54 protein-coding genes and 3 tRNA genes are annotated in these 57,671 nt (G+C 31.4%); 34 read left to right on the top strand and 23 right to left on the bottom strand.

Annotation, left to right across the window (positions count from 1 at the left end):
* Window positions 1-77: 77 nt before the first annotated feature.
* From UEQ13_RS00885 to UEQ13_RS00905, 5 genes are all read right to left on the bottom strand, one after another.
* Entirely contained in the window at window positions 78-1,082 is a 1,005-nt protein-coding gene (locus UEQ13_RS00885) for an IS30 family transposase (protein ID WP_329804339.1), read from the bottom strand.
* A 34-nt stretch (window positions 1,083-1,116) separates the two neighbouring features.
* A complete protein-coding gene (locus UEQ13_RS00890) occupies window positions 1,117-1,686 on the bottom strand; it encodes an outer membrane beta-barrel protein (protein ID WP_329804469.1) in 570 nt (189 codons plus the stop codon).
* 121 nt (window positions 1,687-1,807) lie between these two features.
* Window positions 1,808-2,515 carry a porin family protein gene (locus UEQ13_RS00895; RefSeq protein WP_329804470.1) on the bottom strand — a complete coding sequence of 236 codons (708 nt, stop codon included), beginning with the start codon at window positions 2,513-2,515 and terminating at the stop codon, window positions 1,808-1,810.
* A gap of 643 nt (window positions 2,516-3,158) precedes the next feature.
* Window positions 3,159-3,236: transfer RNA gene (locus UEQ13_RS00900), tRNA-Val, on the bottom strand.
* Window positions 3,237-3,315: 79 nt separating this feature from the next.
* Window positions 3,316-4,530 carry a bifunctional folylpolyglutamate synthase/dihydrofolate synthase gene (locus tag UEQ13_RS00905; protein ID WP_329804471.1) on the bottom strand — a complete coding sequence of 405 codons (1,215 nt, stop codon included), beginning with the start codon at window positions 4,528-4,530 and terminating at the stop codon, window positions 3,316-3,318.
* A gap of 126 nt (window positions 4,531-4,656) precedes the next feature.
* Between UEQ13_RS00905 and UEQ13_RS00910 the strand changes: the two genes are divergently transcribed.
* A complete protein-coding gene (locus UEQ13_RS00910) occupies window positions 4,657-5,370 on the top strand; it encodes a MotA/TolQ/ExbB proton channel family protein (RefSeq protein WP_329804472.1) in 714 nt (237 codons plus the stop codon).
* A complete protein-coding gene (locus UEQ13_RS00915) occupies window positions 5,360-5,755 on the top strand; it encodes an ExbD/TolR family protein (protein WP_329804473.1) in 396 nt (131 codons plus the stop codon). The genes UEQ13_RS00910 and UEQ13_RS00915 overlap by 11 nt, the downstream gene beginning before the upstream one ends.
* 35 nt (window positions 5,756-5,790) lie before the next feature.
* On the opposite strand, the gene ygiD is transcribed toward UEQ13_RS00915, so the two are convergent.
* Window positions 5,791-6,621: a 4,5-DOPA-extradiol-dioxygenase gene (ygiD, locus tag UEQ13_RS00920; RefSeq protein ID WP_329804474.1), complete on the bottom strand. Its 831-nt coding sequence runs from the start codon at window positions 6,619-6,621 to the stop codon at window positions 5,791-5,793.
* 217 nt (window positions 6,622-6,838) lie between these two features.
* On the opposite strand from ygiD, the gene UEQ13_RS00925 reads away from it, so the two are divergent.
* From UEQ13_RS00925 to UEQ13_RS00960, 8 genes are all read left to right on the top strand, one after another.
* A complete protein-coding gene (locus UEQ13_RS00925) occupies window positions 6,839-7,855 on the top strand; it encodes a quinone-dependent dihydroorotate dehydrogenase (RefSeq protein WP_329804475.1) in 1,017 nt (338 codons plus the stop codon).
* Between the two features lie 44 nt (window positions 7,856-7,899).
* Window positions 7,900-8,382, top strand: coding sequence for a hypothetical protein (locus UEQ13_RS00930; protein ID WP_329804476.1), 483 nt, complete (start codon window positions 7,900-7,902; stop codon window positions 8,380-8,382).
* Between the two features lie 17 nt (window positions 8,383-8,399).
* A complete protein-coding gene (locus UEQ13_RS00935) occupies window positions 8,400-8,975 on the top strand; it encodes a non-canonical purine NTP diphosphatase (RefSeq protein WP_329804477.1) in 576 nt (191 codons plus the stop codon).
* A gap of 144 nt (window positions 8,976-9,119) precedes the next feature.
* Entirely contained in the window at window positions 9,120-11,135 is a 2,016-nt protein-coding gene (locus UEQ13_RS00940; protein WP_329804478.1) for a DEAD/DEAH box helicase, read from the top strand.
* 254 nt (window positions 11,136-11,389) lie between these two features.
* Window positions 11,390-12,154: a carboxypeptidase-like regulatory domain-containing protein gene (locus UEQ13_RS00945; protein ID WP_329804479.1), complete on the top strand. Its 765-nt coding sequence runs from the start codon at window positions 11,390-11,392 to the stop codon at window positions 12,152-12,154.
* A gap of 169 nt (window positions 12,155-12,323) precedes the next feature.
* Window positions 12,324-13,361: a sensor histidine kinase gene (locus UEQ13_RS00950; RefSeq protein ID WP_329804480.1), complete on the top strand. Its 1,038-nt coding sequence runs from the start codon at window positions 12,324-12,326 to the stop codon at window positions 13,359-13,361.
* A complete protein-coding gene (locus UEQ13_RS00955) occupies window positions 13,354-14,043 on the top strand; it encodes a LytR/AlgR family response regulator transcription factor (protein ID WP_329804481.1) in 690 nt (229 codons plus the stop codon). The genes UEQ13_RS00950 and UEQ13_RS00955 overlap by 8 nt, the downstream gene beginning before the upstream one ends.
* Window positions 14,044-14,188: 145 nt before the next feature.
* The gene (locus tag UEQ13_RS00960) at window positions 14,189-15,832 is read left to right on the top strand and encodes a serine hydrolase domain-containing protein (protein ID WP_329804482.1); all 1,644 of its coding nucleotides are present in this window, start codon (window positions 14,189-14,191) and stop codon (window positions 15,830-15,832) included.
* A 180-nt stretch (window positions 15,833-16,012) separates the two neighbouring features.
* Here UEQ13_RS00960 and UEQ13_RS00965 read toward each other — a convergent pair whose 3' ends face one another.
* Entirely contained in the window at window positions 16,013-16,687 is a 675-nt protein-coding gene (locus tag UEQ13_RS00965) for a TrmH family RNA methyltransferase (protein ID WP_329804483.1), read from the bottom strand.
* A gap of 255 nt (window positions 16,688-16,942) precedes the next feature.
* Between UEQ13_RS00965 and UEQ13_RS00970 the strand changes: the two genes are divergently transcribed.
* The 4 genes from UEQ13_RS00970 to UEQ13_RS00985 all read left to right on the top strand — a co-directional run bounded on the left by UEQ13_RS00970 (window position 16,943) and on the right by UEQ13_RS00985 (window position 21,635).
* The gene (locus tag UEQ13_RS00970) at window positions 16,943-17,620 is read left to right on the top strand and encodes an SIR2 family NAD-dependent protein deacylase (protein ID WP_329804484.1); all 678 of its coding nucleotides are present in this window, start codon (window positions 16,943-16,945) and stop codon (window positions 17,618-17,620) included.
* A gap of 136 nt (window positions 17,621-17,756) precedes the next feature.
* Entirely contained in the window at window positions 17,757-19,100 is a 1,344-nt protein-coding gene (gene purB / locus UEQ13_RS00975; RefSeq protein ID WP_329804485.1) for an adenylosuccinate lyase, read from the top strand.
* Window positions 19,101-19,245: 145 nt separating this feature from the next.
* Window positions 19,246-20,394, top strand: a complete 1,149-nt coding sequence (locus UEQ13_RS00980) for a helix-turn-helix domain-containing protein (RefSeq protein WP_329804486.1) — start codon at window positions 19,246-19,248, stop codon at window positions 20,392-20,394.
* A 134-nt stretch (window positions 20,395-20,528) separates the two neighbouring features.
* Window positions 20,529-21,635, top strand: a complete 1,107-nt coding sequence (locus UEQ13_RS00985) for an alpha/beta hydrolase family protein (RefSeq protein ID WP_329804487.1) — start codon at window positions 20,529-20,531, stop codon at window positions 21,633-21,635.
* A 72-nt stretch (window positions 21,636-21,707) separates the two neighbouring features.
* Here UEQ13_RS00985 and guaB read toward each other — a convergent pair whose 3' ends face one another.
* The gene (gene guaB, locus UEQ13_RS00990; RefSeq protein WP_329804488.1) at window positions 21,708-23,180 is read right to left on the bottom strand and encodes an IMP dehydrogenase; all 1,473 of its coding nucleotides are present in this window, start codon (window positions 23,178-23,180) and stop codon (window positions 21,708-21,710) included.
* Between the two features lie 107 nt (window positions 23,181-23,287).
* Here guaB and UEQ13_RS00995 point away from each other — a divergent pair, with 107 nt between their 5' ends.
* Entirely contained in the window at window positions 23,288-24,034 is a 747-nt protein-coding gene (locus tag UEQ13_RS00995) for a hypothetical protein (protein ID WP_329804489.1), read from the top strand.
* Here the strand turns inward: UEQ13_RS00995 and UEQ13_RS01000 are convergent.
* Window positions 24,018-24,881, bottom strand: coding sequence for a hydroxymethylglutaryl-CoA lyase (locus UEQ13_RS01000; RefSeq protein WP_329804490.1), 864 nt, complete (start codon window positions 24,879-24,881; stop codon window positions 24,018-24,020). The two genes, UEQ13_RS00995 and UEQ13_RS01000, sit on opposite strands and share 17 nt — an antisense overlap.
* A gap of 167 nt (window positions 24,882-25,048) precedes the next feature.
* Between UEQ13_RS01000 and UEQ13_RS01005 the strand changes: the two genes are divergently transcribed.
* Complete coding sequence (locus UEQ13_RS01005; RefSeq protein WP_329804491.1) at window positions 25,049-26,305, top strand: aminotransferase class I/II-fold pyridoxal phosphate-dependent enzyme; 1,257 nt, start codon at window positions 25,049-25,051, stop codon at window positions 26,303-26,305.
* A gap of 289 nt (window positions 26,306-26,594) precedes the next feature.
* Window positions 26,595-29,564 (top strand): protein translocase subunit SecDF, encoded by a 2,970-nt coding sequence (secDF, locus tag UEQ13_RS01010; protein WP_329804492.1) that lies wholly within the window; start codon window positions 26,595-26,597, stop codon window positions 29,562-29,564.
* Between the two features lie 88 nt (window positions 29,565-29,652).
* On the opposite strand, the gene UEQ13_RS01015 is transcribed toward secDF, so the two are convergent.
* From UEQ13_RS01015 to UEQ13_RS01040, 6 genes are read right to left on the bottom strand one after another with little or no spacing between them, the layout of a single operon-like run.
* The gene (locus UEQ13_RS01015) at window positions 29,653-30,270 is read right to left on the bottom strand and encodes a WbqC family protein (RefSeq protein WP_329804493.1); all 618 of its coding nucleotides are present in this window, start codon (window positions 30,268-30,270) and stop codon (window positions 29,653-29,655) included.
* Between the two features lie 54 nt (window positions 30,271-30,324).
* Window positions 30,325-31,911 (bottom strand): signal peptidase I, encoded by a 1,587-nt coding sequence (gene lepB, locus UEQ13_RS01020; protein ID WP_329804494.1) that lies wholly within the window; start codon window positions 31,909-31,911, stop codon window positions 30,325-30,327.
* Window positions 31,912-31,961: 50 nt separating this feature from the next.
* Complete coding sequence (dapB, locus tag UEQ13_RS01025) at window positions 31,962-32,660, bottom strand: 4-hydroxy-tetrahydrodipicolinate reductase (RefSeq protein WP_329804495.1); 699 nt, start codon at window positions 32,658-32,660, stop codon at window positions 31,962-31,964.
* Between the two features lie 41 nt (window positions 32,661-32,701).
* Window positions 32,702-33,232 (bottom strand): DUF5683 domain-containing protein, encoded by a 531-nt coding sequence (locus UEQ13_RS01030; RefSeq protein WP_329804496.1) that lies wholly within the window; start codon window positions 33,230-33,232, stop codon window positions 32,702-32,704.
* A 35-nt stretch (window positions 33,233-33,267) separates the two neighbouring features.
* Entirely contained in the window at window positions 33,268-34,167 is a 900-nt protein-coding gene (locus UEQ13_RS01035; protein WP_329804497.1) for a ParB/RepB/Spo0J family partition protein, read from the bottom strand.
* Window positions 34,167-34,937 carry a ParA family protein gene (locus tag UEQ13_RS01040; RefSeq protein ID WP_329804498.1) on the bottom strand — a complete coding sequence of 257 codons (771 nt, stop codon included), beginning with the start codon at window positions 34,935-34,937 and terminating at the stop codon, window positions 34,167-34,169. The genes UEQ13_RS01035 and UEQ13_RS01040 overlap by 1 nt, the downstream gene beginning before the upstream one ends.
* Before the next feature lie 152 nt (window positions 34,938-35,089).
* Here UEQ13_RS01040 and idi point away from each other — a divergent pair, with 152 nt between their 5' ends.
* The 10 genes from idi (at window position 35,090) to UEQ13_RS01090 (ending at window position 43,869) form a co-directional block, all read left to right on the top strand.
* Window positions 35,090-35,614: an isopentenyl-diphosphate Delta-isomerase gene (gene idi / locus UEQ13_RS01045; protein WP_329804499.1), complete on the top strand. Its 525-nt coding sequence runs from the start codon at window positions 35,090-35,092 to the stop codon at window positions 35,612-35,614.
* A gap of 8 nt (window positions 35,615-35,622) precedes the next feature.
* Window positions 35,623-36,033: a 6-pyruvoyl trahydropterin synthase family protein gene (locus UEQ13_RS01050; RefSeq protein ID WP_329804500.1), complete on the top strand. Its 411-nt coding sequence runs from the start codon at window positions 35,623-35,625 to the stop codon at window positions 36,031-36,033.
* The gene (locus UEQ13_RS01055; RefSeq protein ID WP_329804501.1) at window positions 36,034-36,993 is read left to right on the top strand and encodes a type I phosphomannose isomerase catalytic subunit; all 960 of its coding nucleotides are present in this window, start codon (window positions 36,034-36,036) and stop codon (window positions 36,991-36,993) included.
* A gap of 57 nt (window positions 36,994-37,050) precedes the next feature.
* Complete coding sequence (locus UEQ13_RS01060; RefSeq protein WP_329804502.1) at window positions 37,051-37,320, top strand: hypothetical protein; 270 nt, start codon at window positions 37,051-37,053, stop codon at window positions 37,318-37,320.
* A 77-nt stretch (window positions 37,321-37,397) separates the two neighbouring features.
* Window positions 37,398-37,471, top strand: a tRNA-Thr gene (locus UEQ13_RS01065).
* A gap of 72 nt (window positions 37,472-37,543) precedes the next feature.
* Window positions 37,544-37,617: transfer RNA gene (locus tag UEQ13_RS01070), tRNA-Thr, on the top strand.
* A gap of 226 nt (window positions 37,618-37,843) precedes the next feature.
* Window positions 37,844-38,299, top strand: coding sequence for a MarR family winged helix-turn-helix transcriptional regulator (locus UEQ13_RS01075; protein ID WP_329804503.1), 456 nt, complete (start codon window positions 37,844-37,846; stop codon window positions 38,297-38,299).
* A gap of 22 nt (window positions 38,300-38,321) precedes the next feature.
* Window positions 38,322-40,712, top strand: coding sequence for a 3-hydroxyacyl-CoA dehydrogenase/enoyl-CoA hydratase family protein (locus UEQ13_RS01080; protein WP_329804504.1), 2,391 nt, complete (start codon window positions 38,322-38,324; stop codon window positions 40,710-40,712).
* A gap of 93 nt (window positions 40,713-40,805) precedes the next feature.
* Window positions 40,806-41,987: a thiolase family protein gene (locus tag UEQ13_RS01085; protein WP_329804505.1), complete on the top strand. Its 1,182-nt coding sequence runs from the start codon at window positions 40,806-40,808 to the stop codon at window positions 41,985-41,987.
* A gap of 85 nt (window positions 41,988-42,072) precedes the next feature.
* Window positions 42,073-43,869, top strand: coding sequence for an acyl-CoA dehydrogenase family protein (locus UEQ13_RS01090; RefSeq protein WP_329804506.1), 1,797 nt, complete (start codon window positions 42,073-42,075; stop codon window positions 43,867-43,869).
* 84 nt (window positions 43,870-43,953) lie between these two features.
* Here UEQ13_RS01090 and UEQ13_RS01095 read toward each other — a convergent pair whose 3' ends face one another.
* The gene (locus UEQ13_RS01095) at window positions 43,954-44,397 is read right to left on the bottom strand and encodes a DUF4268 domain-containing protein (protein WP_329804507.1); all 444 of its coding nucleotides are present in this window, start codon (window positions 44,395-44,397) and stop codon (window positions 43,954-43,956) included.
* A gap of 45 nt (window positions 44,398-44,442) precedes the next feature.
* Here UEQ13_RS01095 and UEQ13_RS01100 point away from each other — a divergent pair, with 45 nt between their 5' ends.
* Both UEQ13_RS01100 and UEQ13_RS01105 read left to right on the top strand, forming a co-directional pair.
* The gene (locus UEQ13_RS01100) at window positions 44,443-45,084 is read left to right on the top strand and encodes an NUDIX hydrolase (protein ID WP_329804508.1); all 642 of its coding nucleotides are present in this window, start codon (window positions 44,443-44,445) and stop codon (window positions 45,082-45,084) included.
* A gap of 44 nt (window positions 45,085-45,128) precedes the next feature.
* Window positions 45,129-45,932: a lysophospholipid acyltransferase family protein gene (locus tag UEQ13_RS01105; protein ID WP_329804509.1), complete on the top strand. Its 804-nt coding sequence runs from the start codon at window positions 45,129-45,131 to the stop codon at window positions 45,930-45,932.
* Between the two features lie 38 nt (window positions 45,933-45,970).
* On the opposite strand, the gene UEQ13_RS01110 is transcribed toward UEQ13_RS01105, so the two are convergent.
* Both UEQ13_RS01110 and UEQ13_RS01115 read right to left on the bottom strand, forming a co-directional pair.
* A complete protein-coding gene (locus tag UEQ13_RS01110) occupies window positions 45,971-46,588 on the bottom strand; it encodes a hypothetical protein (protein ID WP_329804510.1) in 618 nt (205 codons plus the stop codon).
* A gap of 3 nt (window positions 46,589-46,591) precedes the next feature.
* The gene (locus UEQ13_RS01115) at window positions 46,592-47,086 is read right to left on the bottom strand and encodes an RNA polymerase sigma factor (protein ID WP_091315763.1); all 495 of its coding nucleotides are present in this window, start codon (window positions 47,084-47,086) and stop codon (window positions 46,592-46,594) included.
* 171 nt (window positions 47,087-47,257) lie between these two features.
* On the opposite strand from UEQ13_RS01115, the gene UEQ13_RS01120 reads away from it, so the two are divergent.
* The 4 genes from UEQ13_RS01120 to UEQ13_RS01135 all read left to right on the top strand — a co-directional run bounded on the left by UEQ13_RS01120 (window position 47,258) and on the right by UEQ13_RS01135 (window position 51,165).
* Window positions 47,258-48,562: an NAD(P)/FAD-dependent oxidoreductase gene (locus UEQ13_RS01120; protein ID WP_329804511.1), complete on the top strand. Its 1,305-nt coding sequence runs from the start codon at window positions 47,258-47,260 to the stop codon at window positions 48,560-48,562.
* 112 nt (window positions 48,563-48,674) lie between these two features.
* Entirely contained in the window at window positions 48,675-49,532 is an 858-nt protein-coding gene (gene nadC / locus UEQ13_RS01125; RefSeq protein WP_329804512.1) for a carboxylating nicotinate-nucleotide diphosphorylase, read from the top strand.
* Window positions 49,533-49,580: 48 nt separating this feature from the next.
* On the top strand, window positions 49,581-50,507 hold the full coding sequence (locus UEQ13_RS01130; RefSeq protein ID WP_329804513.1) for a YihY/virulence factor BrkB family protein: 927 nt from the start codon (window positions 49,581-49,583) through the stop codon (window positions 50,505-50,507).
* A 97-nt stretch (window positions 50,508-50,604) separates the two neighbouring features.
* Window positions 50,605-51,165: a chalcone isomerase family protein gene (locus UEQ13_RS01135; protein WP_329804514.1), complete on the top strand. Its 561-nt coding sequence runs from the start codon at window positions 50,605-50,607 to the stop codon at window positions 51,163-51,165.
* A 62-nt stretch (window positions 51,166-51,227) separates the two neighbouring features.
* Here the strand turns inward: UEQ13_RS01135 and UEQ13_RS01140 are convergent, their stop codons facing one another.
* The 5 genes from UEQ13_RS01140 to UEQ13_RS01160 form a co-directional block, all read right to left on the bottom strand.
* On the bottom strand, window positions 51,228-51,590 hold the full coding sequence (locus UEQ13_RS01140; protein WP_329804515.1) for a nuclear transport factor 2 family protein: 363 nt from the start codon (window positions 51,588-51,590) through the stop codon (window positions 51,228-51,230).
* A 98-nt stretch (window positions 51,591-51,688) separates the two neighbouring features.
* Complete coding sequence (locus UEQ13_RS01145) at window positions 51,689-53,032, bottom strand: hypothetical protein (protein ID WP_329804516.1); 1,344 nt, start codon at window positions 53,030-53,032, stop codon at window positions 51,689-51,691.
* Window positions 53,033-53,109: 77 nt separating this feature from the next.
* Window positions 53,110-53,826: a LytR/AlgR family response regulator transcription factor gene (locus tag UEQ13_RS01150; RefSeq protein WP_329804517.1), complete on the bottom strand. Its 717-nt coding sequence runs from the start codon at window positions 53,824-53,826 to the stop codon at window positions 53,110-53,112.
* Window positions 53,823-55,751: a tetratricopeptide repeat-containing sensor histidine kinase gene (locus tag UEQ13_RS01155; RefSeq protein WP_329804518.1), complete on the bottom strand. Its 1,929-nt coding sequence runs from the start codon at window positions 55,749-55,751 to the stop codon at window positions 53,823-53,825. The genes UEQ13_RS01150 and UEQ13_RS01155 overlap by 4 nt, the downstream gene beginning before the upstream one ends.
* Complete coding sequence (locus UEQ13_RS01160; RefSeq protein ID WP_329804519.1) at window positions 55,751-56,833, bottom strand: M42 family metallopeptidase; 1,083 nt, start codon at window positions 56,831-56,833, stop codon at window positions 55,751-55,753. The genes UEQ13_RS01155 and UEQ13_RS01160 overlap by 1 nt, the downstream gene beginning before the upstream one ends.
* Before the next feature lie 86 nt (window positions 56,834-56,919).
* Here UEQ13_RS01160 and UEQ13_RS01165 point away from each other — a divergent pair, with 86 nt between their 5' ends.
* Complete coding sequence (locus tag UEQ13_RS01165) at window positions 56,920-57,612, top strand: DUF4294 domain-containing protein (RefSeq protein WP_329804520.1); 693 nt, start codon at window positions 56,920-56,922, stop codon at window positions 57,610-57,612.
* Window positions 57,613-57,671: the final 59 nt, after the last annotated feature.

Below are 57,671 nucleotides of genomic sequence, written 5' to 3' on the forward strand. Positions count from 1 at the left end.
TTTCATTTTGTCTAATTTCAGAATAACTTTTTTGGTCTTTTTAATTGACCAAAAGTTATTTCCGAAATAGGCTTGATTTATGCTATATAGTTAGTGATTTCTTGATTCATTTTTTCTTGAGGTGTTTTGTACCCTAAAACCTTTCTAGGTCTATTGTTTAGAGTTAATTCAGCATGTTTTAGTTGTTTGTTTGTTATGGTGTTAAAATCAGTTCCTTTAGGGAAAAAACGCCTAATTAAACCGTTCGTGTTTTCGTTAGTTCCACGTTCCCAGGAAGAATAAGGATTAGCAAAATATATATCCATTCCAGTGTTATTTGATAGCCATTTGTGATTTGCCATTTCCATTCCGTTGTCGTAAGTCATTGATTTTACAGTGTATTTGGGTAGTGTTTTCAAGTGTTTTGCAAATTGTTGTGTCACGGTTTCGGATTTTCTATTTTCTAATTTAATAATGAAAACATATCTTGTTTTTCTTTCTACAATTGTTCCGATGGCACTTTTTTGTCCTACACCAATCATTAGATCTCCTTCCCAATGTCCAACTTCGTTTCGTAACTCAACACTGTTGGGTCTTTGGCTAATATTTACTTGGTCTTTGATTCGTATTTTGTTTTTTCCACCTTTTCTATTGTATCTTCTTTTGGAATGATGATAGGGTAGAAGTTGTATGAGTTTTTTGCCTAATCTTGACTGTCTATGTTTATAAATATGCTGATAAATTGCTTCATGAGAGATTGTCATAATACTATTGTTAGGATAATCAATTTTAATTCTTCCAGCAATTTGTTCTGGCGAAAAACCACATAATAAGCCTCTGTAAACAAATAGTTTAAGTTTTTTATGAGTATTTATTTTATCAAGATTTCTTTTGTTTAAATACTCTTCTTTTGCAAAGAAATCTGCTAAAGTTGCATTGTATTTATCGGTTGGTTTGTGCATCCAACTATTTATTTCTCGAGTAATAGTAGAACGATTTCTATTTAGATGCTTTGCAATATAACTTTTAGACTTATTTTCATAGAGTAAAGTCTCAATAATAATGCGTTCATTTAGTGTAAGTCGTTTGTGCTTTTTTTCCATAATTCAACAAAGATAAAAATTATCATTTGTTGCATTAAGTTATTGAATTCTCCGATTTTAAGCTGTTTCCTTCGTAACCTAAGTTTACGATAACACCAACTACATCAGTAAAGTAGTAGTTACCACCAGCGTTAATACCATAGTTTAATCCAGAATATTTAGTTTTACTGTCTCCAGCATAAGCTACAATTTTGTCTTTACCAGTTGTAAAACCAACAGATGGACCAGCGAATACGTTGAATTTTTCATCGTTTAAGATGTAGTATCTACCAGATACATTTACTTTGAAAGTAGAAATAGATGGGTTAGTGTAACCGAAATCGTAATCTTCAGTGTTTTTTGGAGTTAATAAAGCTGTACCAACTTCTAAACCAATACCAGCAGAAAAACTTTCAGCTAAACCATATTGAAAATTAGCACCAAATTGAGCACCAGAAGCAGTAGATTTGTCTTTTGTTGAACCTGCTTCATCCCATTTTTGAGTAGATGTACCAGATAAAAATCCACCCATAACATTTACATGCATTGTTCCTTTTTGGTTAGATTGTGCGTTACCAAATGTAAACGCTAATACTGCTACAGCAGATAATAATACTTTTTTCATTTTGTTTGTTTTTTAAATTATGATCCAAAATTATAAATATTTTTTTTATTAATAATTTTATTAATAAAAAAAAGCGCTTTGTATTTAAACAAAGCGCTTTGAATTTTGAAATCTTAGGTTATTAGAATTGGAAACCAATTCTTACTCCACCAATTACCTTAGTAGAAAATCCACCTGATTTACCACCAGCGATATTTACGTTTGGAGATCCAGTTTCTGTAATTTCGATATCTTTTTGAGAGCTAGTTAAAAAGTTTAATCCAGCTTCAACACCTAAAAATACTTTTTTAGTAATGTAGTAATCTGCTCCAGTAAATAATCTGAAACCTAAATCAGTACTTGCATTTCCAACAAGATTTCCAGTATTAGGATCTAAATTAGCTCCATCAATATTAAGAGAATATCCGTTAGAAGTACCTTCAGTAGAAGCGCCTTTGAATCCAATTAACAAATCAGCACCAGCATAAGTAGATAATCTATCTGCTCCAGCAAAATGCTTTTCAATTCCGATGTTAATTAAGTTGTTAGAGTTTTTGTTGATTAAAGTAGCAACATCAGTTGGGTCAGAATTGTCAACAATTTCGTTTTTGTCAGAGTTAATTCCTAAACCTAATCTTAAAGCCATATTGTCTTTAAAGAAATATCTGAATTTAACAGCACTTGTAGGGTTTGAATTTAAAGAAAAATCAGTGTTGTTTAAACCACCTACTAAACCAACTTCAGTAGTAATTGTTCCTTTTACTGGTTTGTATGCAGAAGTAGTTTCTTCTTGAGCACTCATTAAACCAAATGTCATTACTGCAGCAGCAGTTAATAATACTTTTTTCATTTTTGTTTATTTTTAAAGTTATGGGACAAATATAAAATGTTTTTTTCAATTAGAGACTCATTTTTTTAGGGTTATTAACATTTTTTTTAACACTTTTTCTTATTGTGACTGGCTGTCAATAAGTTATGAAAACCCTGTAAACTGGGCATTTTTCTAAAACGATCCCTTTTTTTGATTTATAGTTATTAACATTAACAAAAAACCAACTTTTTTGTTTAAGGTATTTTTGTTAACAAATCGGGTCTGGTTTGTGATTTTTCTGAGTAAAAAGTGATGTTTTTTCTTATTTTAAAACGCGATAATGTAGGTGATTAAAGGTTTGATAGTCTTTTTTAATTTGTAATAAAAATTAGACATAAGTAAGTTGAAAAATCCAATACAAATGTCTTTAATAGAATTGTAGGCAATTTTGTTTCTATTTTGCTGAATTATAATTCCTACTCCTTCCAGCAGATTATAATCGAAGTAAGTATAGTTCTAATCGAAGTATGCTTAGTTCAAACGAGAATAGACATGGTTTAAATCAGAATAGTCCTTGTTCGAATCGAAGTAAGTATAGTTCAAACTAAACTAGACGCCAGTTCATTTAATTTTTAAAATTGAGCACAAAAAAAACTCCTTAATTTCTTAAGGAGTTAAATATTGGTGGGCAATGAGGGGTTCGAACCCCCGACCCCCTCGGTGTAAACGAGGTGCTCTGAACCAACTGAGCTAATTGCCCCAATAAATCGCGTTACTTCCGTATTGCGAGTGCAAATATAAGGCAGTTTTTCGTAATTGCAAATAAAATCGTAAAAAAATTAAATTATTTCTGCAACAACAAACGTGCTTCCGCCTATATAAATAAGGTCATTTGCGTCAGAATTGGCTAACGCTTTTTTATAAGCAATTGAAATAGAGTTGTATATATTTCCTTTTAAATTATATGTTGCGGCTTTTTCTTGTAAAATTTTCGCTGATAATCCACGTTCAATTTTTGGTTTACAGAAGTAATAAATCGCATTTTTTGGGAATAATGGCAAAATAGAATCTAAATCTTTATCATTTACAACACCCAAAACGATATGCAATTGCTTAAATTTTTCCTTTTCTAATTGATTCATGACAATTTCTAGTCCATGTGCGTTGTGAGCCGTATCACAAATTACCTTCGGGTTTTCTTGTAAAACTTGCCATCTTCCTTGTAAATTGGTGTTTTGGACTACATTCAAAATTCCGTTTTTGATGTTTTCTTCGGAAATAACAAAGTCAGACTTCAAATTTCTAAAGGTTTCAATCACCGTTTTTTTATTCTTTAATTGATAATCGCCCAAAAGTCCACATGGATAATCTGGATGAACTTTGTCTTGTGTTAAATGAATCTCAGATTGGTTTTGTTTCGCAACTTCTAAAAATACAGGTTTTGTTTCTGAAGTATATTCACCAATTACAACTGGAATGTTAGGCTTAATTATTCCCGCTTTTTCAAAAGCAATCTTTTCTAACGTATCACCTAAAAACTGCGTGTGATCTTTTCCGATATTCGTAATCACAGAAAGTAAAGGTGTGATAATATTCGTAGAATCTAATCTGCCGCCCATTCCCACTTCAATAATAGCAATGTCGACTTTCTTATCAGAAAAATATTCAAACGCCAATCCAACTGTCATTTCAAAAAAACTTAATTCTGTGTTTTCGAAAAACGATTTGTGATTGGTTACGAATTCATGAACGTAATTTTTAGAAATCATCTTCCCATTTATAGTAATTCGCTCACGAAAATCTTTTAAATGTGGCGAAGTATACAGGCCTACTTTATAGCTGGCTTCCATAAAAACAGACGCAATCATGCTACTTGTCGAACCTTTTCCATTTGTTCCAGCCACATGAATGGTTTTGAAGTTTCTTTCCGGATGATTCAAATGGTCTACTAATAATAAAGTATTCGTTAAATCCTTTTTATAGGCAGAAGCGCCAATGTTTTGGAACACCGGTAACTGGTTAAAAAGCCAATTTATAGTTTCTTTATAGGTCATTTTGTGCTTATTTTAAAGATTTTCGACATCCAACAAAATAAAATCAACTTTTTTTAGTTTTATACTTTATAGAAAAATGTATCTTTAGTGCAAATTTCAAAAAATTAATTAAGAATAGTATTACTTATGATCGGATTTTTTTTACAAACTACTGTTGTTGATACGGTAGCTCAAGCTGTAACTAATGCAAATGGCGCAAATACACCACCTCCTGTTGAAGGAATATCAGTTTTAGAATTTATTTTAAAAGGTGGTTTTTTTCTTATTCCAATTATTATATTGATGTTTTATACCATCTATTTAATAGTAGAACGTTACTTATATATTAGTAAAACTACCAAAAATGACGACTTTCTTTTAAAAGAAGTGCGTACACATTTAAATGGTGGGAATATGAATTTAGCTATCGGTGCTGCGGATAGAGTGAATAACGCTACAGCGAGAGTAGTAAAAGAAGGAATTTTAACTATCGGAAGACCAATTTCTGAAATTGAATCGAACATGGAACGTATGGCTCAAATCGAGTTAGGTGAAATGGAACGTAAAATGGGACAATTAGGTTTAATCGCAGGTATGGCACCAACTCTAGGTTTCGTAGGTACGATTTCTGGTGTAATTAAAATTTTCTATAGTATTTCTATTACCGAAAACATAAGTATTGGAAATATTTCTGGAGGTTTATACGAAAAAATGATTTCTTCTGGAGCTGGACTTATCGTAGGTTTAATCGCTTATGCCGGTTACCATTTATTAAATGGAAGAATTGACCATTTCATGCTAAATGTTCAAAAACAAGTGTTAGAATTTGTAAACATAATTCAGAGACCAAATGGCAATTAAAAGAAACAGACGATTTCATGCAGAAGTACATGCGTCCTCTATGAGTGACATCATGTTCTTTTTGCTGTTGTTTTTTCTTATCATCTCTACATTGGCGAATCCGAATGTAATTAAAATGACGTTGCCAAAATCGAAAACAAACGAAAAAACAAACAAACAATTTATAAGTATTTCTGTAACCGAAGAAAAAGCCTTTTTTATTGACAAACAACCAGTCAATTTTGAAGATTTAGAAAAAGAATTGTTAGCAAAAATTGGTACAGATAAAGAACAAACCGTAGTAGTTCGAATTCCGTTTAATTTACAAGTACAAGATTTAGTCGATGTGCTTCAAATAGGAGTGAAGAACAACCTGAAGTTTGTGATTGCGACTAATCCGAAATAAAAGTAACCCTGAACTTGTTTCAGGGTTTTTTGTTTTTACCCAATCTTCACAGAAGTCATACTCAAAGAACCAGCCAATAATTTATCATTAAACAACTGAATATTTTCCGATTCCTTTTTCAAACCTAAGGTATATAATAAAGGTAAATAATGATCTGGCGTTGGAATGGCTAAATCAAAAGCTTTTCCTTGTTTTTGATAATTGATTAAATTCGCAAAATCACCATTAATAATGTTCTTGTTAATTTTTTCTCTGGCTTCAATTGCCCAATCAAAACCATAATTGTCTTTATCGAAATTCGCCCAATCTACCATTCGTAAATTATGTACAATGTTTCCACTTCCAATAATTAAAATGCCTTTGTTTCGTAACGATTGTAATTTTTGAGCCATATCAAAATGGGCTTGACCAGTCAAACTATAATCAATACTCATTTGAATAACTGGAATATTCGCTTCAGGATACAAATGTTTAATCACACTCCAAGCACCGTGGTCTAATCCCCAATCGTAGTCAAGTATAGTTTCTGTTGGAAGAATTAATTCTTTGGTTAATTGTGCTAATTCTGGAGAACCTTTTGCAGGATATTGCACATCAAACAATTCTTTCGGGAAACCACCAAAATCATGAATTGTTTCTGGCATTTCCATCGCTGTAACTTTCGTGCCTTTTGTAAACCAATGTGCCGAAATACACAAAATCGCAGTTGGAGTTGGAATGGTTTTGGCAATATTTCTAAAACCAGTAACAAACTCATTTTCTTCAATGGCGTTCATCGGACTTCCATGACCTAAAAATAATACAGGCATTTTTGCAGTATTTGGCAAAAGGTCTTTGTAACTAAATAATTCGTTTATATTTTTCATAGCGTATACTATTGGTGTCAAACTTAAAAGTCCTAAAAAATGTTTTCTATTCATAATTCTAAAACAATATTTGTATATACAAATGTACGAAATTAAATTCAGCTGACATTTAAAATAGCTATAAAATCTAATTTGGTTGGTGGTACTATTTTAATTTCTGAAAATTTGTGTAATCTGTGTTTAAAAATTACTTTTGCACAACAACACAACACATATTATGTATAAATTACTTTTACGTCCTATTCTTTTTTGTTTCGATCCAGAAAAAGTGCATTATTTTACCTTTTCATTGGTGAAATTTATTTCTAAAATTCCATTTGTTACATCTATAATCAAAGCGATTTATGTAGTTGAAGATAAGCGATTAGAAAGAGAAGTTTTCGGATTGAAATTTAAAAACCCAGTAGGTTTAGCTGCAGGATTTGATAAAGACGCAAAATTGTTCAATGAATTGTCTGATTTCGGATTTGGATTTATTGAAATTGGAACGCTAACACCAAAACCACAAGACGGAAATCCGAAGAAAAGATTATTTCGTTTAAAATCGGATTCGGCAATTATTAACCGAATGGGATTTAATAATGGCGGAGTAGAAGCAGCAATTTTAAGATTAAAAGAAAATAAAGGCGTTTTAATTGGTGGAAATATTGGTAAAAATAAAGTCACGCCAAATGAAAATGCTACGGATGATTATGTAATTTGTTTTGAAGCCTTATACGATTATGTCGATTATTTTGTGGTCAATGTAAGTTCGCCAAACACTCCAAATTTACGTGAACTACAAGAAAAAGAGCCTTTGACAAAATTATTGCAGACTTTACAAGATTTGAACAATACGAAAGTTAAGGTGAAACCAATTCTTTTAAAAATCGCACCAGATTTAACCAACGAACAATTATTAGATATTATTGATATTGTAAACGAAACTAAAATCGCAGGTGTAATCGCAACCAACACCACTATTTCTCGTGACGGATTAACGTCAGAAAATAAAGTTGAGGTTGGTGGATTGTCTGGAAAACCATTAACCAAGCGTTCTACAGAAGTCATCAGATTCTTATCAGAAAAAAGCAATAAATCCTTTCCAATTATTGGAGTAGGTGGAATTCATACTGCTGATGATGCTATTGAAAAGTTAAATGCTGGCGCAAGCTTAGTACAATTATATACGGGTTTTATTTACGAAGGACCACAGTTGATTAAAGATATTAATAAGAAGATAATTAGTTCATAGTTTTGAGTGAGGAAGATATAAATTTTAGTATTAATGAAGGTAAATTGAAATTATCTTTAATTAATAAAATAGATCATTATTGGATTTCAATTTTATTTGGCTTTATGCCATTAATTGTTTTTGTTTTATTAATCAAAGATTCTGCTAGTTTTGATAATTCGAGATTGTTTTTAATTATGTTATTTTGTTTTCCAATTAGTTTGGTGACGTTTTTTCTTCAAAAAAATAAGTTAAAAATTAAAAGCGTTGAAACGAATTTGTCTAATCAAGAGATGGTTAAGAAAATAGAAAATTTAGCTATTGAATTAAACTGGGAATTAACATATAAAAAAAGAAATTATTTTTTATATGTTACAAATCCAAAATTTACTTCTGGTAGCTGGGGTGAACAAATAACAATATTTACAAATGAAAAGAATGTTTATGTAAATAGTATTTGTGATTTAAACAAGAGAACTTCAATTGTTTCAATGGGAAGAAATCATAAGAATGAACAAGCAATAATAAAATCATTTTCAATCAGCTAAATCTGCGTACCCAACATATGAAATTAGTCTTCGCATCCAACAACAAAAATAAAATTGCTGAAATTCAGCAGCAAGTCGGTTCGCAATTTCAAATTGTCTCATTAGAAGACATTGGTTGTTTTGTGGATATTCCGGAAACGGCTGAAACCATTGAAGGAAATGCCATTTTGAAAGCCAATTATGTAACGGAGAGTTTTGGTTTACCTTGTTTTGCTGATGATACAGGTTTAGAAATTGAAAGTTTAAACAACGAACCAGGTGTATATTCAGCGCGTTATGCAGGTGAACAGAAAAACCCAGAAGATAATATGAATTTGGTTTTACAGAAATTAGCTTCTCAAGCCAATAGAAATGCACGGTTTAAAACTATTATTGCATTAAACATGAACAACGAACAACACTTGTTTGAAGGCATTGTAAAAGGTAAAATTACTACAGAAAAGTCAGGAAACATGGGCTTTGGTTACGATCCGATTTTTCAACCAGTTGGTTTTTCAACAACTTTCGCAGAAATGTCTATGGAGCAAAAATCGATTATCAGTCACAGAGGAATTGCGGTTCAAAAATTGATAAATTTTCTTAAAAACAAATAAAACGCATTGTAATTTTAATGTTACTACACGAGTTATAACTACTTTATCATGTTAACAAATCGTAACTTTCTGAAAATCAATAACAAACAAATTAGTTTAATCCAAAATTAAATTCTACCTTTGCACCCAATTTAAAAATATATAATGAATAAATTTGAGCAATTAGGGTTGAACGAGTCGTTGTTAAAAGCAATTAGTGATTTAGGATTCGAAACCCCGTCGGAAGTACAGGAGAAGGCAATCCCACTATTATTGGAAGATGACACGGATATCGTCGCTCTTGCCCAAACAGGAACAGGAAAAACCGCAGCTTTTGGTTTTCCGCTAATCCAAAAAATTGACCCATTCAACAAGCAAACGCAAGTATTAATACTTTCTCCTACAAGAGAATTGTGTTTGCAAATTACAAACGAGATTAAATTATACTCAAAATACATCGACGGTTTATATACTGTTGCAGTATACGGTGGAGCGAGTATTCATGATCAAGCGCGTGATATTAAGCGAGGAGCACAAGTAATTGTGGCTACACCGGGTAGAATGCAAGATATGATTAACAGAGGCATGGTGAATATTAAAAACATCAGCATCTGTGTTCTTGATGAGGCAGACGAAATGTTAAACATGGGGTTCTATGAAGATATTACAAGTATCTTATCAGACACGCCAAAAGAAAAAAACACATGGTTATTCTCGGCTACAATGCCGCAAGAAGTAGCTAGAATCGCTAAAGAATTTATGAGAAACCCGCAAGAAATTACGGTTGGACATAAAAACTCTAGTTCAGCAAACATCTCTCACGAATATTATTTAGTTAATGCACGTGATAGATACGAAGGATTAAAAAGATTGGCAGATGCGAATCCAGATATCTTTTCGGTAATTTTTTGTAGAACAAAAAGAGATACACAAGCGGTTGCAGAAAAATTAATTGAAGACGGTTATAATGCTGCTGCATTACACGGAGATTTATCGCAAGCACAACGTGATGGCGTAATGAAATCTTTCCGCGGAAGACAAATTCAAATGCTTGTTGCGACTGACGTTGCAGCTCGTGGAATTGACGTAGACAACATTACTCACGTAATCAATTATCAATTACCAGACGAAATTGAAACGTATACGCACCGTTCAGGTCGTACAGGTCGTGCCGGAAAATCAGGTACTTCGTTTGTAATTATTACGAAAAGTGAAATCAGAAAAATTCACTCAATCGAGAGAATTATCAAAACTAAATTCGAAGAAAAACCAATTCCTTCTGGAATGGAAATCTGCGAAATTCAGTTGTTACACTTAGCAAACAAAATTAAAGATACAGAAACAGATCATTCAATTGATACGTATTTACCTGCTATTATGGAATTGTTACAAGACATTCCTAAAGAAGAATTAATTAAGAAAGTAATTTCTGTAGAATTTAATCGTTTCTTAAACTATTACAAAAAATCTAAAGATTTAGCTTCTCAAGACAGTGGTTCATCAAGTAGAGAATCGGCTCCATCTGATGGAACTGTAAGATACTTTATCAATATTGGTACAAGAGATGATTACGATTGGATGTCTTTAAAAGATTATTTACGTGATACTTTACAAGTAGGTCAAGATGATGTATTTAAAGTAGACTGTAAAGAAGGTTTCTCTTTCTTTAATACCGATGCTGGTTTGTCAGAAAAAGTAATGGAAGTTTTAAATGCCGCAGATATGAACGGTAGAAAAATTAACGTTGAAATTTCTAAAAATGATGGTGGTGGACGTAGAGACCATAACGGAAGAAGTGGTGGAAGATCTGGTGGAAGCGGATTCTCAGGAAGACGTGAAGGCGGAAGCTCAGGTGGATACAAAGGAAATTCTGGCGGTGGATACAGAGGAAACTCAGGTGGCGGAAACCGTGAAGGTGGTGGTTACAGAGGAAATTCAGGTGGTGGAAATCGCGAAGGTGGTTTCAACCGTGAAGGTGGAAACAGAGAAGGCGGAAACCGTGAAGGTGGAAGTGGTTTCAGACCAAGAACATCATCAACTGGTGGAAGCGATAGAAGATCATCTGATTCTCGCGATAGCGGAAGAAGAGGTGAAGGTCGTTCATCTGAAGGTCGTTCAACAGAAAGAAGAAGTTCTGGATTTGAAGGAGCAAAAAGATCACCAAGAAGATCAAATGACTAATTTATTAGTTTAAATATATCAATCCCGATTCGTTTATTCGTTTCGGGATTTTTTTATTCCCAAATTTATCAAACATAGAAGTCATTTAAGATTTTTCTTTGATGGTTTGTTTATATGTTCTTTTCTAAATCCTTATTGCATTTAGAATTTTACTAAGATTATATGACTTATATGTTTAAAAGTCTTATAATCTTATGTTAACAATATTCAACATTGAAAATTAAATCTTATTTTTGTTGAAATATATTTTCACAATGAAAAAAATAATCTACATATTTTTACTTTTCATTTCTGTTTTTGGGTTTTCTCAAACAGATTCATTACAATTAAAAGTTAAAGGAAAGATTTCGGATATTAAAACAAATGCTTCTATTTCACGAGTTACAGTTGTAAATAAAAATAATTCTTCTGTAGTTTTAGCTTCTGAAAATGGAGAGTTTGAAATTACAGCAAATATGAATGATAAACTATTGTTTTCTCATTTAGGGTATAATTATGCTGAGGTGGAAATTAATCAAAAATGGCTTTCTGGAAACAAAACGATTTTGTTAAGTGAAAAAGTAAACGAAATTGAAACCGTTGTGGTAACAAGTTATAATTTAACAGGTTATTTAGAAATTGATACGAAGTTAATTCCAGTTAATGAAAATTACCGATACAACATTGCAGGTTTAAATTTAGGGTACGAACCAGGAATGAAAGCTAAAAATGCAACTGAAAATTTAATGAAAGCCTTATCCAATCCGGTAGATTTAGTGTATTCTTTATTTAATTCGAAAGAAAAAGATTTGAAGAAGCTAATGGATTTGAAAAACGATGCCAATTTCGCAGCGATTTTAAGTAAAAAAACAGACAGAGAATCGTTAGTAATGTTATTACAATTAGACAAAAATGAAATTGATAAGATTTTAGAAAAATGTAACTACTCAAGAAGTTTTATCAACACAGCAAGCGACTTACAAGTATTAGATGCTTTAGCAACTTCTTATAACGATTATAAAGTGTTGAAGAGAAAATAATCTGTAGTTTTTTTAAATACTAAATTGGTTCTATTTACATTATTTTTTAATTAAAATCAACTATAACATTTCTGTTTTGCAGATGAAATAAACTAGTTTGCATATTTCTTTTGCTACAAATAAAACAAATCAAGACTTTTGAAATAATTAAAAAATTAATCTATTTATTATGAAAAAGTCAATTGTTTATTTGATTCATACAACTTTCTGGCTAGCTTATTTTTTATTACTATTGGTTATTATTGCTGCCGCAACTCAAGGGTTTTCTTCAGGGCCAAATTTTAAGAATATTCTTAAAGTAGGTGTTCCATTTGTGGTAATTCCATCTTTTAGTGTATTTTATCTGTTCTATTTTTATCTTTTTCCTAAGTATGTCAAAACAAGAAAAATTGGGCTTTCCTTTGTTTATGGCATTCTGTTTTCTATTGGTTCCGCTTTTGTTGGAGGATTTTCGTTGACCTTATTATTCGGAAAAACTTTTATGTTTGAAGGAGGTTGGAGCTCTTTTTTTGCTGAAATTATAACCATGTCACTTATTGGATTATTTGCGGGAACTATGAGTGTGATTATCAAAGGATTTATTACTTGGTATGATGAAATACAATTAAAAGAAACGCTTAATCTTAAAAACCATCAAATTGAATTGGCTTTAGTAAAGTCTCAATTAGATCCTCACTTTTTATTCAATACCATTAATAATATCGATATCTTACTACTTAAAGATGCGCAACTGGCATCAGAATACCTGAATAAATTATCAGACATTTTGAGGTTTATGCTGTTTGAAACTAAAACGGAAAAAATTGCTTTAACTAAGGAAATTGAATATATTGAAAAATTTATCGCTTTGCAGAAAATAAGAACTTCGAATGATAATTTTGTAAATTTCACTGTAAAAGGAGAAACTGCAAACCATTCTATTTCGCCAATGCTTTTTATTCCGTTTATAGAAAACGCTTTCAAGCATGTAAGTAATAAAAAAACGGAAAATGCCATAACGGTTTCTTTAGTTATTGAGAAAGAAAAAATAGTATTTGAATGCGAAAACAAGTATAGCGAAAACAAAACATTTCAATCAGAATTTAATGGTTTAGGAAACGAATTGATTAAAAAGAGAATTGAATTAATGTATCCAAAAAAACATAACTTAGCCATAACAAAACATAACGACATTTATAAAGTAAATTTAACCTTAGCGAATGATTAAATATTCTTGTATCATCATTGAAGACGAACCTTTAGCTTTGGAAAAAACTAAGGGTTTTGTAGAGAAAACACCTTTTTTAAATTTGCTAGCCACTTTTGATGATGCGTTGGAAGGATTGGCGTTTTTAAAATCTAATAAAGTAGATTTACTTTTTTTAGATATCAATTTAGATGAGTTGTCGGGTATTGAATTGCTGGAAAATTCCAAATTAAATTGTCAGGTCATAATCACAACAGCGTATTCCGAATATGCTTTAAAAGGGTATGAACTTAATGTTACAGATTATTTATTAAAACCATTTACATTTGAAAGGTTTTTGCAAGCAGTGGATAAAATTCAAGATAGTAAGTCGATTAATCACAAGGAATTAAATTCTAAATTTATTTTTATTAAAACAGAAAGTCGATTGGAAAAAGTCAATATTGATGAAATTCTGTTTATTGAAGGAATGCGAGATTATAGAAGAATTCATACCATAAATAAAAGAATAATGACACTTCAAAATTTTTCCGAATTAGAACAGCTTCTTCCTGCAAATTTAATTTGTCGTGTACATAAATCGTATATGGTTTCAATCAGTAAAATTGATGAAATAGAACGAAGCAGAATAAAAATTTCAAAAGAAATTATCCCCATTTCAGAAACGTACCGCGATCATTTTTTCTCGCAAATTAAAAGCTAAACTATAAATCTATACTATTTTAAAATTTGTCTTTTTGCAAAATTTCTTATTTTGCAGACATAAAAATGGAGTTTGCATAATTAAGTTTTCTACTACTTTGTAAATCTTCACATTTGTTTCATTATTAACTTAATGATCTAAAAAAATGAAACAAATAATTTTTTTGTACTTCACAGTATTTACCACATTTTCAGTAACAAGTCAAAACATTACAAACGACATTGATGGTTTGTTTTCAATGTGGGAAAATTCAAACGGTCCAGGTGGTGTTGTTCTGGTAACTCAAAACAATAAAACGGTTTTTGAAAAAGCCTATGGTTTGGAAAATATTTCATATAAAATTTCAAATACTTCAGAAAGTGTTTTTAATATTGGTTCCATGTCAAAGCAATTTACCGCAATGGGAATTGTTTTATTACAAATGGAAGGTAAGTTATCTATTGATGACGATATTAAAAAGTATTTGCCAGAACTAAATAATTTTAGAAAACCAATAACTATTCGACATTTATTACATCATACTAGTGGTTTTAGAAGTTCTCCGGAATTGTTTGGACTTGCTGGATGGCGAGATGGTGACGCTATCTCAAATGAAGATGTTTATCGTTATTTAACAAAACAAACGGCATTGAATTTTGAACCGGGTTCAGAATATATGTATACTAATTCAGGTTATATTTTACTTGCGAAAATTATCGAAAACGTATCAAAACAGAATTTTAAAAGTTGGATGAAAGAAAAAATATTTCAACCTCTTCAAATGAATGCTACTTTTATAGAAGAAAACAGTTCTAATGTAGTTTCAAAAGTAGCGACATCTTACTCAGAAATCGAACCTTCAGTTTTTAATTATGTTGAGAACAATGATTTAACGTATGGTGCTTCAAATGTCTATTCTACAAGTAAGGATGTTTTAAAATGGATGAAAAATTTTAATGAAGTTTCGACGAATTGGAAAAGTGCTTTCGAAATGCTTAAAACCGTTGACGTTTTAAATTCTGGACAAAAAAACAATTATGGTTTTGGCGTTTTTGTGGATGATTTTTTCGGAAATCATAGAATTCAACATACTGGTGCAATTGCAGGTTTTCGATCCGTAATGTATAGTTATCCTGATGATAATTTAGAAATTATAATACTATCCAATTTTGCATCCAATCAATTAGCAAAAACAGCCGATCAAATTAGCCAACTTTTTTTGCAAAGCAAATTACTTTCTGAAATCCATCAGGAAGAAATTAAGCCCATTACCCTAAATGATGAAGTTTTAAAAAAATATGAAGGAATGTATTGGAGTGATAAGAATAACTATTCTCGAAAAATTTATGTAGAAAATAATACTTTATGGTATTTACGTAGTAACAATAAAAAATCACCATTAATTCCTATTACAACAACTGAATTTCAAATGGGAGGTGTTAATGAAAAGTTGCTTGTAAAATTTGATGTCAATACGAATACAATGAAATTGATTTCCGCAGACAATTCAATAGATGTTTTTGAAAAATACGTGGATAAACCACTTTTAATAGAAGACTTAAAAGAATATACCGGAACGTTTTATAGCTCTGAGTTAGAAACTTTTTATACGATTAGTCTAAAAGATGATAAACTAATTGGATATCATAGTCGTTTTGGCGAATTTGATATTCAAATTTTAAAACAAGATGTTTTGAGTTGGTCAGGAATGGCTGTTTCAAAATATAAAAGAAACAAAAAACGAAGTATTACGGGTTTATCTATTACGATGAGTAGAATTCGAGATTTGTGGTTTGAAAAAAAACAGTAATAAAATGTAATTATTATAGAAACTTTATTCTATCAGCAAGTGACTTACAAGTATTAGATGCTTTGGCGACTTCGTACAATGATTATAAAGTTTTAAGGAGAAAATAAAAAGATTAATATTTAATTAAAAAAGAGTCAGTATATTTTTACTTGGCTCTTTTTACTTTTTACTTGGTTCTTTTTACTTTTTACTTGACTCTTCTTCCACAAACTGCTTCTCAATATAATCAATATCTTTAATCGTTTTTCTGGTCCAATCTAAACGTTTTTCTAATACTTCATCTTCGGTTAATTGCCAAGCAATATCTGTATGACGCATTCTATTCGTTATGTCCTGAATCACTAAAGCTGCCGATACAGAAATGTTTAAACTTTCGGTAAAACCAACCATCGGAATTTTAATAAAACCATCTGCTTCTTTCATTACTTCTTCAGAAAGTCCATCAATCTCAGTTCCGAAAAATATCGCTGATTTTTTAGTCACGTCAAATTCATCTAACATGCAAGATTCGTTATGTGGTGTAGTAGCAATAATTTGATAACCTTGTGCTCTTAAACTCGCAATACAACTTTTCATGTCGTGATGCTGATTGATATCTACCCATTTTTCGGCACCCATGGCAATTTGTTTGTCAATTGCTTTTCCGTAACGTTGCTCTACAATATGTAAATTCTGAATTCCAAAAACCTCACAACTACGCATTACCGCACTGGTGTTGTGTAATTGAAACACATCTTCCATAGCAATCGTAAAATGATTGGTTCTGTTTTTTAAGACATCTATAAATCTGTTTTTTCTGTTTTCAGACATGAAGTTCTCTAAATATTCTAATAAAGCGAGTTTGTTTTTTGGCATTTTCTTAAATTTACTGCAAATATAAAAAATTAGCCCCGATAGTAGCGGCATCCTTTTTATTTTGTTAGTTGCGATTTTACTCTGAGTTTTTTGAAGTACTTTCGAAGAGAATAAAATAAAAAGATATAGCGGATAGCGGGAAATAGCTTCAAATAAAGAATATGAAATCGCAATTAACAACAAGTTTGTGTAAGCAAACACCAATGAAAATAAAGCGATACCATAAATGACCGCTAATAAATAAATTTTACATTTATGAAAAAAATAGTAGTTTTAACAGGAGCAGGAATGAGTGCAGAAAGCGGAATTTCTACTTTTAGAGATTCGAACGGACTTTGGGAAAATCACGATATTATGGAAGTTGCTTCGCCAATAGGTTGGAAGAATAACCCCGCGTTGGTTTTGGATTTTTACAACAAACGCCGTGCGCAATTGAAAGAAGTTCAGCCTAATAAAGGTCATGAAATTTTAGCCGAGTTAGAACAAAATTTCAACGTTCAAATTATTACTCAAAACGTAGATAATTTACATGAACGTGCTGGAAGTACAAACATTTTGCATTTGCATGGCGAATTAGTAAAAGTGCGTGGTGAGTTTTCAGAAAATGAAAGTATTTATTGGGAAACTGATATTCATTTGGGTGATGTTAACGAAAATGCAGAACAATTACGTCCAGATATCGTATGGTTTGGTGAACAAGTTCCTGCAATAGATTTAGCGATTCCACATATGCAAACTGCCGATGTTGTGATTATCATCGGAACGTCTTTACAAGTTTATCCTGCGGCGGGTTTGATGCATTATGCGAAATCTCACGTTCCAGTTTATTATATCGATCCGAATCCAGCAACTATTTACGATTTAGCTAATCCGTTAGAAGTTTTACCCATGAGTGCCAGTGAAGGCATGGAGATTTTGAAAAAGAAATTATAAGTAGCAGAACACAGATTAGAGAAATTTCACTAATTAATATAATTTTTTCAATCTGTGTTTTAAAAAAACTCCAAACTAATTACAGATAACTAATCACTAATTACTAAATTTGCGCCTTAAATAACAACACAACATCATGCAACTAACTGAATTAAATGCCGTATCGCCAATTGATGGTCGTTACAGAGGTAAAACCAAATCGTTATCCGCTTATTTTTCTGAAGAAGCTTTAATTAAATATAGAGTTTTAGTTGAGGTAGAATATTTTATTGCCATGTGCGAATATAATGTACCGCAATTACAAGGTGTAGATAAGAACCTTTTCGGAAAATTGAGAGGTATTTATGAAAATTTTTCTACTGAAGATGCACTTTGGATTAAAGAAACAGAAAAAACAACCAATCACGATGTAAAAGCGGTTGAATATTTTATCAAAAAGAAATTTGACGAATTCGGATTAGAAGCCTTTAAAGAATTCATCCACTTCGGATTAACGTCTCAAGATATCAATAATACTGCGATTCCACTTTCTGCAAAAGAAGCTTTTGAAAATGTATATTTACCAAGTTTAATTGCAATTGTACAAAAATTAAAAGAGTTGGCTACAGAATGGAAGGATATTCCATTATTGGCTCGTACACACGGACAACCTGCTTCGCCAACACGTTTAGGAAAAGAAATTTTAGTTTTCGTTGAACGAATTGAAGAGCAAATGCGTTTGTTATTCAATGTTCCTTTTGCGGCTAAATTTGGTGGTGCTACAGGAAATTATAACGCACACAAAGTCGCCTATCCAAACCACGATTGGAAAGCTTTCGGTTCAAAATTTGTAGAAGAAACTTTAGGGTTACGTCATTCATTTCCAACAACACAAATTGAACATTACGATCATTTTGCAGCGTATTTCGATGCTTTAAAGCGTATCAATACGATAGTAATCGATTTAGACAGAGATATTTGGACTTACGTTTCTATGGATTATTTCAAGCAAAAAATTAAAGCAGGAGAAATCGGTTCCTCAGCAATGCCACATAAAGTCAATCCAATTGATTTCGAAAACTCAGAAGGAAATTTAGGAATTGCGAATGCGATTTTCGAACATTTATCTGCGAAATTACCTTTATCAAGATTACAACGTGACTTAACAGATAGTACGGTTTTACGAAATATTGGTGTGCCAATCGGACATACACTTATTGCTTTTGAAGCGACATTAAAAGGATTGAATAAATTGTTATTAAACGAATCAAAATTCGCGGAAGATTTAGAGAAAAACTGGGCAGTTGTTGCAGAAGCGATTCAAACAATCTTACGTAGAGAAGGGTATCCAAATCCATACGAAGCGTTAAAAGATTTGACTAGAACGAATACAGTTATCAATAAAGATTCGATTCATGCGTTTATTGAAACCTTGAATGTTTCTGACGATATTAAATCAGAATTAAAAGTAATTACGCCAAGTAATTATTTGGGGATTTAATTTTGTCATTCAGAATAAAGAAAATTGAAATCCTGCTAATTCATTTTGGCAGGATTTTTTTTTCTAACTTAAAAGGTTTCAAAAACGAATTATAACTCAAAAGCATATTTGTGAATATAATCATTAAATTAGCAAAAAAAAACAAATGGATAAATTCATTTTTTTAAATATAATTGCTTTAATTACTGTTTTTGTAATACTTCTTTTTGCCTTTTTCTTGCTAACCGTTCCAACAAAAAGTAAATTAAAAAATAGACTTTTTGCTTTATTCTTGTTGCTTTCTGCTTTTGATTTAAGTAGTTTTTTTTCTGATAATTATTTTACTAGTACTTTGAGTTTTGAAGTTTTTAGAATGACAACGAGTTTGTTAATAATGCCAGTTTTTTACTTGTACGTTAAGTTAGTTTGTTATTCAGATTTTAAATTGAAACCAAAAGATTTACTACTGCTACTTCCTTTTGTAATAGCTAATTTAGTACTAATTCCAAGGTTTTATTTCGCAAACGAAATCCAAAGCAATTATGGTTTTGAGCATTTTAAACAAATGACAGAAATTAGATTTTTTTATGTTTTAGTTGAAATTCAATACGTTTTTTATATCGTTTTAATTTTTAGAATTTTGAAAACGTACAAAGAAACTTACTTCGAGAATTTCACCAATTCGGATAATTCTTCTTACAAATGGTTGTTTCAAATGACGGTTCTGTTTTTATTAGCACATTCTGTTGTTTTCTTTAAATCGTTAATTAGATATACGGATTATAATGCATTATTAAATGGTTCCAATGTAATCATCGGAATTGTTGCTTTATTTATAAGTTGTTGGTTTGTTTTGAAAGCTTTAAATAATCCAGAACTTTTTAAAGGTGTCGATTCAACTATGTTGTCGGTAAATGAAGCACTAAATAAAAAGGATGTTTTTGTTAAGGAAGATTTATCTGGAAGTTCAAAATCTCCAGAAATTATTTCTCAAATAGAAAAAGTAAAAAAATATGTTTCCGAAAACGAATCTTATCTCGAACCATCATTAACCATTCAAGAATTATCTAAACAAGTTAATATTTCAGTTCGTGATTTATCCATTTTGATTAACCATCACATGAACAAGCACTTTTTTGATTTTATTAATGAATATAGAATCGTTAAAGCCAAAGAAATTTTAAAAGACGCCTCAAAAAGTAAGGTTACTGTTTTAGAAATTTTGTATGAAGTCGGTTTTAATTCTAAATCGTCGTTCAATACTGCTTTTAAAAAACATACCAATCAAACACCAACTGAGTTTAGAAAGTCTTAAATATTAGGGTTTTGTAAAAAGTCGAACTCATTTTATCATTTAAAATGGGTTCGACTTTTTTCATTCGGTCGCCAACGTAAAACTAATCACGCAATTTTGCTTCAAATTATTACGAACCACTAAAAATTTGAATCATGAAAATTACATCTTTATTTATTTTATTGCCTTTCTTAGGTTTAGCCCAATTAAAAAATGCTGACAATAGCGAAGTTTCGTTATTAACTGTAAATCCAAAAACTGAAACAATTCAACACAATTCGAAATTAGAAAAACCTATTTCTGAAGAAAAATTCGTTTTAATAAATGGTATTGAACAATGGATTACTATAAAAGGAAATCCTTCAAAACCGATTATTTTATTTATTCATGGTGGACCAGGAAGTCCAATTAGTCCATATGTAGATGTGATGTATAAAGATTTGGAAAAGGATTTTATTATTGTGCAATGGGATCAGCGCGGAACAGGAAGAACATATGGACAAAATTCGCCACCAGAAGAACTTACACCAGAATATTTACAAGCGAATCCATTAACTCTTGAACAAATGGCTAAAGACGGAGTTGAGGTGTCCAAATACCTTTTAAAGTATTTAGATAAACAAAAAATCATTCTTTTTGGTACTTCTTGGGGTTCTGCACTTGGTGTGAAAATAGTCACAAAACAACCAGAACTTTTTTTTGCTTATGTGGGACATTCTCAAATTGTTACTCCAAATATTGATGTAGAATTTTATACTAAGATTTATAAAATGGCTGAAGAGAAAAAGGATAAAGAAGCTTTGGAACTATTAAATAGTATTGGTAAACCGCCTTATAGCAGAGCGAAAAATGTTGGTTTGCTTTTTAGAGTTTTAAAGAAATACGAAAGAATGAATTCTACGCCTGCACCAAGTAATTGGTTTCAACTTTCTGCAACATATGATAATGATATTGACAATAAAAACAGAGCAGATGGAGATGATTATTCGTTTGTAAATTATGTGGGAGATGAGAAGTTGGGAGTGCAATCTATGAGTGCGAATATTAATTTTTTAAAAGACAATTTAGATTTTAAAATTCCGGTTTATTTCATTCAAGGAAATGAAGATATTATGACGCCTAAAGAAAAGTCAAAAGAATATTTCGAAAAAATTAAAGCGCCTAAAAAGGAATATTATTTATTACCAAATGCGGCTCATGGTTTTAATGAAACCGTTGTAGAAACACAATATAAAATTTTTAAGAGTATAAAAACGGAGTAATTTGCATAAAAAATCCATTCCGATATGGGAATGGATTTTTTTTTATTTGAAAACTGAGACTGAATGCTGAAATTATCTCGAGTAATTCGGAGCTTCTTTAGTTATCGTAACATTATGTGGGTGGCTTTCGCTAATTCCACTTGATGTTAATCTTACAAATCTGCTAGTGGCTTGTAAAGTTTCTATGTTTTTAGCACCGCAATAACCCATTCCGGCACGAAGTCCACCAATGAATTGTTGCATGCTTTCGTTTAATTCTCCTTTATAAGGTACACGACCTACAATTCCTTCTGGAACTAATTTTTTAACATCATCTTCCACATCTTGGAAGTATCTGTCTTTAGAACCTTCTTTCATCGCTTCCACAGAGCCCATTCCTCTATATGATTTGAATTTTCTTCCTTCAAAAATAATAGTTTCACCTGGAGATTCTTTCGTTCCTGCTAACATCGAACCTAACATTACACACGATGCTCCAGCAGCTAATGCTTTTGGAATATCTCCTGTATAACGAACACCACCATCAGCAATTACTGGGATTCCAGTTCCTTCTAAAGCAGCAGCAACTTCTAATACTGCAGAAAATTGAGGAAAACCAACACCTGCTACAACACGTGTTGTACAAATTGAACCAGGTCCAATTCCAACTTTTACCGCATCAGCACCATTTTCAGCTAAATATAAAGCAGCCTCTGGAGTAGCAATGTTTCCAACTACTACATCAATTTCTGGGAATTTTGTTTTAACTTGTTTCAATACATCAACCACACCTTTCGTATGTCCGTGAGCTGTATCGATAATCACAGCGTCAACTCCAGCGTTTACTAAAGCTTCGCAACGTTCTAAAACATCACCTGTAACGCCTAAAGCGGCTGCAACACGTAAACGTCCAAATTTATCTTTGTTGGCGTTTGGTTTTTGAGTTAATTTCGTAATATCTCTAAAAGTGATTAAGCCAATTAATTTAAAATCGGCATCCACAACAGGTAGTTTTTCAATTTTACTTTCTTGTAGTATTTCTTCGGCAGCAGCTAAAGTAGTTCCTTTTCCAGCAGTTACTAATTTTTCAGAAGTCATTACTTCTGTGATGATTCTGCTGTTTTCTTTTTCAAAACGCAAATCTCTATTGGTAACAATTCCTTTTAAAACACCATTTGTATCTACAACTGGAATTCCGCCAATACCGAATTCTCTCATGGCATTTTTAGCATCACCAACATTTGCAGTCAATGGTAAAGTTACAGGATCGATAATCATCCCGCTTTCAGCACGTTTCACTTTTCTAACTTCAGCAGCTTGTTGTGCAATAGTCATATTTTTGTGTAAAACTCCAATTCCACCTTCTTGAGCCATAGCAATTGCCATAGCGCTTTCTGTAACCGTGTCCATTGCTGCGGAAACAATAGGCGTGTTTAAGGTAATGTTTTTACTGAATTTTGATTGAATAGAAACTTCTCTTGGAAGTATTTCGGAATAATTTGGAATTAGAAGAACATCGTCATACGTTAGTCCTTCTCCAATGATTTTTGAGCTGTGTGCTTTCATGCTGCAATTGTAGTTAAATTGCGTGCAAATTTAGTAAAAAAACACTAATTATCAATCATTTTTATACTAAATAATTGTTAACTGAGATAAATAATTATATTTGTGAAATGGATACTTTTATATATTTTCTTTTAGAAACTTTAATTGTCGGGTTGATGATATTAGGTTTACATGCGTCTAAGAAACATTTTGGAATAGGATTGTTGTTCGTTTTTTTAGGAACTATGCAGTTTTTTCAAACGATACTTTCTGGAAATGTCTATAATTTGTATTTCGATTTTTTTCTGTTTTCGCCTGGTTCAACCTTGATTTTTATTTCAACTTTATTTGCGATTATACTGATTTTTAGAAATGAAAGTATTATTAGAGTGCGAAGTGCAATTTATGGAATAGTTTTTAGTAATATCATTCTAGTTTTTTTATCTTATATTTCTTTGGAGCAAATCTTAACAGATAGTTATTCTAAAAACACTACTTTTTTAGCGGAGATTTTCAACTTTGATATAAGTCTGTTTTTTTCGGGAATTGTATTGTTGTATTTAGATATGATATTTATAATCATTGTTTATAGATATTTAGAGTCTAAATTTCATGAAAATTATTTCATTCAGTTTTTAGGTGCGAGTATAATTACTTCGGTTTTAGATTCAATTTTGTTTTATACTTTGAATTTTTATTCAGAAGTTAATTATACTGAATTAATGATAGGAAATATTGCAGGAAAAATATTTGTATCTATTATCTTGTCAGTATTGTTTGCGTTTTATCTGTTTGTAAATCCGCAAAAATTAAGCAAAAGAAAAGAGTTGAAAGATATATTTACCATTGTTAACTTTACTAGTGGTAAGCGTTAAAGATTTTTAAAGCTTCGTTATAAGCGCTTTCAAAGCTAATTGGATGACAATTTGTATTAGCTTTTTCTGCTGTGAAATAAGACAATAATTTTTCAGTTGGCATGTTTCCAGTTAAGTCGTCTTTTGCCATCGGACAACCTCCATAACCTTTTATTGCACCATCAAATCTAAGACATCCAGCTTTGTAAGCCGCATCTACTTTTTCGAACCAAGTGTCTGGAGTAGTATGTAAATGTGCGCCAAATTCGATATTAGGGTATTTTGGAATTAAATTTCGGAATAAATAATCAATCGTTTCCGGTGTAGAAGATCCAATCGTATCGGAAAGTGATAAAATTTTCACACCCATATTAGCTAATTTTTCTGTCCACTCTCCAACAATTTCTACATTATAAGGGTCGCCGTATGGATTTCCAAATCCCATAGAAATATAGGTAACAACTTCTTTATTCGATTTATCTGCGATTTCTAAAATTTCTTGTAAACTAATTAAGGCTTCGGCAATGGTTTTGTGCGTGTTTCGCATTTGAAAATTTTCTGAAATAGAAAAAGGAAAACCTAAATATTGAATTTCCTTGTGTTTAGAAGCTATTTCTGCACCTTGAGTATTAGCAATAATAGCTAATAATTTGCTTGTAGTTTGCGATAAATCTAATTGTGCTAAAACTTCAGCAGTATCCTGCATTTGTGGAATGGCTTTTGGCGACACAAAACTTCCGAAATCAATAGTATCAAACCCAACTCGTAATAACGATTGAATATATTGTACTTTTTTTTCAGTTGGAATAAAAGTTTTGATGCCTTGCATAGCATCGCGCGGACACTCGATAATTTTAATTGCTTTCATATGAATGTCAAAGATAAGTAAAACTTTATTTTCTGCAAATATGTTTTTTCAAATGTATAGATTATAGTTTAAAACTTAATAAAATGGGTTTGAGGGGACTCCATAAAAAAAATTATAAAAAACGTTTTTTTATTTATACTTTTGCACCACAAATTAAGTATAGTATTATGGTTAAAGATTTATTTGAAAGAATACAGCAAAATAAAGGGCCATTAGGAAAATGGGCTTCACAAGCAGAAGGATATTTCGTGTTTCCTAAATTGGAAGGTGAATTAGGTCCAAGAATGCAATTTCAAGGAAAAAATATATTAAACTGGAGTTTGAATGACTATTTAGGTTTAGCCAATCATCCAGAAGTTCGTAAAGCAGATACAGAAGCGGCAGCGCAATATGGTGCAGCTTATCCAATGGGTGCTCGTATGATGAGTGGTCATACTGATGCTCACGAACAATTAGAAAGAGAATTAGCGGCTTTCGTAATGAAAGAATCGGCTTACTTATTAAATTTTGGTTACCAAGGGATTTTATCAACTATTGATGCTTTGGTTACAAAAAACGATGTAATTGTGTATGATGTTGATGCACATGCTTGTATCATTGATGGTGTTCGTTTGCATATGGGTAAACGTTTTACATACCGTCATAATGACATTGAAAGTATGGAAAAAAACTTACAACGTGCTACAAAATTAGCTACTGAAACTGGTGGTGGTATTTTGTTCATTACAGAAGGAGTTTTTGGAATGCGTGGTCAACAAGGTAAGTTGAAAGAAATTGTAGAAATGAAGAAAAAATACAATTTCCGTTTGTTAGTTGATGATGCACATGGTTTCGGAACTTTAGGTAAAACTGGAGCTGGAGCAGGTGAGGAGCAAGGTTGTCAAGACGGAATTGATGTTTATTTTTCAACTTTTGCAAAATCGATGGCAAATATTGGAGCTTTCGTAGCTGCTGATAAAGACATTATCGATTATTTAAAATATAATTTACGTTCTCAAATGTTCGCAAAAGCGTTACCAATGATTCAAACTATTGGTTCATTAAAACGTTTAGAGTTGTTGCGTAATTCGTCTGAAATTAAAGACAAACTTTGGGTGAATGTTAATGCGTTACAAAACGGATTAAAAGAAAAAGGATTTAATATTGGAGATACAAATACGTGTATTACTCCAGTTTATTTAGAAGGAAGTATCCCGGAAGCGATGATTATGGTTAACGATTTAAGAGAAAACTATGGTGTTTTCTTATCAATCGTAGTATATCCAGTAATTCCAAAAGGGATGATTTTATTAAGAATGATTCCTACAACAACACATACTTTAGAAGATATTGATGAAACATTAACTGCTTTTGAAGCTATTCGTGAGAAATTAGAGAATGGAACGTATAAAAAAATTGCAGAATCTACGATTACTGATAAGTAAAAGTTGTAAACGATAAATTTTAAAAAGCGCTGAACTATTTCAGCGCTTTTTTTTTGTCTTCTTTGTTCTTTTTAGGTTTAAAATAGGCTTGAATTCAAATCGAGGAAAATAAATATTAAATTAATTTAAATGTCTTAACGGTGTCTTAAAGCTTAAAAATTAATTAATTAACAAAAAAGTTGATTAAATATTAATAAAAAATAAATTTTTGACTAAAATAAAATTGTTTTATCCTTTATGAAATGATATATTTGTCCGTTTTTAAAGAAAATAACTAAAATTAACTATAATGCAAAACAAAGGACTAATTAAATTCTTCGCAATCATTTTTACGATTGCTTGTATCTATCAACTTTCATTTACGTTTGTTGCTAACGGAATTGTAAAAGATGCGAAAGAGTTTGCGAAAGGAGATTCTCAGAAAGAATTAAACTATTTAAAATCATTAAAGAAAAAAGAAGTTTTAAACTTAGGTTTTGCTAGCTTTACTTATGAGGAAATAGAAAAACAACAAATCAACAAAGGGTTAGATTTAGAAGGTGGTATTAACGTAACTCTTGAAGTTTCTGTTAAAGACGTTTTAAAAACTTTATCTAACAATTCTAATGATCCAACTTTCAATAGAGCTTTAACTAGAGCTACTGAAGAAAGAAAAGGAAATCAAGATTATTTAGATGCCTTTTTTGATGCTTTCAATACAGAATCTAAAGGAACTTTAAAATTAGCTTCACCTGAAGTGTTTTACAATAGAAATTTATCTGATGAAATTCAGTTAAACATGTCTGATGATCAGGTAAAAGTAATCTTAAAAAGAAAAGTTGCGGAATCTATTGAAAGTGCTTATAAAGTGCTAACAAAACGTATCGATAAATTCGGAGTAGCGCAACCAAACATCCAAAAAATTGGTGAAACTGGAAGAATTTTAGTAGAATTACCAGGTGCGAAAGATTTAGATAGAGTTGAGAAATTATTATCTAGTACAGCACAATTAGAATTCTGGGAAACATTAAGACCAGAAGAATTAGGTAATTTCTTTACTGCTGCCAACGAAGCTTTAAAAGTTACAGATAAAAAAGTTGCTACTAAAGATGTTGCAGTTGACACTACTAAAGCTTTAGATTCAAAAGCAAAAGTAAACGATTTATTAGCTGACGGAAAAAACCCGGCTAAAAAACAAGCGCAAGATTTAGGACCATTATTTGAAAAAGCTATCTCTGGTCCTTCTGGATTGTATGCTTATAATGTAAAAGATACTGCTAGAATTAACTCTTATTTAAAAAGAGCTGATATTAGAGCTTTATTACCAGCAACTGCATCTTATGCAAAATTTGCTTGGGGAAAAACAAATGAAAAATTAGGTGATATTGTTGAATTATACATCTTAAAAGGTACTTCTGATGGTATTGCTCCATTATTAGGTGGTGCTGTTACAGATGCTAGTGCTGATTTTGACCAATTTGGTAAACCAGCAGTAAGTATGCAAATGAATCCAGTTGGTTCTAGAAAATGGGAACAATTAACTGGTGATATCGCTAAAAAAGGAAATCAAGTTTGTATCGTTTTAGATAACATCGTATATTCTGCAGCAACTGCTAAAGCAGCAATTTCTGGAGGACAAACTCAAATTTCTGGAAGTTTTACTTTAGAAGAAACTGCCGATTTAGAAAACGTATTAAGAGCAGGTAAATTACCAGCTAAAGCAGAAATTGTACAAAAAGCTGTTGTTGGACCATCTTTAGGTCAAGAAGCAATTGATAACGGTATTTTATCTTCATTAATTGGTTTATTATTAGTTTCTTTCTGGATGGTTTTCTATTACGGAAGAGCTGGATGGTATGCAAACGTTGCTTTATTATTAAACTTAGTGTTATTGTTTGGTGCAATGGCTAACTTTGGTTTTGTATTAACATTACCTGGTATTGCTGGTATCGTATTAACAATGGGTACTGCAGTGGATGCGAACATTATTATCTATGAAAGAGCAAAAGAAGAATTAAGAGCAGGTTTGTCATTAGAAGACGCAGTGAAAACTGCTTTCGGATGGAAAGGTGCTATGCGTTCTATTATTGATGCGAACGTTACTCATATTTTAACTGGATCTATTTTATATATTTTTGGTGAAGGAATGATTAGAGGTTTTGCCATTACTTTATTAATTGGTATTTTAACTTCATTATTTACTTCAATCTTTATCGCTCGTTTCTTTATCGATGCAGATATTGCTAAAGGTAGAAGTTTACAATTCTCTACAAATATTACTAAAAACTGGTTTACTGGTTTCAACTTCGATTTCTTAAAAATCAAGAAGTTTACGTATATCTTCTCTTTAACAGTTTGTGTTATTAGTTTCGTTTCATTCTATGTAAATGGATTTGATCAAGGAATTGATTTCGTAGGAGGAAGAACATTCCAAGTTCAGTTTGACCAAAAAGTTTCTTCTGAAGCAGTTTCAAATGCACTTTCAACTGCTGAGTATTTCGAAAAAGCTGAAGCTAAAACGTTTGGTAACGATCAACAATTGAAAATTACTACGAAATACAAAATTGACAAACAAGGTGTTGAAGTTGATAAAGAAGTAAATCAAAAATTATATGAAGGATTGAAAAAATTCTTCGCTAAACCAATTTCTTATCAGCAATTTACTAATACTGAAGAAGGTAAAACAATTGGTGTATTACAAGCTATGAAAGTTGGTCCGTCAATTGCAGATGATATCAAAACAAATGCATATTGGGCAGTATTAGGAGCCATGTTATTAGTATGTTTATACTTAGTAATTTCATTTAGAAAATACCAATATTCATTAGGAGCAATTGCTGCTGTTGCGCATGACGTTATTTTTGTATTAGGAATTTACTCTTTATTATACAAATACATGCCATTCCATATGGAAATTGATCAGCACTTTATTGCTGCAATTCTTACTGTAATTGGATATTCTATGAATGATACTGTAATTGTATTTGATAGAGTTCGTGAATTCTTAGGAATTAGATCTCACCATGGTAACTTTAATCAAATTGTAAATGATTCGATTAATACTACATTATCACGTACTTTAAATACTTCATTAACGATGATTTTAGTATTATCTATTATGTTTGTTTTCGGTGGAGATTCAATCCGTGGATTCATCTTCGCGATGTTAATCGGTATTATTGTAGGAACTTATTCATCATTATTTATTGCTACTCCAGTATTAGTAGATACGATGACTAAATACGATAAAACAATCGTTGAACAAGAGCATAACTCATAAGTTACAACTTAAGAATATAAAAAATGCCCCGATACATATCGGGGCATTTTTGTTTTTATGATGTTTTAAAATCTGCTAAGTTAATTATCTACAAACTATGTTGTTTTAAATAATCCACCGCATATCTTCCTTCATTAAATAAAAGATCTAAAATGGATAAATTATTAATGAAACCATGTTTGTCATCAAAAACTTGAGTGTAAGGTTCAATTTGAGTGCTGTCTTTTTTACCATTCACCAAATAACGAAAGTCGGTTTTGTCTGTAACTTCATGGAAGTATTCTGTAGTTTTTTCAAAAGGAATAGAAATGCCTAAAGCTTCATTTACCAATTCAAATATCTCGAAGTTCAAGTCTAACATAAATTCGTGTTTCTTTTCGAATAAGGGTCGCAAATCATCCACAAAATATTCGTAAAACGGAGAGTTTTTATAAGCGGCTTCTAACGATTTAAAATGGTTCTTTTGCCAATTATGTTGATTGTCTATTTTGATGTCTTTAAAGTTAGTGTTTGCACTGTCATGCTTCACTGATATGTTTAATAGTTGAATTCCGTTTGGACTATAAATGTACATTCGGTTTCTATTAGTTTGTTTTTGAAACGTATCTTCCACTTCAAACGTAACCGTTTTTGCATCAATCATTGCAATGTAATGGCTGATAGATGGAAAATAAGTTGGGTAAATTAAAATGTCATTCTGGTTCATAATTCTATTGTAATGAAAAAAGAGTTGCAAACTAAATTACAACTCTTAAATTATTTAAAGTAAATCTGCTTCTTTTTTCTTTTTCTTACCTCTATACCAATCCCAAGCAAAATATCCAGCCAAAAGGATTAAGAAATATTTGAAATAAGATTCTGGTTGCCCTTCGCCACTTACCGTTGTAAAGAAACGTTCGGTTCTAAATTTATTGAATAAACCTTTTGCATTCCAATCTAAACTCATCCAAATAAAAATTGGTTTACCTACAATATGATCAGCTGGTGTGTATCCAAAATAACGCGCATCTAACGAATTATGTCTGTTGTCTCCCATCATCCAATAATAATCTTGTTTGAACGTGTAAGAATTGGCTACTTTTCCGTTAATTTTTATCTCATTGCCTTTAACTTCTAAAGTATTACCTTCATATTCCGTAATAATGATTTTATATAATGGTAAAGTTTCTTTGTTTAAAGCAACTGTTTTTCCAGCTTGTGGAATATAAATTGGACCAAAATTATCTCCATTCCAATCATTGGTTACTGAAGGTTTTCCGTCTTCGAAATCAGGAAATACTCCATCTTTTGGACCTTTTTGTATAATTCTATTAACAGATTTAATTCCTGAAACTGTTTTTAATTTCTCTGCACCTTCAAAAGTTAAAGCAGAAATAAATAAAGTATCTCTAGTTTCATTTTTAAAACCAGCACGATCAGTAACATTTAATTCTTTTAAAATGCCTTCAAAGTCAATTGATGTATTCATATCATATGTAACTTCGTAAGAATATTGTGGTTTCGCTCTTTCGGGTAAAATTAATTCTTTACCATTTACAAAAACAATTCCGTTTTTAATTTGTAAACTATCGCCAGCAATTCCTACACAACGTTTTACATAATTTGTTTTTTTATCACGAGGTTTGTCAATTCTTTCTGTGGCAGGTAAATACATGTTAGAAAGTGTATCTCTTGGCCAGTTGAAAACAACAATGTCGTTGTTTTTTATTTTTTCTAAAGCTGGAAATCTGAAATAAGGAAGTTGTGGCTTACTTAAGTAAGATAGTTTTTTAATTACAGGAATTGAATCATGAACCATTGGTGCGGCTATTGGTGTCATCGGTGTTCTTGCGCCATAATGAAATTTACTTACAAATAAGAAATCTCCAATTAATAAAGATTTTTCTAATGAGGAAGATGGAATTACAAATGGTTGAATGAAATATGTATGAACGAAAGTAGCTACAATTAAAGCAAACGTTAAAGAACCTAAAGTATCTAAAGCTTTTGTCGCTGGTTTTGTATCGCGTTCCGCTTCGTATGAAACTTCTTGTGTATAATTTACATATCCTATATATAATCCTAATGTTACAACACCTAACCACATATCTGCTGTAGTTTTCTTACCGAATGTACGAAGTGTTTCAATCCAAATTACAGGTAAAATCAACAAGTTGATTACAGGTAAAAATACTAAAAACATCCACCATTTTGGACGGTTTATAATTTGCATTAATACAATTCCGTTATATACAGGAACAAATGCTTCCCAAGCTTTTCTACCAGCTTTTATATATAATTTCCAAGTGCATATTCCGTGTAAAGTACTAATTATTAATACCGTAATAATCCAAGATGTCATTTCCATAGTTTCTTATCTATATTTATTTTGTAAATCGTAAATCGTAAATTTTTAACTTATATTCCCAAAACGTCTTTCATAGTGAAAACGCCTTTTTTACCAACTAACCATTCCGCTGCAATTATTGAGCCTAAGGCAAAACCTTCTCTACTATGAGCAGTATGTTTTATTTCAATTTGGTCCACTTTACTGTCGTAAAAAACAGAATGTGTTCCAGGAATGTTTTCTATTCTTTTAGCGTCAATATAAATCTCGTTCGTTGAAGCGTTGTCTAATGTCCAATTGGTGTAATCTGTATTTTCTATAATTCCTTTAGCTAAACTAATGGCTGTTCCACTTGGCGCGTCTAATTTTTGTAAGTGATGAATTTCTTCCATTGAGACGTTGTAGTCTTTAAGGTTTTTCATCATTTTTGCCAAGTAATTATTCAGTTCGAAAAAAATATTTACCCCTAAACTAAAGTTAGAACCATAAATAAAACTTCCGTTTTTTTCTTGGCATAAAGTTACCATTTCATCGTAATTTTCTAACCAACCTGTAGTTCCTGAAATTACAGGAATATTGTGGTTTAAACATTCTGAAATATGATGGACTGCACTTGTAGGAACACTAAAATCAATAGCGACATCAGCGTTCAGTAATCCGTCAAAACTTTCAGAACTTCCTTTTCTTAAAACAATTTCATGTCCGCGTTCTAAAGCAATGTTTTCAATTACTTTGCCCATTTTTCCGTAACCTAATAATGCTATCTTCATATTGATTAGTTGTAGAGTTGTGTAAAATGTTACAAAAGACTTTAAAATTGATAGGTTAAAGTAAATCCAACATCTTGTTTGTATGTATAAGGATTGGTTTGTAAGTCTGGTTTTAAAGATAAATCGTCATTAACATTAAATTGCAATAAATGCGCATCAACATTAGCATCAACAATATTTAAAATATATAAACCAGCGGTAATAAGTACCGATAAATCTCTGTTTTTTTGATAAAATTTTTGACCTCGAATTACGCTTTCAGTCGTTAAACGGCCATAAGTAGGGTCAGAAGTGTCAATTGCACCGCCATTTGCCAAACGTTTTTTATATTCATTTCTGTATTGATTGTGTTTTTTGTTACTATCAATAATAAAATAAACTCCGGTACCAATGGCACCATAAACGATTGGAATTTTCCAATAACGTTTGTTGTACGTTTGTCCTAATCCTGGTAAAATTGCAGAATAAAATGCTGCTTTTGCTGGCGATAATGGATTAATATCGCCTTTTACAGTTTCTTTTGTTTCAATTTTTAATTCTTTTTTTTGAGCGACTGAAAATTGTGTGCTCAAAAATATAAAAACAAATATGTAAAGAAGTTGCTTCACTAGTTGTTGATTAATTTCATAATTCTATTAAAGTCTTCTTCAGAATGAAAAGGAATAGAAATTTTTCCTTTACCATTAGCCGCTACGTTCACATCTACTTTAGTACCAAAAAAATCAGCAAAAGTTTTCTTTTGTTCTGTAGGGATTTCAAAAGATTTTGTTGAAGCTGGTTTGTCTGTTTTTGGTTTTAAACCTTCTTGATATTTTTTCACTAAAGCTTCTGTGTCTCTAACAGATAAATTCTGAGTAACAACAGTATGATAAATATCGCTTTGTGCGTCTTGATCTTCAATATTAATTAAAGCTCTACCATGTCCCATCGAAATAAAACCATCTCTCATTCCAGTTTGAATGATTGGATCTAATTTTAATAAACGTAAGTAGTTCGTAATAGTAGAACGTTTTTTACCAACGCGCTCGCTCATTTCTTCCTGAGTTAAATTTACTTCTTCAATTAATCTTTGATAAGAAATAGCAACTTCAATCGGATCTAAATCGTGACGTTGAATATTTTCTACTAATGCCATGATTAACGATTCGTTATCGTTCGCTAATCTGATGTATGCCGGAATGGTAGAAAGTCCTAATAATTTTGAAGCACGTAATCTTCGCTCTCCAGAAATTAATTGGTATTTATTAAATTCTAATTTTCTAACAGTAATTGGTTGAATTACACCAACTTCTTTGATAGATTTGGCTAATTCTTGTAAAGTTTCTTCATTGAAATTAGTTCTTGGTTGAAACGGATTGATTTCAATAAAATTAATATCAAGTTCAATGATGCTTCCTACAACTTTATCTGCACCTTTATCCTCAACCGACTTAATATCGTTTGAAGGATCACTTAAAAGTGCCGATAATCCTCTTCCTAATACAGGTTTTTTTACTGCTTTTGTCATTATATAGTGCTGTTTTTCTTGATAATTTCTTCTGCTAAATTTAAGTAATTGGTTGCGCCTTTACTGGTTGCGTCATAATTAATGATGCTTTCACCGAAACTTGGTGCTTCACTTAATTTAATGTTTCTTTGAATAATGGTTGTAAATACCATGTTGTTAAAATGCTTCTGAACTTCTTCCACTACTTGGTTTGATAAACGTAAACGAGAATCGTACATTGTTAAAAGTAAGCCTTCAATATCTAAAGCTGGATTGTGAATTTTTTGTACACTTTTTATCGTGTTCAATAATTTCCCTAAACCTTCCAATGCAAAATATTCACATTGAATTGGAATCACAACACTGTCAGCAGCGGTTAACGCATTTAAAGTTAACAAACCTAATGATGGTGCGCAATCAATAATAATATAATCGTATTCTTCTTTTATGTCATTTAATGCTTGTTTCAGCATGTATTCTCTGTTTTCCTTGTCAACCAATTCAATTTCAATGGCAACTAAGTCAATATGTGCTGGAATTATCCAAACATTTGGAGCAGTAGTAGCAATTACACCATCTTCAGCTTTGTTACTATGTTCTAATATTTGATAGGTTCCAATTTCTACGGTTTCCACATCAATTCCTAATCCAGAACTAGCGTTAGCTTGCGGATCTGCATCTATTAATAAAACTTTTTTCTCTAAAACACCTAAAGCTGCGGCAAGATTTATTGAAGTTGTTGTTTTTCCTACACCACCCTTTTGATTGGCAATTGCAATGATTTTACCCATTTTTTCTTTTAAAATTTTCGAAGCGTAAAAATACAATTATTTATGGTATAACCAACCCAATTTTATTAACATTGCGTTAAACTCTTTATTTCAGTGTATCTTTGCTATTAAAATTATTTTTTTTGTAAATTTGACATCTAAAATTTTCCAGAGTGGTAGAAGAAAAAGTTATTTTAGTGGACGCAAATGACAATCCTATTGGGTTAATGAATAAGCTAGAAGCACACGAAAAAGCATTGTTACATAGGGCTTTTTCTGTTTTTATTTTGAATGATAAAAAGGAATTGATGTTGCAACAACGCGCGCATCATAAATACCATTCACCTTTATTGTGGACGAACACTTGTTGTAGTCATCAACGTGAAAATGAAACAAATATCCAAGCAGGAACAAGACGTCTTCGCGAAGAAATGGGTTTCGTAACAGAGCTAAAGGAAATGTTTCATTTTATTTACAAAGCACCTTTTGATAACGGTTTAACAGAACATGAATTAGATCATGTGATGATAGGATATTATAATGATGTTCCTGTTATAAATGATGACGAAGTGGAAAGTTGGAAATGGATGAAAATTGAAGACATAAAAAATGATATGATTACCAATCCAGACATTTATACCGTTTGGTTTAAAATAATTTTTGAAGAATTTTATCATCATTTTGATGAAAATTTATAAATAAACAAATGAAAGTAACAGTAAGTAGAAAAGCACATTTTAATGCAGCCCACAGATTATATCGCAAAGATTGGTCTATGGAAAAAAACGATGCGATTTTTGGTAAATGCAACAATCCAAATTATCATGGGCATAACTACGAATTAATAGTTAGTGTTACCGGTGAAATTGATCAAGAAACAGGTTTTGTAATAGATGTGAAAATTTTAGCAGATTTAATTAAATTACACATTGAAGATGCATTCGATCATAAAAATTTAAATTTAGATGTTCCAGATTTTGAAAATTTAAATCCAACAGCTGAAAATATTTGTGTTGTGATTTGGCAAAAATTGAGAACACATATTAATGTCAATTTAGATTTAGAAGTGGTTTTATACGAAACACCTCGAAATTTTGTTTCTTATAAAGGAGAATAAATGAAGTTATATCCATTAACATTTAAGCCTATTTTTAAAGAACGAATTTGGGGTGGAACGAAATTGAAAGATATTTTAAACAAATCTTTTGATGGAAATAATATTGGTGAAAGTTGGGAATTGTCAACGGTTGCTAATGATGTTAGTGTGGTTTCTAATGGGGGATTTGCCGGATTAAGTTTAAACGAATTAATCGAAAAATATCCAACAGAACTATTAGGTTCAAAATCAATTGAGGAATTCGGATTAGAATTCCCTTTGCTTTTTAAGTTTTTAGATGCGAAAGAGGATTTGTCTATTCAAGTACATCCAAATGACGAATTAGCCAAACAAAGACACAATTCATTCGGTAAAACCGAAATGTGGTATGTGATGCAAGCCGATGAAAAGGCAAGATTGGTTGTCGGATTTAAAAATAAAACTAATAAAAAAGACTACTTAATACATTTAGAAGATAAAACCTTAGTTGGTATTTTAAATGAAACGTCTGTTAAAAAGGGCGATACGTTTTTCTTAGAAACCGGTACGGTTCACGCTATTGGAGCTGGAGTTTTAATTGCTGAAATCCAACAAACAAGCGATATTACTTATAGATTGTACGATTGGGATAGAGTAGATGTTGATGGTAATGGTAGAGAGTTGCATAATGATTTAGCAGTTGAAGCGATTAATTACGAGGAAACCAATACTAAAGTACAATATCAAAAAGAAACAAACGAAAGTGTTAATTTAGTAACATGTCCCTTTTTTACCACTAATATTTTGGAAGTATCTGGAAATTACAATTGGAAAAAGAAAAATGAATCTTTCACAGTTTTAATGTGTACAGAAGGTGACTTTGCGTTAGTTACGTCTAATTTTAAAGCAGAATTTCAAAAAGGCGATACGATTTTAATTCCTGCAATAATGGATGAATTTCAAATTATTGGAGAAACTTCTCTACTGGAAATTACAATTTAATTAGCAGCGTATCAATATATTGTTTACTTTTGCACCATAATTTTTAAAAATAACAAAATGGCAAGCGTTAAAAACTTGAAAAAAGAAATAAACTACGTTTTAGGAGATATCTTAAACATAGTATACATTTGGGAAATGACTTCTGGTGGAAAACCAACTGAATCATCTGAGGCTTTAGTAGGAGATATCTACGATGCATTCGATGCTTTAATGGTGAAAGTTAACCAAAAAGATGTTGAAAATAAAAAAGCACATTACAAATTAGTTAAAGAAGAATTCGAAGTTGCTGCAAATCAATTTGTTGCAAAAGTGAATGGATTAAACTAAAAAAAAAGGCAAAAAAAAACATTTATTTTTTTTGCAAATTAAAATTTCAAGGCTATATTTGCACTGCAATATGAGTCGCCGGTGTAGCTCAGCTGGCTAGAGCAGCTGATTTGTAATCAGCAGGTCGTGGGTTCGAGTCCCTCCACTGGCTCAGAAAAAGGTAATCTTAGGATTTCTTTTTTTCCTTTTTTTAAGGAAATTCATATTGTATATAAGGCAATTTGCCGGTGTAGCTCAGCTGGCTAGAGCAGCTGATTTGTAATCAGCAGGTCGTGGGTTCGAGTCCCTCCACTGGCTCAAAAAAAGGTAATCGAAAGATTGCCTTTTTTTATTTTATACCATTTCTAAAATTCTATTTACTTTCCTTCATTTTATAATTTAACGTTTTATTGTTTTTTAAATAATTTTCGTTTTCTTTTTTTTCGTAATTTTACTAAACAGATTTTTTTTCAGAATAAATGAAAAATTTTATACAAATACTATGCGTGCATAGTATTTTTTTCTATATTTGAAAAAAAATCCTATGCAAGATAAGACAATTGATTACGTTTTAAGATATACTTGGCAAACTGTTGCTAAAATGTATAACGAAGAAGCGGCTAAATATGGTGCGACAATGGCTACAGGATTTGCTTTGTTAAGTATTGATAAAGATAAAGGTATTCCATCAACAGCTTTAGGTCCAAGAATGGGAATGGAAGCAACAAGTTTAACAAGAACTTTAAAGTCGATGGAAGAACGAGGATTAATCGTTCGTAAAAAAAATCCAGCAGACGGAAGAGGCGTTTTAATCTTTCTTACAGAAGAAGGAAAACTTAAACGTGAATTGTCAAAAAAAACCGTACTTCAATTTAATGAAGTGATCAAATCTAAAATTACAGAAGCGCAACTTCAAAACTTTATGGAAGTGGCCGAAATTATAAACGAACAAATTCTAGAGAAAGAAATTTTCGATAAAAATATCATATCAAACAAGTAAACACAATATAATAGTATATATAATGAAACGTAATATTAAAAAAGTTGCTGTTATTGGTTCAGGAATTATGGGAAGCGGAATTGCTTGTCATTTTGCAAACATCGGAGTAGAAGTTCTTCTATTGGATATTGCGCCTAGAGAATTAACAGAAGCAGAAACAAAAAAAGGATTAACTTTAGAAAGTAAAGTGGTTCGAAACAGATTGGTAAACGATCATTTAGCCAATGCGCTAAAATCAAAACCATCACCAATTTATCATCAAAGTTTTGCTAGTAGAATTGTTACTGGAAATACAACAGATGATATGGCGAAAATCGCTTCTTGCGATTGGATTATTGAAGTGGTTGTAGAACGTTTAGATATCAAACAAAGCGTTTTCGAACAAATTGAAAAATTCCGTAAACCAGGAACGTTAATTACTTCAAACACATCTGGAATTCCAATTCACTTTATGAGTGAAGGTAGAAGTGAAGACTTTCAAAAACATTTCTGTGGAACGCATTTTTTCAATCCAGCACGTTACTTAAAATTATTCGAAATTATTCCAGGACCACAAACTTCATCTGAAGTATTAGATTTTTTAAACGGTTATGGAGAAAAATTCTTAGGAAAAACTTCAGTAGTTGCTAAAGACACACCCGCTTTTATCGGAAACAGAATCGGAATCTTCGGAATCATGAGCTTGTTTCACCAAGTAAAAGAAATGGGTTTAACTATTGAAGAAGTTGATAAATTAACCGGGCCAGTTATTGGTCGTCCTAAATCAGCAACTTTCCGTACTGTGGATGTAGTTGGTTTAGATACTTTAGTTCACGTAGCTAACGGAATTTACGAAAATTGTAAAACAGACGAAGTTTTAGACTTATTCAAATTACCAGAATTCATCAATAAAATGATGGAAAATAAATGGTTAGGAAGTAAAACGAATCAAGGTTTCTACAAAAAAGAAGGAAAAGAAATTCTGTCTTTAGATTTAGATACCTTAGAATATCGCGCGGCTAAAAAAGCTTCTTTCGGCACATTAGAATTAACTAAAACTATCGATAAACCAATTGATAGATTTAAAGTGTTAATCACAGGAAAAGATAAAGCGGGAGAATTTTACCGTAAAAACTTCGCTTCAATGTTTACGTATTGTTCGAACAGAATTCCTGAAATTACAGATGCCTTTTACAAAATTGACGATGCGATGAAAGCTGGTTTCGGTTGGGAAAATGGTCCATTCGAAATTTGGGATGCTATCGGAGTTCAAAAAGGAATTGAATTAATGCAAGCAGAAGGCTATCAACCTGCAAGTTGGGTAACTGATATGTTAGCTTCTGGAAATTCGTCTTTCTATTCTATAAAAGAAGGTGCGACCTATTTCTACAATATAGATACAAAACAAACAGCAAAAATTTCAGGACAAGACGCTTTTATTATTCTAGACAACATTCGCGAAAGCAAAAAAGTGTGGAACAATAGCGAAAGTATTATTACCGATTTAGGTGACGGAATTATCAATTTAGAATTCACTTCTAAAATGAATTCTATCGGAGCTGGCGTTTTACAAGGTATCAACAAAGCAATTGATATGGCTGAAAAAGGGTACGAAGGTTTAGTTATCGGTAACCAAGGAACAAATTTTTCTGTTGGTGCGAATTTAGCAATGATCTTCATGTTAGCCGTTGAGCAAGAATATGACGAATTAAACATGGCTATCAAAATGTTCCAAGACACGATGATGCGTTGCCGTTATTCTTCAATCCCAGTAATTGCTGCTCCTCACGGAATGACACTTGGTGGTGGTTGCGAATTAACGATGCACTCAGATAGAGCAGTTGCTGCCGCAGAAACGTATATCGGATTAGTAGAATTTGGTGTTGGTGTAATTCCTGGCGGTGGTGGTTCTAAAGAAATGGCGCTTCGTGCATCAGATTTATTTAGAAAAAATGATGTGGAATTAAATGTATTACAAGAGTATTTCTTAACAGTTGGTATGGCGAAAGTCGCAACTTCTGCTTATGAAGGTTTCGATATTGGTGTACTTCAAAAAGGAAGAGATATTGTTGTCGTAAATAAAGACAGACAAATTGCTACGGCAAAACAAGTCGCTTTACAAATGGCAAATCAAGGATATACACAGCCTGTGAGAAGAACTGATATTAAAGTATTAGGAAAACAAGCTTTAGGAATGTTCTTAGTAGGAACAGACCAAATGGTAGCTGGACAATATATTTCAGAACATGATCAAAAAATTGCTAACAAACTTGCTTACGTTATGGCGGGTGGCGATTTATCTGAACCAACTTTAGTTTCTGAACAATATTTATTGGATTTAGAACGTGAAGCTTTCTTGTCACTTTGTACAGAAAGAAAAACATTAGAACGTGTTCAATTTATGTTAACGAAAGGAAAACCTTTAAGAAATTAATTTCGAAACACAGTTTAAAGAGATAAGAGATTTTAATAATTTTTTAGATTTCTCGAATTTCTCCAATCCGTGTTCAATAAAAAAATAAATATTATGAAAACAGCATATATAGTATCAGCATATAGAACTGCAGTTGGAAAAGCACCAAAAGGTTTATTTCGTTTTAAAAGACCTGACGAATTAGCCGCAGAAACTATCGAACACATGATGGCTCAATTGCCAAATTTCGATAAAACACGTATTGATGACGTAATGGTTGGAAACGCCATGCCAGAAGCAGAACAAGGTTTAAACGTAGGTCGTTTAATTTCTTTAATGGGATTAAAAGTAACTGATGTTCCAGGTGTAACTGTCAACAGATATTGCGCTTCTGGATTAGAAACAATCGGAATGGCAACAGCAAAAATTCAATCAGGAATGGCACATTGTATCATTGCTGGTGGAGCGGAAAGTATGAGTTATATTCCAATGGGTGGTTACAAACCTACTCCAGATTATAAAGTCGCTGCCGCTGGTAATGAAGATTACTATTGGGGAATGGGTTTAACAGCTGAAGCCGTTGCGAAACAATTCAATATTTCAAGAGAAGATCAAGATAGATTTGCATTCGAATCACATATGAAAGCTTTAAAAGCGCAAGCAGATGGGAAATTCGATAGTCAAATTGTACCAATTAATATAGAACAAACGTTTGTAAACGAAAACGGTAAAAAAGAAACAAAATCGTATGTTGTTTCAAAAGATGAAGGTCCAAGATTTGGAACTACTGTAGAAGCTTTAGCGAATTTAAAACCAGTATTTGCTGCTGACGGTTCTGTTACCGCAGGAAATTCTTCTCAAATGAGTGACGGTGCCGCTTTCGTTTTAGTCATGAGCGAAGAAATGGTGAAAGAATTAAACTTAGAACCTATTGCACGTTTAGTAAACTTTGCTTCTGCAGGTGTAGAACCAAGAATCATGGGAATCGGACCAGTAAAAGCGATTCCAAAAGCTTTATCTCAAGCAGGATTAACATTAAAAGATATCGATTTAATTGAATTGAACGAAGCCTTTGCTTCTCAAGCTTTAGCAGTAACTCGCGAATTAGGTTTAAATCCAGATATCATCAATGTAAATGGTGGTGCGATTGCTTTGGGTCATCCACTTGGTTGTACAGGTGCAAAATTATCAGTACAATTATTCGAAGAAATGAAATTAAGAAAATCAAAATACGGTATTGTTTCTATGTGTGTCGGAACGGGACAAGGAACTGCCGGAATTTATGAATTAATGTAAAAATAAATAGAGGAATACAGATTTAAGAAGCATTGAAATTTTTAAATCTGTGTTCCAAAATAAAAACTTTAAAATAATATACAAAATGGAAGATATTACTAGAGGAGGACAATTCCTTGTAAAAGAAACAAAATGTGAAAACGTTTTCACACCAGAAGATTTTAACGAAGAGCAAATTATGATGCGTGATTCTGTAAAAGAATTCGTAGATAAAGAACTTTGGGCACACAAAGATAAATTTGAGAAAAAAGATTACGCTTACACAGAACAAACCATGCGTAATGCAGGTGCTTTAGGTTTCTTAGGTGTAGCTGTTCCGGAAGCATATGGCGGATTAGGAATGGGATTTGTAAACACAGCTTTAGTTTGTGATTATATTTCTGGTGCAACAGGTTCGTTCTCAACTGCTTTTGGTGCGCATACTGGAATTGGAACGATGCCAATTACTTTATACGGAACAGAAGAACAAAAATTAAAATATGTACCAAAATTAGCTTCAGGTGAGTGGTTTGGTTCATACTGTTTAACAGAACCAGGAGCAGGTTCAGATGCCAATTCAGGAAAAACTAAAGCAGTTTTATCAGCAGATGGAACGCATTATTTGATTTCTGGGCAAAAAATGTGGATTTCAAACGCAGGTTTTTGTAATGTAATGATTGTTTTTGCTCGTATCGAAGATGATAAAAATATTACAGGATTTATTGTAGAATATGATAGAGAAAATTTAAACGGAATCACTTTAGGTGAAGAAGAACATAAATTAGGAATTAGAGCAAGTTCAACAAGACAAGTTTTCTTTAATGATACAAAAGTTCCTGTTGAAAATATGTTAGCTGGTAGAGGCGAAGGTTTCAAAATTGCTATGAATTCATTAAATGTGGGTCGTATTAAATTAGCAGCAGCTTGTTTAGATGCACAACGTAGAGTAATTTCTGGAGCTGTAAAATATGCTAATGAAAGAATTCAATTTAACACACCAATTTCAAGCTTTGGAGCTATTCAAGCAAAAATTGCTGAAATGGCAGCGAATTGTTATGTAGATGAAAGTGCGACTTATAGAGCAGCTGGAGATATTCAAAACAGAATTGAAGCACGTGAAACTGAAGGAAATACACATCAAGAAGCAGAATTAAAAGGAGTTGAAGAATATGCTATTGAATGTTCTATCTTGAAAGTGGCTGTTTCGGAAGATGTTCAACACTGTTCAGACGAAGGAATTCAAATTTTTGGAGGAATGGGATTCTCTGAAGATACACCAATGGAATCGGCTTGGAGAGATGCTCGTATTGCTCGTATTTACGAAGGTACAAACGAAATCAATCGTATGCTTTCTGTAGGAATGTTGGTTAAAAAAGCGATGAAAGGTCACGTAGATTTATTAGGTCCAGCAATGGCTGTAGCCGAAGAATTAATGGGAATTCCATCTTTTGATGTGCCAGATTACACAGAATTATTGGCTGAAGAAAAAGAAATGGTTGGCAAACTGAAAAAAGCATTTTTAATGGTGGCTGGAGCAGCAGTTCAAAAATTTGGAGCTGAACTAGAAGCACACCAACAATTATTAATGGCAGCTTCTGATATGTTAATTGAAATTTACATGGCAGAAAGTGCTTTGTTAAGAACAGAAAAAATGGCTAAAAAATTAGGTGCTGATAAAGTAGCGGATCAAATAGCTATGACACAATTATATTTATACAACGCAGTTGATGTTGTAACTCAAAAAGGAAAAGAAGGAATTGTTTCTTTTGCTGAAGGCGACGAACAACGTATGATGTTAATGGGATTACGCCGTTATACAAAATATGTAAATATGCCAAACGTAGTGAAATTACGTGAGCAAATTGCCGCTAAAGTAATTGCAGAAAACAATTACTGTTTTTAATTATTAGTTTGTTTGTAAAAAAAAGTCCTGAGAAATCAGGACTTTTTTTATTTCTGTATTTGCCTTCCATCTTCCAACTCCCAACTATGTATTCACCTCTAAATCTTTAATATAATCTTCATTCTCATAAAAGAAACGTTCAAAAGCCTCCATTTTATCATAAAAGAAATTGAAAATCGTTTCCCAATCGGTTTTTCGATTCAAACTCACTTCTGAAAGTTCTACCCAAACACGACTGATAATTTTACCACTTTCTAAATAATGGTCTCTATCGAACATTACATCTGGTAAAAATTCTTCCTTCAAAATATCTTTTAAGGATTCCACTTTTTCGAAATAAATTTTTCGTTTGTTTTCATCTTTTGGTTCAATATCCAGCATTACATATGCTTTTTTATTGTCGACATTAAACTTAAACGTTACATCTTTAATTTTGGTATTATACAATAACCATTTTCTTGGATACTCGTTTCCGAAAGTGGACCAAAATTCTTTTTTTATTAATTGCGCGTCGGCTTTACTATACATTTTTGTGAATATTTTTTGTAACTTTATAAATTAGAAAATTGAATAATGAATTTCACTCACTTTATAAATAATATTGCAAATTTAAAGAAAGAAAAGTTGTTAGCCACAGATGCGCACATAAAAATGGCGCCTTTGGAACGAATAACTTATCTTAAGGATAAATCGTACACAGAAAAGAAACCCAGAAATGCTGCGGTTTTAATGTTGGTGTATCCTAAAAATGAAATCGCACATTTAGCTTTGATTGTCCGAAATACCTATCCAGGCGTACATTCTTCTCAAATTAGTTTTCCTGGTGGAAAGGAAGAATTGGAAGATGGTACTTTAGAAATTACGGCACTTAGAGAAACGGAAGAAGAAGTAGGAGTTGCTATGCATAAAGTTGAGGTAATCCGACAATGTAGCGAAATATATATTCCACCAAGTAATTTTTTGGTTACACCTTATTTAGGTTTCTCAACTGAAAATTTAGAGTTCACTCCTAATCCAGATGAGGTGAAAAGAGTATTGGAATTACCTATTCATCAATTACTTAATGACGAAATTATTGTACAAACGAAAATGACAACTTCTTACGCTACTAACATTGAAGTTCCTGCTTTTCAAGTAGAGAAATATGTGGTTTGGGGCGCTACTGCTATGATGCTCAGCGAATTAAAAGAGTTGTTTAAAAACGCAGTCAAGTAATAGAAAATTGCTAAATTTGCAACCCTTTTATAAACGTTAAACTTATGGGATTATTTAAAAGAAATCCATTCGGACATATATTATTTATCAAAAAATGGCTGATTCGTATTTTTGGTGCGATTACCCATTCTAGATACAGAAGTTTCAATAATTTACAAATTGATGGTTCAGAAATTATCAGAAGTTTGCCAGATACGAATGTATTATTTATTTCAAATCATCAAACGTATTTTGCCGATGTAACCGCTATGTTTCATGTATTCAATGCTGCGTTAAAAGGTAGAGAAGACAATATTAAAAATGTTTTTTATTTATGGGAACCGAAGCTAAATATCTATTATGTGGCTGCTAAAGAAACCATGACAGAAGGTTTGTTACCAAGAATTTTAGCTTACATTGGTGCGATTACAGTAGAAAGAACTTGGCGTGCAGAAGGTAAAGATGTACAAAGAGAAGTGAATCCAAACGATACAGAAAATATTAAAATTGCTTTAGAAGATGGTTGGGTAATTACGTTTCCTCAAGGTACAACACGTTCCTTCAAACCGGTTCGTAAAGGAACAGCTCATATTATCAAACAGCATAAACCGATTGTTGTTCCAATTGTAATTGATGGATTCAGAAGATCATTTGATAGAAAAGGATTATTCGTAAAGAAAAAAGGAATTTTACAATCAATGGAAATTAAACCTCCGTTAGAAATTGATTACGAAAATGATTCCATTGAAAAAATTGTAGAACAAATAGAATACGCCATCGAACAACACGCTTCATTTTTAAAAGTAATTCCTCAAGAAATTTTAGAAGAAGAAGTAAAGTTAGACAAAGAACGTCAATGGAAATACTAATAAAAAAAGTCCTGATAAAATTTATCAGGACTTTTTTTTTAATACTCTATTTTCTGTAATTCGTTGTAATTGCGTTTTAGTCTACGTAATAAGAAACCATATAATACTTTATAAAATAAATAGAATATTAATATTAGAAATAAGACTAATAAAATACAACAAATAATAAAAAGACTTTCATATTTCTCTAAAAGAACATTTAAGTTGTTGTCATATTTACTTTGAAAGTATATAACAATCATTCCAGTTATTCCAGCAATTACTAAATTATACCAAACATAATATTTTACAATTCTTCTAGTTTTAATAATGTCTTTCATTAAATTACTTACAGATGAAGTCGCACTTATATTTTTTAAATTCTTATAGAAATAAAATATAAACCCTAACAAAACAACCATATTTATTATTGTAGCCGTTTTTTCGATATCATAAATATGAATTTGCTTCAGTTTGTTCTTTAAATTTTCATCGAAAAATAGAGATAAATCCATTAGTCGTAAAATTAAAAATTCAACAATACTAATAATAAATATCCATTTTACGATAGAAGACGAACTTTTGTGCAACATTCCGTAAATTTCATTTTCAGAAACTTGCTTAAATTGCTCATCGTTTTTCTTCCAGTCTTTTTTTAATAATTCTAATTCATCCATAGGTTACGGATTTAATATTTTTTTAAGTTTCCCTTTAATTCTGTTCATTTTCACTCGCGCATTCACTTCACTAATTCCCAGTGTTTCTGAAATTTCAGTGTAATCTTTATCTTCTAAGTATAAAAAAATCAAAGCTTTGTCAATATCATTCAACTCGGCAATGGCTTTATACATTAATTTTAGTTGTTCTTCTTCCTCAAAATTATATTCATCGGTTTTTATTCTGTGAAATTCTGTGTCAAAAGGTGTTGTTTCGATGCTTCTTTTTTTCTTTCGATATAAAGTAATAGCTGTATTCAACCCAACACGATACGCCCAAGTTGTAAATTTCGATTCGCCTCTAAATTTCGGGAAAGCCTTCCATAACTGAATGGTGATTTCCTGAAACAAATCATTGTGCGAGTCTTGATCAGAAGTATATAGCCTACAAATTTTGTGGACAATATTCTGATTTGCTTTTAATTGTTTAACGAAACTTTCTTCCGATTCAGATTTCATATTTAATAAGTAGCTGCGTTTTGGTTTTTGTTACAAAGATTATTAAAAAAAGTAAAAAAGAGTTTGGTGAATTGTGAAAAGTTTCAACATTCCGATTTATGCGAAAAATCTTCTGGAACTTTGCGGTTACAAAAAATTAAAAACTTAAATTTGTAGTTAAACACTACAAAAATGAACATACCAGATTCTGATTTAAAAAGAATTGTAATTATAGGTGGCGGTTTTGCTGGAATATCTTTGGCTAAGAAATTAAGAAACAAAAACTATCAGGTGGTAATGATGGACAAACATAATTATCACACGTTCCAACCTTTATTATATCAAGTAGCAACTGGCGGTTTAGAGCCAGATTCTATTGCTTACCCAATTCGTAAAGTGATTAAAGAATATAAAGATTTCTATTTTCGCTTGGGCGATGTAAAAGAAATTGACGCACCAAATAATAGAATCATTGCCGATATTGGCGATTTACATTACGATTATTTAGTGGTGGCAACAGGTACAAAAACCAACTATTTTGGCAATAAAGAAATTGAACGAAATAGTATGTCGATGAAAACTATTCCGCAATCGCTAAATATCAGAAGTTTAATTTTAGAAAGTTTTGAAGCCGCTCTTTTAACAGATGATGAAGCCGAACGCGAAAGTTTAATGAATTTCGTTTTAGTAGGTGGCGGACCAACAGGTGTAGAGCTGGCTGGTGCATTAGCAGAAATGAAAAAAGCAGTTTTACCAAAAGATTATCCAGATTTAGATATCAATAAAATGCAAATTCATTTGGTACAAAGCAGCGATAGACTTTTGGATTCGATGACAGTGAAATCGTCAATTGCTGCTGAAAAGTTCCTGATAAATTTAGGTGTGATTGTTCATAAAAATGTACGTGTTACAGGTTATGATGGCTTTGTAGTAACTACAAGTTCTGAATTAGATTTTCATTCTTCAACAGTAATTTGGACTGCAGGAGTAGCTGGTAAACTGATAAGCGGCTTAAACAAAGATGCTATTTTTGAAAGAATCGATAGAATTAAAGTCGATGCACATAATAGAGTCAAAGGTTACGATAATATTTTTGCTATTGGCGATATTTGTCTCATGGAAACTGCCAAATATCCAAAAGGACATCCACAAATGGCACAACCTGCGATGCAGCAAGGTAATTTATTAGCAGAAAATTTAATTAATTTGCAAAATAATAAACCTTTAAAAGCGTTTGAATATAATGATAAAGGATCAATGGCAACTATTGGAAGAAATAAGGCTGTCGTAGATTTACCAAATTTTCATTTTAGTGGTGTATTTGCTTGGTTTGTTTGGATGTTTGTACATTTAATTTCCTTAATTGGATTTAAAAATAAAGCCGTAGTATTTTTAAATTGGGTATATAATTATATTCGTTTCGACAGAGAAGCACGTTTAATTATCCGACCTTATAAGAAAAAAATGCAACAGTCATTTACAACGGATGAATTGTAAGAACCAAGTAAAAGTAGAGATGCGAGTTATCGCGTCTAATTCAGAATAAAGTAAAAAATAATCTTAGCGAATCTTGCGAATCCTTTGCGAGCTTTGCGGTTAAATAAAAAATATGATTACAGAACAACAATTTCAAAACGAATTAGAATTAATCATTTCCAATGCCATCAGAGAAGATGTTGGTGATGGTGATCACAGTTCATTAGCTTGTATTCCTGCATCAGCACAAGGAAGTGCCAAGCTTTTAGTGAAAGATAGCGGAATTATTGCTGGAGTTGAATTTGCAAAAATGGTTTTCAATTATGTAGATTCGAACATGAAAGTCGAAACTTTTATTGAAGATGGAACGGAAGTAAAATATGGAGATGTGGTTTTTCATGTACACGGAAGTTCGCAATCCATATTAAAAGCAGAACGTTTGGTGTTAAATAGTATGCAACGTATGAGTGCCATTGCGACAAAAACCAAAAGTTACGTCAAATTAATTGAAGGAACAGGAACGAAAATTTTAGACACACGTAAAACGACTCCAAATTTTAGAGCTTGTGAAAAATGGGCTGTGAAAATTGGTGGTGGTGAAAATCACCGATTTGCCTTGTATGATATGATTATGTTAAAAGACAATCACAACGATTTTGCTGGTGGAATTACAGCTTCAATTGCTAAAACCAAACAATATTTAATTGATAATAAAAAAGATTTAAAAATTATCGTGGAAGCCAGAAACATCGCTGAAGTAGAAGAAATTTTAGCTGCAGGTGGCGTATACCGAATTTTATTAGATAATTTCGATTTTGAAACAACCAAAAATGCAGTTGGAATAATCGGAGATCAATGTTTAACAGAATCATCTGGAAATATAAACGAAAAAACAATTAGAGATTATGCTTTATGCGGTGTTGATTTTATTTCATCTGGCGCCTTAACGCATTCAGTTTATAATATGGATTTAAGTCTAAAAGCAATATAAAATCAAACTAAAAACTTTGTGTCTTAGCGCCTTTGTGGCATAAAATCTATGAAATTCAATAAAGAAACCATAAAAAACCTACCGGTAATTAAGCACTTAATTAAGTCGCTTCAGCAAATTCAATTTCCGACTTTGCAAGATAGTTCACTGTACGATATTATTAAATTATATCTTTCCGGAATTATTTCTGGAGATGTAACGCATCGTGCAAGCGCAATAGCCTTTAGTTTTTTTATGGCTTTGTTTCCGTTTGCTCTTTTTCTTTTGAATTTAATCCCATTTATTCCTTTAGATAATTTTCAAAACGATTTTCTGATTTTCGTTTCGCAAAGTGTACCTCCAAATACGTACGATGCCATTGAAGCTATTTTGAAAGATATTCTGAACAATAGCTATAACGGATTGCTTTCTTCCGGATTTTTATTGTCCATTTTTTTAATGTCGAACGGAATCAATGCGTTGCTTGACGGATTTGAAATGTCTAAAAACATTAGTGAGAAAAGAGGTTATTTTCGTCAATATGCCGTAGCTATTGCCTTGTCATTAATTATGGCGTTTTTATTATTGCTAACCGTGGCGACTTTAATTTTTGTAGCTGTTTTAATCCATAAAATAGAAGCACAAAGCGGTTATGTGTCTAAAGTTCCATTAATAGAAACCATTCGATATTTGTTCGTGTTTTTAATGATTTTATTTATCACATCAACACTTTATAAATTTGGGACTAAAGAAAGCAAGCACATTTCATTTATAAGTTATGGTTCGGTTACAACAACTATTTTGTTTGTTCTAACTTCTTATGTGTTTGGTGTTTATGTGGAAAAATTCGCTAGATATAATGAGTTGTATGGTTCTATTGGCACGCTTCTTGTAATGATGTTTTATGTATGGTTGAACTGTATTTTGGTTTTATTGGGATTTGAATTAAATGCATTTATATTTCAATTAAAATCTACAACAAAAGAAAAAACATAATGAAAAAAATAGATTTATTTCTTTCTTAATTCAAATAAATTTGTAGGAAGAAACAAAAAAAAGTTTAACTTAGCAATAACTAAACAATTATACTATTATGAAAAAACAAATTCTTACATTATTTATTGCTTTAACAGCAATTTTTGCTTCAGGACAAAAAACAGTTGGAGATGTAAAAGTCGATGCTAAATTGGCAGTTGAAGGACAAAATTTAACATTAAATGGAGCAGGAGTTCGTGAAAAATTTTTCATGGATATGTATGTAGGTTCTTTATATGTAACTAAAAAATCTACAGACGGAAATACTATTTCAGCTGCTAACGAAGCTATGGCAATTAAATTAAACATTGTTTCAGGTTTAATTACATCTGAAAAAATGATTTCTGCTATTAATGAAGGTTTTGAAAATTCTACAGGAAAAAAAACTGCACCACTAAAAGCAAAAATTGATAAATTTAAAGCTTTCTTCAAAGAAAAAATAAACAAAAAAGATATTTTTATTATCGTTTATGTTCCTGGTGAAGGCGTTTCAGTTTACAGAAATGGATCTAAAAAAGGAACTATAGATGGTTTAGATTTCAAAAAAGCATTATTCGGAATTTGGTTAGGAAACAAACCAGCTGATGACGATTTAAAAGAAGGAATGTTAGGAAAATAAAACCTATATTTAATAAATAGAAAATCCCGATGTAAGTCGGGATTTTTTTTTATAGTTTCAATTTACCCGTGATAAACTCTTGAAAATACAATTTTCCCATCTCTAATGTCTAAAACTTCAGCAACAAGCATATCTTCTTCATTCTCAACTTGACGAATGTATTCCATAAAAACTCTATCACTGTTTGCCGTTAACGAAGTTACTTTATAATGTAAAGTAGGCAATCTGTCAAAAGCATCTTGCCACCAAATACGTAATTCGTTTTTTCCTTTTATCAAACCATTGGTTTCTGGTTTTCTAATTTTTAGCTTCGGACTAAAATGTTCGGCATAATCATCGTACAAACTTAATAATTGTTCTAAATTATGAACATTAAAAGCTTCGAACCATTTAAAAGCGATGGATTGATTTTGTTGTGCTATCATTTTTTTATTTTTTTATTGTGGCAATTTACGTTTAAATCAAATAAAAAAGCCAAGCATTGCCTGGCTTTTTATTAACATATTCTAACTCATTCTTTTGTTTAGTTTGTGATAAAAGCATCAAAGTAAAATTGGCCAGTCCAGCAATTCGCTCCTGATTGCTCGGCAAATCTCTCTACTCGTGCGATATTAATAGTTACAGATGATTGTGATTTGTTAGCATAATTCAAAACGAATACATCTGAAAAACCACTGTTATTATTCGCACTAAAAATAAATCCATTTGGATTGAAGGGTAATTGCGGACTAAAATCATAACGAACCTGTAATCTTTCAGCCAAAACTTCCGCTCTTGCAAGTTGATTACCACTCACTAACTGAGAAGCACTTTTTTGTTGTCTTGCAAGAACTTCCCAACTTACTGTAGTTGGTACTCCTTTAATAGTAGTACTAAAACTTCCTGTTGTACCTACACTTACATCATTACAAATTGGAATTATCATTCCTTGAACGGAAGCCATAATTGGAATATCTGAAATACTACTATTAGTAATCGATTGCCATGAAGCATTTCCATTTACGTCTGATGTAAGTACTTTACCAGTAGCTTGATTTCCATCAACAATGCGCATTGCTGCTGGGGCCGCAGTTGTTATAGTTACATTGTCTATATAAGCCGAATCTGTTCCAGCACTTGAAGAGGAATCTTTACTATATTCCCAACGTAATGTTCTTGATCCAGCAGCTAAAATATAAGATTGTTGTGTCCATCCAATTGCACCAGACCATTGGTTTTGTTGTATGCCATCAATATAAAATCGTAAATAATCATATCCACTTTCGCTACTAACATTATAATAAAAGCTTAAAGTGGCTCCACCTGCTGGAATTACAATAGTGTGCGACATTTGTGTAGTTTGACTATCTGTTATTGTACCTGATTTTGCTGCATAAGTTCCAGCGAATTTTACAGTTGTTTGTGTTGCCCAATTCGCACTTCCACCAGTTGTTAATGGAGTAATAGCATTGGTTTCAAAATTTTGATTAAATAAAGAACCTGGAGCTCCAATATTTTCAACATGAAATTTTGTAGTTGGAGTAGTTGTTCCTACACCTACGTTTGCCGTATTGTTATTGTAAATGTCATTTCCAACTTTTGTCCAATGACTTGTTCCGCCTGTAAAAGGAGTCCATTTTGTTCCGTCCCAATAATAAAAACCTGTTCCTGTTGTTACATTGGTGTTGTAAATTAATAAACTTGTTGCTGGCGCAGTTATTGGTGCAGTTGCATTTAAATTAGGAATAGAAATTCGTGGAATTAATAAACCTTTATCAGTTGCATTGATGTCAAGCATAGAGCTGGCATCTGGTGTTGTGGTGTTGATACCTACTTGTGCCTGAAGTATTAAAGGCAGTAGAAGTAAGGTAAATAATAGCTTTTTCATAATTTTGTAGTTAATTTAACTACGAAAATCTGTTATAAATTTTAACTTTTAAAAAAATAGGGAAATAATTAATCTTTTTAGGGACGAATGGTTTTTTGTTGTAATTTGCTAATTACCAATTCTTTAAATGTCTTAGAAATTGGAATTTTACAATCATTTATTAAAATTGTATTATTTGAAAATTCTTTTACTTTTTCACAATTAATTATAAATCCTTTGTGAGTTTTGATAAAATAATTTGGCATTAAGTTTTCGAAATCTGTAATCGTAGAACGATAACGATACGTTTCCTCTTCACAATTTAGAATCAAATAGTTTTTATCACTTTCAATAAAAAGAATCGAATTGAAATTTATCTTAGTGTACACTTCATTGTGTTTGACTAAAATATGTTTTTCTTTTGACGTTTTATTTTTCGCGAAGTTTAAAATCGCAATTTCAATTGAAGTAAATAAATCATGCTTTTGAAAGGGTTTAACTAGATAACCCAAAGGTTTTGTTTGCAAAGCATTTTTTATAGTTTCGGTATCCGAATACGCAGTTAAATATAAATGTGGAATATTAAAGTTCTCAGAAATGTAATTGCCTAGCCAAATTCCGTTTTTTTCTCCTTTTATATTTATGTCTAAAATGGCAAAATCTATATCTTTTGTGTTTAGAATTTCAATTGCATTATTAGCGTTCATTACAGCAGTTACAACTTCGTAACCAATTTCGGTTAAATAATTACAAATAGTTTTCTGAGTAATGTATTCGTCTTCTACAACTAAAATTTTTAAAGGATTTTGTGTCATTTTGGTTCTTTAAATTTAATGTTTATTTTAGTTCCATGTTTACTAGTAATTTCTATTTCTCCATCAATTTGTTGGCAAAGTCCTTGAATCAAATCAAATCCAACACTTTTGGAATTTTCAAAACTAGTAAATTTTTCGGGCAAACCATTTCCATTATCTTCAATAATTAATTCGTAGGAATTATTGATTTGTTTTTTTATTGAAATAGAGATGATTCCTTCTGTTTTGTTTTTAAAGGCATGTTTGTAGCAATTTGTAATAATTTCATTGATGATCAAACTCAATGGAATCGCAATGTCAATATTAAATTGAATATTTTCTATTTCTTGGTTTATGGTAATGTTTTTATTTCCGGTAAAGTTAGTTTGCTTGATGTAAGTTATGAGTTCGTTACTATAGGTTTGGAAATCAACCATATTAAAGTTCTCATTTTGATACATGGTTTTGTGAAGTAAAGCTATGGTTTGAATTCTATCTTGACCATCAATCAAAACTTGTTTGGCTTTTTCATCAGAAATACTATTGTTTTGTAAGCTTAATATTCCAGAAATGATTTGCAAATTGTTTTTAACGCGATGATGAATTTCTTTTAAAAGCAATTCTTTTTCGTGTAATGAAACTTTAATTTCTTCATTCTTTTTAGAAATAGAAGCATTCATTTTTTCAATTTCAAGTCGCTTTCTTCTATTGTTTTGAAAAGCAAAAAAGCTAGTCGTTAGCAAAGCAATTAATCCAATAATAATGATGTTAAGATTTGTTTTTTCTTTTTCTTCAATGATTTGGTTTTTTGCAGCTACTTCTTTTTCCTTGTTTTCAATGAAGTAATTTAGTTCGGTACTTTTCAAAAGGTTTAGATTTTGAACAGAAAGTAATGAATCTTTCAAATACTCAATTTCAGCTGTGTATTTCAAAGAAGTTTTGAACTCTTCTTTTTTCTCGTAATAACTCGACTGTAATTCTAATAATTGAATTTTTAGTTTCACTTCATTAAGGCAACAAATTTGTTCTAAAGTTTCAATAATACTTTTGGTTTCGTTAAGCTTATTTGTTTTTAAATAGGCTCTGCCAAGCATTAAATAACTTTGTATATATATAGAAGTGTTTTTATTTTCAATTTTTGGTAAGATTGCTTCATTTATAAGCGAAATAGTTTTTATATATTCCTTTCTGTCCAAATATAAATTGGCAATATTACTTTGGGAACTCAATAGAATACTTTTATAAGCAAATGGGTTTGTGGTTTTTAAACTTTTTGTTGCCTTTAGAATCGCTTTGTTATAATAGGAAAAAGCATTGTTGTATTCTTTTTTTAAGTGATAGTAATAGCCTAAATCATTATAAGCAGAAGGAATAATCAAAGAATCTCGTTTCGGATTTTTATACAATAAAGTAATCTCACTTTTTAGTTGCGAAATGGCTTTGTCATATTGTTGCAATTGCAAATACAATCTACTTTGTATGTTGTAACTCCACAACGGATAATCAACCCCATTAGAAATTAACGTATTTATCTTTTTATTGATGTCGAAAACTTTAGAATATAAGTTAAGTTTTAAGTAGCATTCTTGTAAAGCTACATAAATATCCATGGTTTCTCTTTCCGATAAATTATAGTTTTTCTTGTTAAGAAGTTCGTTAAACTTAGAAATCGCTTCTAAATTCTGATTTTGTATTTGATTTATTAAACCTAAAGCAAAAAGTAATTGCTTCTTTACAGAATAAGTATTTGGGTTTTGTTTTAATAAAGCAGTAAACTCCGATTGAAAAAAGTAAATATCTTCTGCTTTTTCTTCGTTGCTCAAACTCCTAAAAAAGGAAACCTTATCACTATTTTTTTTAGATTTAAAAGCTTTCTGAATGTTTTCGTTAGAAAAACCTTTGACAGCAAGAATTAAAAATAATAGTGATAAGGTTATTTTATTCATTATCTAAAATATGAAAAATCGTGATTGTTCTCCAATTTCAATAAAGTCTCATAAATTAATTTGATTACATTTTCTACATCTTCTCTGTGAACCATTTCTACAGTTGTATGCATATAACGTAAAGGCAAAGAAATTAAAGCACTCGGTACACCGCCATTGCTATAAGCAAAAGCATCCGTGTCAGTTCCTGTAACTCTTGAACAAGCACTTCTTTGAAATGGAATGTTTTTAGCTTCAGCCGTGTCAGTAATTAAATCTCTTAATTTATTTTGTACAGCTGGTGCATAAGCAATAACCGGACCTTTCCCCATTTTTAAATCACCCTGAATTTTTTTATCAATCATAGGAGTTGTAGTGTCATGAGTAACATCTGTAACTATTGCGATATTTGGTTTAATGCTTTGTGTAATCATTTCTGCGCCACGTAAACCAATTTCTTCCTGTACGGCATTTACAACATACAAACCAAAAGGTAATGTTTTTTTGTTTTCTTTTAAAAGTCGAGCAACTTCTGCAATCATAAAACCGCCCATTCTGTTGTCTATAGCGCGACAAACAAATTTGTTTCCGTTTAAAATTTCAAATCCATCAGGATATGTAATTACACAACCTACATGAACACCTAAATCTTCCACTTCTTGTTTTGTACTACAACCACAATCAATAAAAATGTTTTCTATTTTTGCAGTTTCTTCTTTTCCTGCAATTCTTGTGTGAATAGCTGGCCAACCAAAAACACCACGAACAATTCCTTTTTTAGTATGAATGTTAACACGTTTTGATGGTGCGATTTGATGATCACTTCCTCCATTTCTAATTACATATATTAAACCGTCATCAGTAATGTAATTTACATACCACGAAATTTCATCACTATGCCCTTCAATGACAACCTTAAAAGGAGCATCCGGATTTATAACTCCAACTGCCGTTCCATAATTATCTGTAATAAATGTATCAACATAAGGTTTCAAATAATCCATCCATATTTTCTGACCTTCACTTTCATATCCAGTTGGCGACGCATTATTTAAATAGGTTTCTAAAAACGCAATCGAGCTATCTTTTAATATACTTTTCATTTAATTGATTTTTTTTTGCTAAAATAAAAAATTGGCATCGAACTTGCTAATAAAATTTATAATTTTACACTTTAATATATATAGGTATGTCACGCATTTTTTTATTTACGATTTTTTTATTCAGCTTCTCATTTCTTTCTGCACAAGAAGGTGAAGGATCGGGTGTGTCTGATACGATAGTGTACATTCAAGATTCAGATACAATCCGTGAAATAATCATTGAAGAAGTTTCTATCACTGATGAAAATAAAATCAAACTCACAAAAGAAGAGCGCGAACAAATTAAGTTATTAGAACGCCGCGTTCGTGTAGTCTATCCTTATGCAAAAATAACAGCAGAAAGATTAACGCAGATTAATGCCACAATGGCCAAGTTGAAAACACAAAAAGAAAAGAAGAAATATTTCAAACTTGTAGAAAAGTATTTAAACGAAGAGTTTGAACCTAAGCTTAAAAAACTATCTCGCAAACAAGGACAAATTTTGGTTAAGCTTATTAATAGACAAACAGGAAAAACAACTTTCGATTTAATTAAAGATTATAAAAGCGGTTGGAAAGCCTTTTGGTCAAACAACACCGCAAAATTATTCAACATCGATTTAAAGAAAACATATGATCCAATGGAAGTTCCAGAAGATTTTTATATTGAAACGTATTTGCAACGCTGCTTCGATGAAGGTAAATTAACCAGACAAGAAGCTAAGAAGCCAATTTCAGAGAGTGAGTTAATTCTAAATTGGTCACTTAAAAATAAAGAAAAATTAAAAGCAGGCAATTAAGTTCAATTAGAAGCTGGTTCAAATTTTACACTATAATATATACGGTTGATGTTTTGTAA

Origin of the sequence: Flavobacterium facile, assembly GCF_036321945.1 — a bacterium.
GTDB classification, from domain to species: domain Bacteria; phylum Bacteroidota; class Bacteroidia; order Flavobacteriales; family Flavobacteriaceae; genus Flavobacterium; species Flavobacterium facile.

What these genes read in the sequence shown, in the direction of transcription:
- UEQ13_RS01080 (WP_329804504.1), top strand. Translation starts at nt 38,322, where the DNA reads ATGAAACGTAATATTAAAAAAGTTGCTGTTATTGGTTCAGGAATTATG.
- UEQ13_RS00980 (WP_329804486.1), top strand. Translation starts at nt 19,246, where the DNA reads ATGGATAAATTCATTTTTTTAAATATAATTGCTTTAATTACTGTTTTT.
- nadC (WP_329804512.1), top strand. Translation starts at nt 48,675, where the DNA reads ATGATTACAGAACAACAATTTCAAAACGAATTAGAATTAATCATTTCC.
- guaB (WP_329804488.1), bottom strand. Translation starts at nt 23,180, where the DNA reads ATGAAAGCACACAGCTCAAAAATCATTGGAGAAGGACTAACGTATGAC.
- UEQ13_RS01005 (WP_329804491.1), top strand. Translation starts at nt 25,049, where the DNA reads ATGGTTAAAGATTTATTTGAAAGAATACAGCAAAATAAAGGGCCATTA.
- UEQ13_RS00890 (WP_329804469.1), bottom strand. Translation starts at nt 1,686, where the DNA reads ATGAAAAAAGTATTATTATCTGCTGTAGCAGTATTAGCGTTTACATTT.
- UEQ13_RS01035 (WP_329804497.1), bottom strand. Translation starts at nt 34,167, where the DNA reads ATGACAAAAGCAGTAAAAAAACCTGTATTAGGAAGAGGATTATCGGCA.
- UEQ13_RS00950 (WP_329804480.1), top strand. Translation starts at nt 12,324, where the DNA reads ATGAAAAAGTCAATTGTTTATTTGATTCATACAACTTTCTGGCTAGCT.
- UEQ13_RS01130 (WP_329804513.1), top strand. Translation starts at nt 49,581, where the DNA reads ATGAAATTCAATAAAGAAACCATAAAAAACCTACCGGTAATTAAGCAC.
- UEQ13_RS01100 (WP_329804508.1), top strand. Translation starts at nt 44,443, where the DNA reads ATGAATTTCACTCACTTTATAAATAATATTGCAAATTTAAAGAAAGAA.
- UEQ13_RS00905 (WP_329804471.1), bottom strand. Translation starts at nt 4,530, where the DNA reads ATGACCTATAAAGAAACTATAAATTGGCTTTTTAACCAGTTACCGGTG.
- purB (WP_329804485.1), top strand. Translation starts at nt 17,757, where the DNA reads ATGCAACTAACTGAATTAAATGCCGTATCGCCAATTGATGGTCGTTAC.
- UEQ13_RS00940 (WP_329804478.1), top strand. Translation starts at nt 9,120, where the DNA reads ATGAATAAATTTGAGCAATTAGGGTTGAACGAGTCGTTGTTAAAAGCA.
- UEQ13_RS01150 (WP_329804517.1), bottom strand. Translation starts at nt 53,826, where the DNA reads ATGACACAAAATCCTTTAAAAATTTTAGTTGTAGAAGACGAATACATT.
- UEQ13_RS01000 (WP_329804490.1), bottom strand. Translation starts at nt 24,881, where the DNA reads ATGAAAGCAATTAAAATTATCGAGTGTCCGCGCGATGCTATGCAAGGC.
- secDF (WP_329804492.1), top strand. Translation starts at nt 26,595, where the DNA reads ATGCAAAACAAAGGACTAATTAAATTCTTCGCAATCATTTTTACGATT.
- UEQ13_RS00955 (WP_329804481.1), top strand. Translation starts at nt 13,354, where the DNA reads ATGATTAAATATTCTTGTATCATCATTGAAGACGAACCTTTAGCTTTG.
- UEQ13_RS00925 (WP_329804475.1), top strand. Translation starts at nt 6,839, where the DNA reads ATGTATAAATTACTTTTACGTCCTATTCTTTTTTGTTTCGATCCAGAA.
- UEQ13_RS01095 (WP_329804507.1), bottom strand. Translation starts at nt 44,397, where the DNA reads ATGTATAGTAAAGCCGACGCGCAATTAATAAAAAAAGAATTTTGGTCC.
- UEQ13_RS01105 (WP_329804509.1), top strand. Translation starts at nt 45,129, where the DNA reads ATGGGATTATTTAAAAGAAATCCATTCGGACATATATTATTTATCAAA.
- UEQ13_RS00895 (WP_329804470.1), bottom strand. Translation starts at nt 2,515, where the DNA reads ATGAAAAAAGTATTATTAACTGCTGCTGCAGTAATGACATTTGGTTTA.
- UEQ13_RS00965 (WP_329804483.1), bottom strand. Translation starts at nt 16,687, where the DNA reads ATGCCAAAAAACAAACTCGCTTTATTAGAATATTTAGAGAACTTCATG.
- UEQ13_RS01165 (WP_329804520.1), top strand. Translation starts at nt 56,920, where the DNA reads ATGTCACGCATTTTTTTATTTACGATTTTTTTATTCAGCTTCTCATTT.
- UEQ13_RS01115 (WP_091315763.1), bottom strand. Translation starts at nt 47,086, where the DNA reads ATGAAATCTGAATCGGAAGAAAGTTTCGTTAAACAATTAAAAGCAAAT.
- UEQ13_RS00915 (WP_329804473.1), top strand. Translation starts at nt 5,360, where the DNA reads ATGGCAATTAAAAGAAACAGACGATTTCATGCAGAAGTACATGCGTCC.
- UEQ13_RS01055 (WP_329804501.1), top strand. Translation starts at nt 36,034, where the DNA reads ATGAAGTTATATCCATTAACATTTAAGCCTATTTTTAAAGAACGAATT.
- UEQ13_RS00960 (WP_329804482.1), top strand. Translation starts at nt 14,189, where the DNA reads ATGAAACAAATAATTTTTTTGTACTTCACAGTATTTACCACATTTTCA.
- UEQ13_RS00935 (WP_329804477.1), top strand. Translation starts at nt 8,400, where the DNA reads ATGAAATTAGTCTTCGCATCCAACAACAAAAATAAAATTGCTGAAATT.
- UEQ13_RS01155 (WP_329804518.1), bottom strand. Translation starts at nt 55,751, where the DNA reads ATGAATAAAATAACCTTATCACTATTATTTTTAATTCTTGCTGTCAAA.
- UEQ13_RS00970 (WP_329804484.1), top strand. Translation starts at nt 16,943, where the DNA reads ATGAAAAAAATAGTAGTTTTAACAGGAGCAGGAATGAGTGCAGAAAGC.
- UEQ13_RS01075 (WP_329804503.1), top strand. Translation starts at nt 37,844, where the DNA reads ATGCAAGATAAGACAATTGATTACGTTTTAAGATATACTTGGCAAACT.
- UEQ13_RS01110 (WP_329804510.1), bottom strand. Translation starts at nt 46,588, where the DNA reads ATGGATGAATTAGAATTATTAAAAAAAGACTGGAAGAAAAACGATGAG.
- UEQ13_RS01135 (WP_329804514.1), top strand. Translation starts at nt 50,605, where the DNA reads ATGAAAAAACAAATTCTTACATTATTTATTGCTTTAACAGCAATTTTT.
- UEQ13_RS00985 (WP_329804487.1), top strand. Translation starts at nt 20,529, where the DNA reads ATGAAAATTACATCTTTATTTATTTTATTGCCTTTCTTAGGTTTAGCC.
- UEQ13_RS00995 (WP_329804489.1), top strand. Translation starts at nt 23,288, where the DNA reads ATGGATACTTTTATATATTTTCTTTTAGAAACTTTAATTGTCGGGTTG.
- UEQ13_RS01090 (WP_329804506.1), top strand. Translation starts at nt 42,073, where the DNA reads ATGGAAGATATTACTAGAGGAGGACAATTCCTTGTAAAAGAAACAAAA.
- UEQ13_RS01060 (WP_329804502.1), top strand. Translation starts at nt 37,051, where the DNA reads ATGGCAAGCGTTAAAAACTTGAAAAAAGAAATAAACTACGTTTTAGGA.
- UEQ13_RS01140 (WP_329804515.1), bottom strand. Translation starts at nt 51,590, where the DNA reads ATGATAGCACAACAAAATCAATCCATCGCTTTTAAATGGTTCGAAGCT.
- UEQ13_RS00885 (WP_329804339.1), bottom strand. Translation starts at nt 1,082, where the DNA reads ATGGAAAAAAAGCACAAACGACTTACACTAAATGAACGCATTATTATT.
- UEQ13_RS01015 (WP_329804493.1), bottom strand. Translation starts at nt 30,270, where the DNA reads ATGAACCAGAATGACATTTTAATTTACCCAACTTATTTTCCATCTATC.
- UEQ13_RS01145 (WP_329804516.1), bottom strand. Translation starts at nt 53,032, where the DNA reads ATGAAAAAGCTATTATTTACCTTACTTCTACTGCCTTTAATACTTCAG.
- UEQ13_RS00945 (WP_329804479.1), top strand. Translation starts at nt 11,390, where the DNA reads ATGAAAAAAATAATCTACATATTTTTACTTTTCATTTCTGTTTTTGGG.
- UEQ13_RS01085 (WP_329804505.1), top strand. Translation starts at nt 40,806, where the DNA reads ATGAAAACAGCATATATAGTATCAGCATATAGAACTGCAGTTGGAAAA.
- ygiD (WP_329804474.1), bottom strand. Translation starts at nt 6,621, where the DNA reads ATGAAAAATATAAACGAATTATTTAGTTACAAAGACCTTTTGCCAAAT.
- lepB (WP_329804494.1), bottom strand. Translation starts at nt 31,911, where the DNA reads ATGGAAATGACATCTTGGATTATTACGGTATTAATAATTAGTACTTTA.
- UEQ13_RS01040 (WP_329804498.1), bottom strand. Translation starts at nt 34,937, where the DNA reads ATGGGTAAAATCATTGCAATTGCCAATCAAAAGGGTGGTGTAGGAAAA.
- UEQ13_RS01050 (WP_329804500.1), top strand. Translation starts at nt 35,623, where the DNA reads ATGAAAGTAACAGTAAGTAGAAAAGCACATTTTAATGCAGCCCACAGA.
- UEQ13_RS00910 (WP_329804472.1), top strand. Translation starts at nt 4,657, where the DNA reads ATGATCGGATTTTTTTTACAAACTACTGTTGTTGATACGGTAGCTCAA.
- UEQ13_RS01160 (WP_329804519.1), bottom strand. Translation starts at nt 56,833, where the DNA reads ATGAAAAGTATATTAAAAGATAGCTCGATTGCGTTTTTAGAAACCTAT.
- UEQ13_RS01120 (WP_329804511.1), top strand. Translation starts at nt 47,258, where the DNA reads ATGAACATACCAGATTCTGATTTAAAAAGAATTGTAATTATAGGTGGC.
- dapB (WP_329804495.1), bottom strand. Translation starts at nt 32,660, where the DNA reads ATGAAGATAGCATTATTAGGTTACGGAAAAATGGGCAAAGTAATTGAA.